We start from the raw sequence: 57,671 nt of genomic DNA on the forward strand, positions 1-57,671 counted from the left end.
AAAAAAAATTGGCATCAAACAATCCATCACACACTATCGAGTTCTCAAAGAACACACACCCACCAGCTACCCAACCCCACAACAGGGCCTCTCACCAGCAAACAATGCTCAAAAACAAACCAGCCACCCCGTCTCCGGAGCAACTCTCCCAGCCTAACAGAACCGTATCTCGGGCGCAAACCCGGGTTTGGTTCTCAGTAAGGTCGCACGTCATTCATCCGGAGCCGCAAAGCTCCCGGAAAGAGTGAAGTACTTGGGATGGTCAGAGGCAGTCGATCTCCGTAGCCTGTCCAGACCCTTACGGGCTGTCCCGGCCGGCGCCGTGTCGCTCTGACTCGCAATAACTTACGCAACATCTCGCGATCCAACAAATCCGCACGTCGCTCCGAGTTCGTACCGTATCTGCGCAGGTCAGTGGATCAACTCCGGAGCCGTCACTCCGAACGGCGCCCAACGCAGCGGCCGTGACGTGCGCCACACCGGCCTCCGGCAACTATCGAGCGGCGACGGCCTACTATCTGACTACACATGTTTCCCGAAGTATTCGAGGTAAAGAAATGCCTGGCTATCTGCAGGACAAGGTCATCGTGATCACCGGGGCAGCCAACGGTTTCGGCAAGGTGATCGCCAGCAAGTGTGCCGCCGATGGCGCACGGGTCGTCGCGCTCGACATTGACTCCGCCGGACTAGAAGCTGTCAGCACAGCCATCCGCGAACAGGGCCATCAAGCGATTCACGCGGTCGCCGACGTCACCGAACTTGCCCAGCTGCAGTCCGCGGTTGAACTGGCGGTGCGTACCTACGGCGGCGTCGACGTTCTGGTCAACAACGCCGGCATCATGCCGCTCGCCTACTTCGCCGATCACGAGCGAGCAATTGATAAGTGGCACAAGGCGATTGATATCAATCTCAAGGGCGTGGTCAACGGAATCTCGGCGGTCTACGACCAGATGATCGAACAAGGTCGCGGACAGATCGTCAATATTTCCTCGATCTACGGCAACGCGGGCATCGAAGGTGCCGGCGTCTACAGCGCCACCAAAGCCGCGGTCACCGCCCTCTCCGATTCGCTGCGCATCGAGACCAAGGGAAAGATCAAGGTCACGACCGTAAAACCAACTGGGGTCAGCGGCACCAACCTGGCCAGTCAGATCGTTAATGGTAAGGCGATCAACGGAATCGTCGGGCAGCGCGCGGCGTCCTATCGCGACCATGTCGGCGCGATGATGGCCGGCGACCTGCCAACCGAACTCACCGACGTCGATTCGGTCCGGTACTGGCTCATTACCCCGGAAGATCTGGCAGATGCCGTGGTGCACGTGATCAACCAGCCCTGGGGAATCAGTATCAGCGATGTGACCATTCGCGCCAGCGGCGAAGACTATCTGTACTGATCATACGGCGCTGAACTGGGCCCCGACCGCTTCGCCGTGCGCGACCACGAGATCGAAGATCTCGGTTGGGAGCCCCTCACCGGACGAGGCGGCGTCCAACGCGTTTGTCATCACCTCGGCGTCGGCGAGGACCGGCAACTTGAGCAGTGTGCCGACCTCATCGGGTCCCATCACTCCGACGAGCGGTAGCAGCGAGCGCCATTGAGCCGCGTCGTCGGTCTGTCGCACCAGGTCGTCGAGAACGTCGGGGCCGAGGTCCGCGATCCGGCCGGCCAGGTAGCTGCGCGATTGTTCGGGTAGCTCGCCCGCCAGCGGCAGCAGGTCCAGCCACATACCTTCGGCGAGGGCTTCATCCATCACTGCCGAGATTGTATCCTGTTGTTGCACAGCGGGATTCGTTGCGAATATTCGCAACGACTCGATGTTCATCACTCTCGTGACAGGAAGCAGGGTCGACCAGGCTTGAGTCTCGTGCGCTACGTCGACCAAGGAACCCAGTACCTCTGGATCCAACTGAGCCGCAAGGTTTCCCATAATCGCACGGTGTTCGTCGTTGATCGCATACAGCAAGCCGAGAGCTTCAGGCCACAATCCTTCCTCGCCGGCCGCGGCCAGCACGCCGGACAGCCGGTCGGATATGACGTCGAAAACATTGTCGATCGCGCCGCGATCCTCGAGTAGACACGCGACGCGGAGCAGATCCGCATCGCTGATCTCAGCTGCCGCTGCCCGTAGAGCTGGATCGGAGATCGCACCTACGAACCGGCCAAGCGTGATGTGCTCGCCGACCTCCACCAGGTGCGCGGCCACCCTGCCGGCGAGTTTTGGCGGAAGCTCGGACAAAATGGGCCCGCAGCGTCGGGGGTCGAGCTCAATCGCGGTCTTGGCGAGAAATTTCACCGGCAACGTGTTCGCGATGGCGATGCCGCGCGCCGGTTCCACCGACCCTGCCACACCGGCAGTGAGCAACGGACCGAAAGCCAGCGCGGCCGCCTTTCCCGCGACCGCCACCGGCACTAGTTTGGCGGCCGACGCGATCCGTTTCAGTTTGTCACCGTCACTGGCGAACAGTCGATCACTGGCGGCGCATCGGAACTCCCGGATCGCCGATGGTGAAACGTCAGCCAGACAAGCCAGTTCAGCTTCGTCGGTACCAAGCACGCGTGCGAGTTTGGTTATCTCGGCGGCATGTTCGAGGTCAGCGGCGCTCACAGACCCAACACCTTGCGGATCGCCGGGCGCGCCAATCTCGGCGCGTGTTTAAGCGAGCCTTTGATCGCTCGGTCCATTGACGCGGCCCGTACGGCGATGGCGTCCTGCAATAGGGAGTCGAGTCTCGCGAGATCATCCTCGGACAAATCCGCGAACTCCGCGGGCAACGATGCGTTCACCGTTGTGGACAATGACTTCGCGGCGGCCGACATGCGACTCCTCCTGAAAATTTGCTCACGTAACTCACAAATAGATCAGGGTGATTTGTAACACGTTTCAGCGGTGCGCGGTAGGAGTTCAGTCGGCGGGTCTGGTGAATTGGGCACGCCGATAGTCGCCATACGGCTCGTCTCGTTCGCGCACCGCCTCCCGGAAACCGACCGTCGCAGCACGGGTCTGGAAGGCGTATCCCTCGCGAGTGTGCCGAGCGATACCATCGAAGACGGCGCTGATCATCCCGGAATTCGCCACGCCCTGATTGAGAAGTGCGCTGTTGAGAGACAGTTTGGCCATAATCAGTTGATTGATCGGCATGCGAGCGATTCTCCCGACCAACGCCTCGGCGCGCGCGTCCAACTCGTCGGTGGGTGCGGATTCCACCGCGAGTCCCCACTCGGCAGCCTGTTTGCCACTGATGCAGTCACCGGTCAGCAACAGTCTCTTCGCACGCTGATCGCCGAGGCGATGCGCCCACATTCCGGCAGCCGGGATACCCCACACGCGCGTCGGCGGATAGCCGATCTTCGTGTCATCGGCACAGATGATCTGATCCGCGTACAACGCGATGTCGGTACCGCCTGCGACAGCGAATCCGTGCAGCTTGGCAACAGTCGGCTTATTCGCGTAGAGCAGGCTGGCGAAACCGCGATTGAAACGGCTCATCATCGCGTAGTCGACCATCGGATCCCAGGTATCCCGTGGATTGTGATTACGTGCCTGCACAACCGGATCCAGCACGCTGCCGGTCGTCGGGTCGACGCCGCGATTGGGATCGCCACCGTTCTCGGCGAAGATCGACAAGTCGTAGCCGCCGCAGAATCCCTTGCCACGCCCCGACACCAACATCACGTGGACTCGCGGATCCAGATCGGCTCGCTCAACCGCTGCGGCCAATTCGATCGGAGTGTCCGCGGTGATGGCATTGCCTGCCCGCGGGCGGTTAAAAGTGATGCGGGCGACCCGGTCGGTCACCTCGTATGTCAGTGTCCGGTAACTGATTTCAATATCGGGCGACTCGCGATCGGCGAACGGGGAATCCGATTGTTCGGCCAGGCCTTCATACCAGGCGGCCGCCCGATTGCCATCGTCGTCAGTCAAGGCATTCTCCGTTCTAACGCCAATAGAGTTGGTATCAGCCAATTTTCGTGGTCGCACGCTCGATGATTGCGGCAGTGTCGACGCCGACCGGCAGCGTGCCGAAGACGTCGCCGTGATCACCACCGAGCCTGCTCACCGAGAACGCATCGGCGACCGCCGGATTCCCGAATCGCACCAGCAACGAACCCTGCAATACCTGGGCCATATCGGCGACGAGCCGACGCGCGTTGTGCTGGACCGCGCCGAGGTCACCGAGATCGGTGAAGCTGGCGGCCAATCGGCCCAACGCGGCGTCGAGATGCCGGTCCGCGCCAGCCGCCCTATTCACCTCGTCGAGGAAGACCTCGAGCGACTGCGGCTGTTTGCCGATGGCCCGCAGGACATCAAGCGCGGCTACGTTGCCCGACCCCTCCCAGATCGACATGAGCGGCGCCTCGCGATAGAGCCGCGGCATCCGGGATTCTTCGACATATCCGTTGCCGCCGAAGCACTCCAGCGATTCCGCAGCGTGTATGGGAGCGCGTTTGCAGACGTAGTACTTGCTTACCGCGAGTGCGATACGTCGTAGCGCCCTCGCTCGCTCGTCACCCGCGACAGCCTGATCGGTCAACTCAGCCAGCCACAACGCGACCGTCGTGGCAGCCTCCGCTTCTACGGCGAGGTCGGCGAGCACGTTGCGCATCAACGGCTGATCGACCAGTGCCGCACCGAACGCCCGACGATAAGTCGCATGATGTGTCGCCGCAGTGGTCCCAGCACGCATACTCGATGCCGAGCCGAGTGTGCAGTCCAACCGGGTGAGGTTCACCATCTCGACGATGGTCGGCACCCCGCGCCCTTCCTCACCGACGAGCCAGCCAACGGTGTCGTCGTATTCGACCTCGCTGCTCGCGTTCGAGCGATTACCCAGTTTGTCCTTCAACCGTTGCAGCGCAAAGGTATTGCGGGTGCCGTCGGGCAGGACCCGGGGAACGAAGAAACACGAGAGCCCGCCCGGCGCCTGGGCCAGCACTAGGAATACATCTGACATCGGGGCCGACGTGAACCACTTGTGTCCGGTGATCCGATAGCTGCCGTCGGCGGCCGGAACGGCTGTGGTGGTGTTGGCCCGCACGTCGGAGCCGCCCTGCTTCTCGGTCATCGACATACCTGCGATGAGACCGCGTTTGGTGGTCGGGATGCGTAGGCCCGGGTCGTATTCACCGCTGACGAGCAGGGGCTCGTAGGTCGCGGCGAATTCCGGATTCGCGCGTAGCGCGGGCACGACGGCGTAGGTCATCGAAATCGGGCAGGCGTGACCGGCGTCGGTCGTCGACCACACGCTCATCTTGGCCGCTCGCACCAGATGAGGATTGGGCCGGGGATCTGCCCACGGCGCGGCATGCAGGCCGAATCGCACCGCATGACTCATCAACTCGTGATAGCTCGGGTCGTAGACCACCTCGTCGATTCGGTTTCCGTACCGATCATGGGTGGTCAGCTGTGGCGGATGGGCTTCGGCGCGGTCGGAAAGCTCCTGCGCGTGCGCCGAACCCGCTAGTGCGCCGATCTCGTGAAGTTCCTCCAGCGCGTGTTCGGCACCCGCCCGATGCACCGCCTCGGTGATCGTCGGCTGCTGCGCGGCGTCGTAGTCAATCAATGGCGGAACCTGATTGAGCACCGTATGTGTCGTCGCCATGTCTTTGTTCCCTTCACAGTGGCAGCGGGTATGCGCTGGGCAACCGCGTCCGCGGTTCGCCGACCCTATGAACGTACGTGCATCTATTACACATATCAAGCAAAATATAACTAATGAGTAATAGAAGTTCCACCGCTAGCTTCGATCACACCATTCACAAACTCGATGAAATCGGTCCGAAAGTCCCGGTAGACCTGCCGGAGTCGATCGCCCGGCCAGTCGTCGGGCAGCAATTCGGGCGGTAGCAATGGGTCGTCAAGGATATGCCGAACGATGGTGGCTGCCACCTCGAACCGGTCCGCCACCCCGACCGCATCGCGGTACTCGGCGAGCATCAACTCGGTGTCGGCCGCCCAGCGAGCGGGCTCGAATAGCCTGTCGGACAACTCAATCGACGGTTCCTGCGGAACTGCCGAGAACAACGACACCCGTCCCTCGACGTCGATCGACAGCGCATCGTGATTATCCGGACGCATCCACACCCCGTCGCGAACTTCAGCGAATTTCATGAACCCGAAAACATCCGGCAGCGGCGCCCCGCCGACGCCAGACGGCGGGGCGTCAGGTGCTATCGCTATTCGCCATTTACCCGACCACCGCCCCACCGGCACTTCCATCGCACGATCCTGCCGCTGCTGCCTCGCGAGCAGCCGCGGCGAAAGCGTGTAAATACCGTCTACGCGGACCAGGTCTCCGGTCGACACCATCCGCGTCAACGCAACCCGAGCGGCCGATTCCCGCAGGCCGAGCGCATCGGCAATAGCAACGATCTGCTGTGCGCGAGCCTGCGCCGGATGCGTGCCGAGTAATGCGCTGAGAATCGCCGAGCGTGCCGTCATCTTCACCGGACGCAACGGATGAGAACTCATCACATCATCGTATTGGCACCGCCAAAGCGCCTGCCCGTCCCGCCGAGGATTTTCCTGCCGATGGTCCCAAGTGGGACGATGGTGGTCGTGAGCACTTCTGTATCTCCTCGTACCAGCGCGCGGATCGGGCCCTATCCCGTTGATCCGCCCGTGGTGCTCGCCCCGATGGCAGGCGTCACCAACCGCGCGTTCCGACGTCTCTGCCGCGAATACGGGAGCCGCGACGCCATCTACGTCTGCGAGATGATCACCGCGCGTGCCGTCGTCGAACGCAATGACAAAACTCTGCACATGATGTCCTTCGACGACGACGAATCGCCCAGGTCGATGCAGCTTTACGGAGTCGATCCGGCCACCCTTGGCGAAGCGGTCCGCATCATCGTCGGGGAAGGACTCGCCGACCACATCGACCTCAACCTGGGTTGCCCGGTCCCCAAGGTCACTCGACTCGGCGGGGGTGCCGCCCTGCCCTATAAACGTGGACTGTTCGGCCAGATAGTGCGGGCAATGGTATCGGCGGCCGAGCCGGCCGGAGTGCCGGTGACCTTCAAGTTCCGGATCGGCATCGACGACGACCACCTGACCTATCTCGACACCGGCCGTATCGCCGAGGACAACGGTGCCGCCGCGGTGGCCCTGCATGCCCGGACCGCGTCTCAACGCTATTCGGGTACTGCGGATTGGTCCGCTATCGCGCGGTTGAAAGAAGCTGTGACCACCATCCCAGTTTTCGGCAACGGCGACATTTTCGCCGCGTCCGATGCGGTCGCGATGATGGCGCAAACCGGTTGCGACGGCGTCGTCGTCGGGCGCGGGTGTCTTGGCCGCCCGTGGCTGTTCGCCGAACTATCGGCGGCACTGAGGGGCGAAGAACTTCCGACGCCACCGACCCTCGGCGAGGTCGGAACCATTCTGGCTCGCCATGCACTGCTGCTCGCCGAGCACCACGGCGAAGATCGAGGGCTGCGTGACCTGCGCAAACACATGACTTGGTACCTGATGGGATTCCCGGTCGGATCTGATCTGCGACGCGCCTTCGCATCGGTGTCGACGCTGACCGAGCTGAACGGACTCATCGCCCAGCTCGACCCCGATATTCCGTTTCCCGACGACGCGACCGGACCTCGCGGACGACAGGGATCACCCGGAAAGGTCGCGCTTCCACACGGTTGGCTCGATGACCCCGAGGACGCCACCGTCCCGGCGGGTGCAGACGTTATGCACAGTGGCGGATAGTCCCCGACGCGGTCGTTCACGCGTTTGCCTGAGTCGAATTCTCAGGTCCACCGATTAATATGAGCCAACCGCTGCGAACTGTCGCGGTGCTCAGTGGTGCGCACCGGCCACCGAGGGATTGAGACTTATGAGGAGCAACGTTGACTGACACGCCGTCGGGCTCAGACGAGCCGGTGCAGCCGTCTCAGCCTTCTCGGCGCTCCGGCAGCCGCCGGGCAGACAGCAGCTCGCAGCGAGATCCCGAGCGTAACCCCGCCACACCGCGTAGTTCGTCGAATCGTGTCCCCCGCGCCGACGAGTCAGACCGCCTACGTGAACCCCGCAACCGCGACCGTTACGTCCGCAATCGCAACCGAGTGACGGTACGCGAGTTGATGGCGCAAATGGATGCGACCGGCCAACTCCCCCGAGTTCCCGCCGAACCTCGGCGAGCCGAACGCCCCGCCTACGACGCCGGGCCGGTGTCCAACGACGTCACCACCAAGATCCCGACCGTCGGCGCAGGCACACCGGTAGACCTCTCCGACGCCGCGACCGCTGCGCGCGTCATCGCCGAGTCCCGCGGCCAAAGCCATATTCCGCCACTCGAGCCGACACCGACGCTGCCCGACCCCGCGAAGCTCAGACCCCGCGCCCGGCGCAGGCCGACGCGCACCCGACGTGAGATGTTCCGCCGTGACGCGACTATCGCCGGCCGAATCCTGGTCGCTATCGTATGCATCGTCGCACTCGGTGGTGCCGGTTACATCTGGAATTCCCAACGGTCCTTTGACGGCAAGTGGAATACCGTGCTCGCGGTGAACCCGCATGACAAGAACATTCGCAACAAGGATGCGCAATACGGCGACGAGAACTATCTGATCGTCGGCACCGACACACGAACCGGTAAGAATGCCAAGGTGGGCGCCGGAACCACCAGCGACGTCGAAGGTGCCCGCTCGGATACCGTCATCCTGGTCAACGTGCCGGCCAACCGGAGCCGTGTCGTCGCGGTGTCGTTCCCGCGAGATCTTCAGGTCAGCCGCCCGGACTGCCGCTCGTGGGATAACAACACCGGCCAGTACGGCGAAGTGACCTCCGGCGCCGACGACGTCAAACTCAACTCTGTCTATGCCGAGGGCGGACCGGAGTGCCTGGTCAAGCTCCTGACACAGATGAGCGGCCTGAATATCAACCACTTCATCGGCATGGATTTCAGTGGTTTCCGCAAGATCGTCGACCAGGTCGGCGGTGTCGAGGTCTGCTCGACGACCCCGCTCTACGACTACGAGATCGGCACAGTTCTCCGCAAGGCCGGCAAACAGAAGCTCAGTGGTCGCACCGCGCTGCGCTACGTACGGGCCAGGACCATCTCGACCGAGGGCAACGGCGACTACGGTCGCATCAAACGTCAGCAGTTGTTCATGTCGTCCCTGCTGCGCTCGACGCTGTCTGGGAACGTACTTACCAACCCGGGCCGACTCAACGGCATTGTGAACACGTTCATCGAAAACAGCTATGTGGACGGCGTGAATACCCAATCGCTACTCGACCTGGCCCAATCGATGCAGGGCATCGAGGCCGGCCGGGTGACCTTCCTGACCATCCCGACATCCGGGACGTCGACCGATGGCCAGAACAACGAGATCCCGCGTACCGAGGACGTCAACAACATCTTCAACGCGATCATCGACGATCAGCCGCTGCCCGGCGAGAAGAAGAAACAGCAGGAATCGTCGGCGGACAGTTCGACGCCATCGTCAGGTCCGACGACCGCCGCGGCGTCGCCCAAAACCAGCAAGGTGTCGGCAACAGCGATGTCGCCGGGCAATGTCGGCGTGCGGGTGCTCAACGGCACCGGTAAAACCGGCCTGGCCACCGATGTGTCCGAGCAGTTGACACCGTTGGGCTTCGACGTACGCGGCGTCGCCGATGCCTCCGAGCAGCAGAAAAAGACGGTTGTCCGGTACGGTGCGGGCGAACAGGATGCCGCGGCGACGCTGGCGAAGATGTTCCCCGGAGCATCGATCCAGCCGGATCGCACAGTCCGCTCGGGTGTCGAAGTAATCCTCGGTAGTGATTACGCTGGCTCGTTGGGTTCCACTCCGAGCGCCGGTAGCGCGATCAGTGTGACTCAATTGCCGCCGAATTCGAGTACCAGCGAACTGCCCAACGACCTGGCCGTTACCAACGCTAGCGACACCACCTGCGAATAGGCGACCGGTATTCAGGTCGGCTTCATACCCCGTTCATGCCTCGGCGACGCCATCTGTCGGGAGGAGAACGTATTGTAGATACATGCGAACTGCGTATCAGGAGCAGATGGTTGCTCTCAATGCTGTCCTAGGTGAGATGTGTGAATTGGCCGGTCAAGCGATGGCCAGCGCTACACAAGCACTTCTGCAGGCCGATTTGTCGGTTGCCGAGCAGGTCATCACCGATCATGACCGAATGACTGAACTGTCCGTGCGGGCAGAGGAACAGTCGTTCGCACTGCTGGCGCTGCAGGCTCCGGTGGCCGGCGACCTGCGCTCGATCGTGAGCGGATTTCAGATCGTCGCCGACGTCGACCGCATGGGCGCCCTCGCGCTACATGTCGCCAAGGTGGCCCGACGCCGCCACCCGGCCAAGGCGCTTCCCGAGGAAGTAAACGGCTACTTCGCCGAAATGGGCCGGCTCGCGGTGCAATTAGCGCGCAACGCGCGTGAAGTGCTCAACTCGCAGAGCTCCCAGGACGCTCTCGCGCTACAAGAAGACGACGATGCGATGGACGATCTGCATCGCCACCTGTTCACCGTGTTGATGGACCGCGAATGGACGCATGGCGTCGCGGCTGCTGTCGACGTAACCCTGCTGGGCCGCTACTACGAGCGCTTCGCCGATCACGCCGTCCTCATCGGGCGGCGAGTGGTATTCCAGGCGACTGGCAAGACCCCAGAACAGCTGGCCGAGGCCGGCGCCTAACCCTTCCCACACACAATCCCTGCGACATAGATCATCCCCGACACCAATACTCGGTGTCGGGGATGATTGCTTGTGCAGAGTATGCGCAGGCGGGGCCTATCCGAAGCGACCCGAGATGTAGTCCTCGGTCTCCTTCTTGAGCGGATTGGAGAACATCACCTCGGTGTCGTTGATCTCCACCAGCTGGCCCGGCAGCCCGACGTCCTCCAGGTTGAAGAATGCGGTCTGATCGCTGACACGTGCTGCCTGCTGCATATTGTGCGTGACAATCACGATGGTGTACTCCTTCTTGAGTTCACCCATCAGATCTTCGATGGCCAGGGTCGAGATCGGGTCGAGCGCCGAACATGGCTCATCCATCAGTAGAACGTCCGGTGAGACCGCGATAGCGCGGGCGATGCACAGTCGCTGCTGCTGACCGCCGGATAGACCACCGCCGGGCTTGTCGAGGCGGTCCTTCACTTCGTTCCACAGGTTAGCCCCGCGCAGGCTCCGCTCGGCGACATCGTCGAGCGTCGAACGGCTACGCACACCCTGTAACTTCAGCCCGGCCACCACATTGTCGCGAATTGACATGGTGGGAAACGGGTTTGGCCGCTGGAAGACCATCCCGATGGTGGTGCGGACACTGACCGGATCGACGTCCTTACCGTAGATGTCCTCACCGTCGAGCAGCACCTTGCCGGTCGCGTAAGCGCCGGGAGTCACTTCGTGCATGCGATTGAGAGTGCGCAACACCGTCGACTTACCGCAGCCCGACGGCCCGATGAACGCGGTGATGCTGCGTGGCGGAACCTCCAGGGTCACTTCCTTGACCGCGTGGAATTTTCCGTAGTAGACGTTGAGGTCTTTGATGTCGAGGCGCTTGGCCATGAGTTAAGTCCTTGCAGAGTTCGTGCGATGGGTACGCGAGCGGGGCGATCAGGATGTCTTGGGTGCGAAGATCTTCGCCACCCATTTGGCGCCGAAGTACACGATGGCGACGAGGATGACCAGAGTCAGCGCCGCGCCCCACACCTTGTCGAAGGCGCCGGGACCGTTGTTGTATTGCTGCACCATCATCAGCGGCAGCGATTCCTGATTTCCGTCGAATGGATTCCAGTTCATCGCCTTGGTTGAGCCGACGAGGATGAGCACCGGAGCGGACTCCCCCATGACCCGGGAGATGGCCAGCATCACGCCGGTGACGATGCCCGAGAGCGCGGTCGGCAGAACGATCCGCGAGATGGTCTTCCACTTGGGCACGCCGAGTGCGTAAGACGCCTCCCGCAGATCCTGCGGAACGATCTTCAGCATCTCCTCGGTGGACCGAACCACTAGCGGAACCATAAGCAGCACAAGGGCAATCGCGACTAGGAAGCCCATCCGGGGCAGCCCCAGGGTCGTGCGCCACACCGCGTAGACGAATAGTGCGGCGACGATCGACGGCACACCGGACAGGATGTCCACCATGAAGGTGGTGATCCGCGCCAGCACGGATTTACCGTCGCTGTATTCCACTAGGTAAATGGCGACGAAAATGCCTAGCGGAACCGAGATGAGCGCGGCCAGCGCCGTCTGCATCAAGGTGCCGATGACGGCGTTCAGCGCGCCACCGTACCGTTCCGAACTCACCCACCAGTCGGGGTCGAGTAGCGGCTCGATGCCGTTGTAAACCAGGGTGCCGATGAGCCACAGCAGCGGAATGATCGCGATGACGACGGCGACGATCACCGCGACGTGCGCACCCCGGTCGACTATCTTGCGTCGCCCGCTGATCGGTTGGAAGCCCGACGGACGTGTTTTCACCGGGCCGGTGCCGGAGATATCGAGGGTCGTCATATCAGTTCTGCTTCCTGCCGACGACGGACCGCGCGGCGGCGTTGACGATGAACGTCAGCACAAACAAGGTAAGACCGGCCGAAATAAATGCGCCGGTCTTGGTTGGCGAATCGAATTCGGCGGCGTTGTTCGCGATCTTCGTCGCGAAAGTCTCGCCGCTTTCCATCAGGTTGAAGTCGATGGGGCCGGTGTTCGAGATGATCAGGAACAGTGCCATCGTCTCGCCCAGCGCGCGACCGAGGCCGAGCATCGATCCACTGATATACCCGGAGAAGCCGAACGGCAGCACTGCCATCCGCACGACCTCCCATTTGGTGCCGCCGAGAGCCAGCGCGGCCTCCCGGTGCGCCACCGGGGTCTGGATGAAGACCTCGCGAGTGACCGCGGTGATAATCGGCAGGATCATCACCGCCAACACGATTCCGGCGGTCAGCAGAGTGCCGCCGGTGGACATATTGGTGACATTGGCCTCGGGCGTCTTGAAGAACGGAAGCCAGCCGAGATTGTTCACCAGCCAGGTGTTGACCGGCACCAGCGCGGGACCGAGAACCAGGATGCCCCAGAGTCCGTAGACGATCGATGGCACCGCCGCGAGGAGGTCGACGAGGTAGGTGACCGGACCGACGACCCGTTTGGGCGCGTATTCGGTGAGGAAGATCGAGATACCCAGTGCGATGGGCATGGCGATGAGTAGCGCGATGATCGCGACGATCGCCGTCGCGTAGAACAACTTCGGAATGCCGAACTGCAAGCTTCCGCCGTCAACTACCCAATCACCTTGGTAGGTAAAGAAATTCGCCTCGTTGTCGAGGAGCGCCGGGGTCGCCTGCACCACGAGGAACAGTGCGATCAGCGCGATGACGATCGATACGAGGAGTCCCGACCCCACCGCCAGCCTGCGGAAGATGGCATCGCCCAACCGGCCGCGCGCGGAACCCGCCAGGTCCGTCGGCGCACCACCCGATGGTGGAGGCGGCGTCGTGCCGGGCTCGACGCTGGCGTCGGCGGCGTTGTCCCCCTGGCTCTTACTCAGTGAGGTCATACGTCCTTCTACGGATTCGGCTCTGGTCATGATTCGATTGGGACCCGCGCCAGCTCACGCTGACTTTAGTTCCCGCAGCCTTCCCCAAGTGTGTCAAGTGCGCCCGCGGGACCGCAAACGCTGCGGCCCCGCGGTCGCGGTGGTCATACTGACGAGCTCACGAAAGCGCGTCGACGGTACCGCGCAGTGTCGACTTGTAGGCGTCGGGCAGCGGCACGTAGCCGATGTCCTTGAGCCCTTCCTGTCCCTTGTCGAGGATGGTGGTGAAGGCACTCTTGAGCGCCGCACCGGTATCCGCGTTCGAGTAACCCTTGCTGCACACCACCTCGTAGGTGGTCAGCAGCAGCGGGTAGGCACCAGCGACCTTGGAGGCGAACAGCTTGTCGGAGTCGACGACGAGGTCCTTGCTGCCCGGGGTCTTGAAGGTGACCGCGTCCAGCGCCTTACCGGCCGACGTCGCGTCGAGCTTGACCGCACCCGCACCGAAGTCGATGTCGGCAACGCCGAGCTTGTTCTCGGTGGCGAAACCCCACTCGACGTAGGTGACCGAGCCCGCGGTCTTCTTCACGGTGTCGCCGACGCCGGTCGACTTGGCGGCGGCCGAGCCACCCTTGCCCTTGAATTCCTTGCTGTGCTCATACGGCCACGCCTGCGGCGCCGCATTCTGCAGGAACTTCTGGAAGTTGTCGGTGGTGCCCGAGCTGTCGCTGCGGTGGACCGGCACGATCTTGGTCGATGGCAGTTTTGCGCCTGGGTTCAACGCGGCGATGGCCGGGTCATTCCAGGTGGTGATCTTGGAGTCGAAGATGCCGGCGAGCACGGTCGGGTTGAGCTTCAGGTTTTCAATACCGTCGAGGTTGTAGGCGATGGCAACCGGGCCCGCGACCAGCGGGATATGCCATGCGTCGTTTCCGGCGCACCGCTCCTTGGCCTTGGTGACCTCGTCGCCCTTGAGTGGCGAATCCGAACCCGCGAAGTCGACGTCGCTCGCCAGGAACTTCTTGATACCGTCGCCCGAGCCGCTGCCGGTGTAGTCGAGGACCGAACCGCCCTCGTCGGTCAGAACCTGACTGAAATGCTCCAACGCCTTCTGCTGGGCGGTCGAGCCCTCGCCGGTGATGGTCTGTTCGGAATCCGAGCCACCACAGGCCGCGACGGCCATGATCGCCGCGACACCTGCAACTGCTGCACCCGCGCGGATGCTTTTGCGCTTGATATTCACCGTCAGACTTGCCTTTCGCTTGATACTCCAACCACTGGAGTCTGTCGATCAGCGACGCTATGGGTCCGTAGTGGACGGTCGGACGCGGCAAGGTGAACACACGGTTAACTGACAAGGTCAGACAGGGGCAAAATGTCCGATTTCGTTGCCGTTGCGAATCAAATGCTGCGACTATGCGCGGCCATATGCGACATCGATCGCATACTGCGCAAATCCAAGTCGCTCATAGGTGTGCAGGGCAGCGGTGTTGTCACCTTCGACGTATAGGTTGCACTCGGCAACCAATGGGTCCAGATAGCGCAAGCCCGCCAGGGTCAGATATCGCCCCAACCCACGGCCCTGAGCCGACGGATCGACGCCGACGATGTACACCTCGCCCAATTGCGGACCGTGAATCTTGGTCCAGTGGAAACCAAGGAGTCGACGCGGTTCGTTCGCATCGAAAGCGAGAAACAGACCGGCCTCGTCGAACCAGTCCGAGCCGGTCCGGGCAGCGATGTCGTCCAGAGTCCAGCCGCCCTGCTCAGGATGCCAGTCAAAGGCCGCGTTGTTGACTCGTAAGATCTCGGCGTCGTCCTCGGCACCGGCGTAGGTCCGCAGAATAATGTCATTCCGCGACGGGAGTGCGGGTAACTCGCTACCGGTCGCATCCGACCCGCCGCCGAGAGCGCGCCGAAGCTGCAGCAGAACCCGTTGCGAAGACACTCCGACCGAAGCCGCCAAACCTTGCGCACCGGTCGGGTTTCCGTGCGCCCACAACCGGACGTTCGGATAGGCATCGAGAACCGCGGTGAGTACGGCGGTGCCGACGCCGGTACGACGATGCGCAGGTGCAACCACCAACTCTCCGGTCGGATTCTCACCTTCGCGACCGGGCAACACGTTGCCGTAACCGCTCGCTCCGCTCCCGGCGCCGGCAATATTCGGCCCGCTCGCTCCGCTCCCGGCGCCGGCAACAAAATGCTCGACCTCCGGACTCGAATGTGCGACCGCCAATACCGCCTGCTCCGACAACGCCGCGACGCCGTCTTCGGCCAAGGCCGCGTCGAGAATCTGCGCGACATCGTGCCGCTGATCCGCTGTCAACGTTGACAAGCGGGCAACGTCGGTCATTCGACCGCCTCCTCCAACAGCTCGAAGTCACCGGAATCGATTGCAGCAGAATCAGATTCATCGTCAGATGCTCGTGATCGGCTCGACGGGCGCACCGCTTTGTACCCAACGTTACGCACAGTACCGATGAGCGATTCGTGATCGCCGCCGAGTTTCGCACGCAATCGGCGGACGTGAACGTCGACGGTGCGGGTGCCACCGAAGAAGTCGTAACCCCACACCTCCTGCAGCAGCTGCGCACGGGTGAAGACGCGACCGGCGTTCTGCGCCAAGTACTTCAGCAGTTCGAATTCCTTGTACGTCAGGTCCATCGGCTTACCGCGTAGTCGGGCGGTATAGGTGTCTTCGTCGATGACGAGTTCGCCAAGGGCGATCGTCGAACCCGACTCAACCAGTTCGCCACCGCGGGCTCGAACCGCGAGGAGACGCAGTCGGGCGTCGAGTTCGGCTGGGCCGGTGGTCGTGAGGAGAAAATCGTCGAGATCCCAGTCCGCGTTGACCGCGACGAGCCCGCCCTCGGTCAGCACCGCGACAACCGGTATCGACCCAGTACTGCCGAGTAGGCGGCATAACCCACGCGCGGCGGCGAGATCAGTGCGCGCATCAACGACGACAGCCTCAGCACTGCCGGTAGCCATCAACGACGACACTTCGGCCGGTGCGACACGCGCACTATGAGCCAATAGGGAGAGCGAGGGCAGCACGGCGTCGGCATTGGCTTCGCCCGTTAGAATTACGAGGTCCACTCCCACTCCGATCTGAAGTAGCGGCCCGCGGGGGGGCCTGAGTCATCATCAACGCATCAATTGAGTCGACGTTGACTCGGCGGTTTCACGCAGCGCGATAAATGACAGAATAGCCCTGATGTCGTTCACCGCAGCCAACCCACCGGCCATTCCCGCGTCGGACGAAGCGGATGAATCCCCCCGATCGGCTCCTCCGCTTCTACGCAGGGCGATCGTGATCGTCCTCGTAGTAGCGCTCGTCGCCGTCGGCGCCGCTTTTCTCACCGACACCGCACTGGCCGCACGCAGCGAAAACCGCCTGTCAGACTCGCTACGAACGTCGTCGCGCCTAACCTTCACACCCGAGGTGACACTCGGCGGCATCCCATTCATTAGCCACGCGAATAGTGGCGAATTTTCGTCTCTCACAATTACCGCCCGTGGCGTGGCGTTGCCGCGTTCTGGTTCTCGGGCGTGCGCGACAACACAATGCTGGGCCGAATTGGGTATCGCGGCGACCGATATCCGGACTGATAACGGGTGGACGATCGCACCTACCAGCGATCTATTTTTCCGTGCCGTCACCGGTTACGCGAAACTCGATTCGGTCAACCTCGGCCGGCTGCTCGACATCACCGACCTTTCGGTCAACACACCCGCCCCGGAAGACAAGGCTGGCGGCGGCGGGCCGGGCGATGGGCTACTCGAACGAACCTCGGGCGTGTTACTCACCGGCACCGTGGCCCTGCCGCCCGGTGCTGTGTCCCCGGTCCCGCCGTCGGCGTCGAGTTATCGCGGCGACAAGATCCGGGTAAGCGTTTCCGCCGACCTTGCGGTGCGCGGCAATGCATTGATCATCACGGCGACGGATTTCTACGACGGTCCCGAGGAACACGCCTCCGCCGAGATCCCCGCGCAGTTTCGACAGGCGATCTTGGACCGGTTCAGTCGCGCGGTGCCGATGCCCTCGTTGCCCTGGGGCCTAGTCCCGACGTCGGCGCACAGTGCGGGCAGTGACGTGGTGGTTTCCGGTGCCGCAACGGACCGTCGAGTCCGCGTGGATCAGTTCTGAGAGCTGTTGTATCCTTTCAGCCATGCAACCGTGCAGTGAGTTCATGCTCACCCGCCGCCGCGCCATCGACTTCTGTCGTGTCGCCAACTGTTGCTGTCGGTAAACGACGGTCGCTGCTACCGCGACCATCGTTGATGGCGGTAACGCACAAGTATTCCTGACTGGTTTCGCACGTCCTGTGTGCGCGCCGTCCATCACTCCCCCGGATGAGAACCCATCTATCGAATCAAGATTCGATGTTTCCCATCTGTCCCCCTAAAGCTGAATCAACCGAAACACATTTCGAAAGGGAGCCATCATGGCACGTTCCGACGTCCTGGTCAGCACTGATTGGGCTGAGCAGAACCTCAATGCCGACAAGACCGTCTTCGTCGAGGTCGACGAAGACACCTCGGCCTACGACGGCGGGCATATCGCCGGCGCGATCAAGCTCGACTGGAAGACCGACCTGCAGGACCCGGTTCGCCGCGACTTCGTCGACGCCGACCAGTTCGGCAAGCTGCTTTCCGAGCGCGGTATCGCCAACGACGACACCGTGGTCCTCTACGGCGGAAACAACAACTGGTTCGCCGCCTACGCGTACTGGTACTTCAAGCTGTACGGACACAACGACGTCAAGCTGATCGACGGCGGCCGCAAGAAGTGGGAACTCGATGGCCGTCCGCTCTCGAGCGACGCCGTCACCCGGCCGGCAACCGAATACAAGGCCGGCGCAGCTGACAACAGCATCCGCGCATTCCGCGACGAGGTCGTCGAGGCTATCGGCACCAAGAATCTCGTCGACGTGCGTAGCCCTGACGAGTTCTCCGGCAAGATCCTCGCGCCGGCGCACCTCCCCCAGGAGCAAAGCCAGCGTCCCGGCCACATCACCGGCGCCATCAATGTGCCGTGGAGCAAGGCAGCCAACGAGGACGGCACCTTCCGCAGCGACGAAGAGCTCACCGAGCTCTACCAGGAAGCCGGCCTGGATGGCTCCAAGGAGACCATCGCGTACTGCCGCATCGGCGAGCGCTCGAGCCACACTTGGTTCGTACTGCAGGAGATCCTCGGTCACCAGAACGTCAAGAACTACGACGGCAGCTGGACCGAATACGGTTCGCTGATCGGCGTGCCGATTGAGTTGGGAGAATAAGAAATCATGTGTGCTGCACCCAAGCAGGGACAGAAACTGCCTGCGGGCGTTGACGTCGAGAAGGAAACCGTGCTGACCGGTCAGGTCACCGACAGCTCGGGTGCACCGGTTGCCGGTGCGTTCGTCCGGTTGCTCGACTCCACCGGCGAATTCACCGCCGAGGTTGTTGCCAGCCCGACCGGAGACTTCCGGTTCTTCGCCGCTCCCGGTACCTGGACACTGCGTGCGCTGTCCGCCGCCGGCAACGGTGATGTCACCGTGAACCCCGAGGGCCCCGGCGTCCACGAGCACGACGTCGTCGTAGCGAAGTAGACCCGGCAACGGTTCATTCAAGGCAACTGTTCGACTCGAAGCCCCGGTCCGCATCTGCGGGCCGGGGCTTTGTCGTCGCGGACCGCGGCAAACGAGATGTTGGCCACCACCCCGATGCGACGCCGACCGGTCGCGCTAAGATTTGTCCCGTGGTCATCTTCTTTGAATTCCTGCTGGTGCTCGCTTCCGTGCTGATCACCTGGTTTGGCCTGTACGCCGTCTACCGCCTGGTCAAAGACGAATCGTGACCTCGGCCGACGATAGCCTGCCCGGCGATATCCGCTCAGGCAACGAGGCAATCGAAGCAGCCGAAATACGCGCCAAGCAGACCGGTGATGTGAATCTGCCCGAATGGGGCGATCTCCCGGTGGCGCATGACACCGCGAATCTGCGGCACGGCGCTGACCTACACCCGGGCCTGCTTGGTCTGCTGCCGCTGGTCGGCATCTGGATCGGCGAGGGTGAGGGCAACGATCCCGTCACCGGTCAGGACTATCAGTTCGGCCAGCAGATCGTCGTAAGCCACAGCGGCGAGAACTACCTGAACTGGTCGTCACGGATCTGGCGTCTCGACGCCGATGGTGAGCTCGACCGCCCCGACCTCCGCGAGAGCGGCTTCTGGCGGATCAGCGACGACGACAACATCGAATTACTCCTGGCCCACGCCGAAGGTTGGATCGAACTCTTCTACGGCCGCCCGCTTAACCAGACCTCCTGGAATCTCACTACCGATGTCGTGATCCGCTCGGAGACCGGGCAGCATGCCGGCGGCGCCAAGCGGCTATACGGGTTGGTCCCCGACGGCGACCTCGCGTACGTCGAAGAGCGCGTCGATGCTGACGGCGACTTGACGCCGCGACTGTCGGCGAAGTTGAAGCGGTACGCGGGCTAGCGAGTGTCCTGACGGGCCGCTTGGTCCTGGCCGCGCACATGAAACGGCCCCCGCACCACCCCCGATGGCGGGAGCTATGCGACCAGACAGGGTCGCGATGCGAGGGCCGGGTGGTCATCTGGAATTCGCCAAAACGCTTGCGCGTAAACGAATTACAGCGTAACCGTTCTAGCGGATGACCACCTCACGTGTCCGTTTGTCAATCAATTCCAGACCACCTCCTTCCGTGTGTACCGACGAAACTACGCCCTGCCCGGCGACCTCGCAACGGATTATTCGACGACGCGAACGGACCCGGATTCGGCCAGCTCGATGATGCGGTCGGCACCATGCCCATTGGGCAGTTGATGCGTCACCACAACGACGCTACGGCCCGAATCGAATAGCGATCCATCGCGCGAGAAGATGTCACGCAATACCGCGTCGGCATCAACGGGATCAAGGTGTTCGGTCGGCTCGTCCAATAACACCACCGGCGCCCGATGCAGCAAGGCTCGCGCGAGCAATAGCCGACGTCGTTGTCCACCGCTCAACGCCGCCGCACCGCCGGACAACACGGTGTCGACGCCCTCGGGGAGCCCGTCGACCCACCCGGCGAGCCCGACCGAGGCCAACGCCGCCACTATCTCGCCATCGGTAGCATCACCACACGCGACCCGCAGATTCTCCGCAACCGAGGTGGAGAAAATATGCGCATCGTCGGCGAAATAGCAGGTGGACGACGCCACCTCGCCGCGACCATCGACGGTAACCGAGCCACCACGCGGGTTGAGCAGACCGGCAAGGGTTAGCAGCAACGCCGTCTTCCCCACACCACTCCGGCCGACCACCGCCACCCGTTCCCCCGGTTCCACAACGAGGTTCAGCGCGTCGCCTGCCGACGCCGACCAGCCCCACCACAGATCGCGGCAGGTCAAAGTCGTCGGCCGATCATCGACCGCGACGTCGTCCGCGTTGGCGAAGTCGTCGACGTCCTTGGCCGCCAGTCCAGTCGACCCGGCATCGTCTATCAACGTCAGGACCCTGCTCGCGGCCTGTCCGCTGCGCTCCAATTGCAGGCCAGCCTCAGTCAGCGGAGCCGTCGACTCGAAAGCCGACAGTGGCAACAGGATCAGCACACCGAGAGTCATCGGCGTTAGAGTCGGGTCGCCAGCCAGACCGATGCCGATCACGCAGGCCGCGATCAGTGAAACACCAACCGCCAGAGGCATTGCCGCACTCCCCAGGGACTGCAAGCGCATGCCTCGGTCGGCCGCGGTGCGTGCGGCCCGTTCGGATTCGGCGACCGCGGTCAATACCTGTGGCCGACGTCGCGCGACGGCCAATTCGTCTGCGTGCCACAGGGCCAGAGTGACAGACTCGGCCAATTCCGCACGTGCTCGCGCACCGGACTCAACGACATCGGAGGCGCCGCGCGCCGCCAATACCGGTGCGGCAACGCCACTTACGAGTAGCGCACCAGCCAATACGATCGCAGCCGGCACCGAAACCACGGCCATGATGACTATCGCGGCGATGTCGGTAACTACCGCGATACCGATCGGAATGGCTCCCCTGATCAGCGCGTTACCAACATCGTCGATATCGGCGCCAGTTCTCGTCAGCAGATCGCCACGTCCGAGTCGCACCGAATAAGATGGCCTACCGGCCGCAAGTGCGATGAAGACCCGTGACCGCGCCGACGACATCGCCCGCAAGGCGAGATCGTGAGTCGCGAGACGTTCGAGATACCGGAACACACCGCGTGAAATACCCAGTGCCCGAACAGCTGTGATCGCGACTGAGAGGTACAGGATCGGTGGCATCTGCCAGGCGCGGGTAATCAGCCACGCACTCAACGCGGCCAAGCCCAATGCACTCAGCGAGCCACCGACACCTAGCAGCAGCGCAGCGAGTACCGGCCGAGGTTTGACACCCAGGTAGCCGAATATTCGCCACAGCGATCGATCAGTTGGCCGAGGCATGCGCACTCCCGAATTCGGCAGCTGTTCCACGTTCGGCGCTCCCGAAGTCGATCAAATGATCTGCTGCGGCCCACCAGGATTCGCGGTGACTGATCACGACAGCGGTGATGCCGGCTTCGACACGTGCGCGAACGGCGGCGATCACCGCATCAGATGCCGTGTCATCGAGATGCGCGGTCGGCTCGTCGAGCAGGAGCATCGTGGCCGAAGCCGCCAGTACCCGGGTCACGCCCAGCCGCTGCCGCTGGCCCGCGGATAAGCCGACGCCGCCAACCCCAAGCCTCGTCTGCGTTCCGGCCGCCAGTGCACCGACGATGACATCGAAACCTGTCGCATTCATTGCTGATTCGAGATCATCCCCCTTCACCTCGCCGAATAGCGCGAGGTTGTCGGCGACGGTGCCGGGCAGGATCGCGGGGTGTTGCGGCAGCCATGCGACCTGCGCCCGAAAGTGATCGAGGTCGATGTCGCGAATCGACTCGCCGCACACCGTTACCTGCCCCGAATAGTCGTCGAGCAGACCAAGCAACACCGAGAATGCCGTCGACTTTCCAATCCCGTTAGGACCGCGCCACACCGTGAGCGCACCACCTCGAATCACCGACGAGAAATGGTCGGGGGCCGGCGCGTCCCTACCGTCAACCGACAGCCCGACGAACTCGAAATCGCCGCCCCGAATCTCGACTCGGCGAGTACCCGGCTCGCCGACCACGTCAGCGTCTATCAGCTCGAAGACATCGTCGGCGGCGGCCAAGCCGTCGGCGGAATTATGGAACTGCGCCCCGACCTGCCGGAGCGGCAGATATACCTCCGGCGCCAGGATGAGTGCGAAAACACCTGCGAACAAAGACATCTCACCGTAAACCAGGCGAACGCCGATGCCGACCGCCACCAGTGCCACGCACAGTGTCGCGAGCAGTTCCAGTACCGCACCGGACAGGAACGCCACCCGCAGGGTCGCCATCGTCGAACGTCGCCATCGCCACCCCAACTCACTCACCTGCCGGGCTGGTCGATGTACGCGATGCAATGCGCGCAGCGTCGGGAGCCCAGTGATGAGATCCATCAGCTGACCCGACAATTGGCTCGTTGCAGCAAGTTTCGCTGCCGTCCGATCACGGGTCATCACACCGATCAGCACCATGAACACCGGGATCAGCGGCAACGTGACGAGGACGATAACCGCCGACGGCAGATCGACCATTGCGATGACCACCACCATCACCGGAGTGATCACGGTCGAAAGCACCAGCGCCGGAACATATCCGGACAAATATGGACTCAAGTCGTCGAGGCCGCGCAGGATCACGGTGACCGCGTGATCACGTACCCGCAGGAGTTGCCGCGGGCCGGTGCGTCGCGGGTCGCTCAACACATCAACCGCCTGGCCGCGCAGGTCCGCGATCACCAGGTCGGCAGCCCGTTGCGCATACCGCTCCCGCGCGTAATGCAACACCACCCGGATCACCAGGGCACCGACGAGCACGATCAAATGAGTTCGCTGCGCGGTGACCGAACGAGCGTCGACGTCGACGATCAGCTCGGACAGGATCGATGCTGTGACGGCGGCGATCACGATGACACAGACCGATGTCGTAGCCGCGAAACATACTGTCGCCGCGACATACCGGCGGGCCGGTGCCGACCGCTCCAACAACCGAGGATCCAACGGCGGCCGTCGCTTCGCTCGCCCGGTCACCTTCTCCCGTCGCTTCGCTCGCCCGGCCACTTTCCCCCGTCGCTTCGCTCGCCCGGTCACTTTCTCCCGTCGCTTCGCTCGCCCGGTCACTTTCCCCCGTCGCTTCGCTCGCCCACCAACAACGAGGGGAGGCCAACCGACGGCGGGATCTGTTCGAGCGAAATGCGTTGGCGGAATACCCAATACGACCATCCCTGGTAGATGATCACCACCGGGGTGATAAACACCGCAGCCCAGGTCATGATGGTCAGCGTGTAGTGACTGGACGAGGTGTTGCCTATCGTCAGGTTGAAGGCCGGATCGGTGGTGGACGGCAAAACATTCGGATACAAGACACCGAACAATGTCACCACGGTGCCCGCGATCGCGATCGTGGTCGCGGCGAAGGCCAACCCCTCGGCCCGACGAAGCGTGGCGACGACCGCGCCGACGGCAGCCACCGCAGCGAGAATGACTGGCATCCAGGTCCACGACTTGCCGTAGGAGAGTTGTGTCCACAAGAGGAAGGCACCCGCGACGACCAAAGTCGCGATCGATAGCCGCACAGCGTATTTCGCGGCGTCGTCGCGGATCACACCTGCGGTTTTCAAGGACAGGAACACTGCCCCGTGCGTCGCGAAGACCAGCAGGGTGGTCAATCCCCCGAGCAGCGCATACGGATTGAGCAAGTTGAAGAAGCCACCGGTGTATTGGTGATCGGCGCCGATGGGCAAACCACGCACGACGTTGGCGAATGCAACACCCCACAACAACGCGGGGATCCACGAGCCAAGACCGATACCGACGTCACACCACATCCGCCACCGCGGATCGTCGATCTTGCCGCGCCACTCGATCGCCACCACTCGCACGATGAGGCCGACCAATATCAGCAGCAGCGGAAAGTAGAAGGCGCTGAACATCGTTGCATACCAACCCCCGAAGGCGGCGAACATCGCGCCACCGGCGGTCAGCAACCAGACCTCGTTCGCGTCCCAGACCGGCCCGATGGTGTTGAGCAGGACGCGACGTCGGGTGTCACCGTCACCGACGGCCGGGTCCGCACTATGGCCGCGACCAAGGAAGGGCATCAGCATCCCGACGCCGAAGTCGAAACCTTCGAGTACGAAGTAGCCACCGAAGAGCACCGCGATGACGATGAACCAGAATTCCGGCAATCCCATGACTGACTCCTAGTAGGCGAACGAAAGTGGTTCGGGGGCATCGGAATCCGATGCATTGTCGTCGGGAGCATCGTCCAGAGCGCGCGCACTCGGCCCCTCGATGATGTAACGCCGTTGCAACGCGAACCAGATGACACCGAGGACGCCGTACAGCAGCGTCAGGGTGATCAGTGATACCCACACCATCCCGGCGGTGTGGTTGGAAACGCCGTCGTTCACCAGCATGCTGATCCGCAGCGGATCGAGTCGGTCGACCCAGTTAGGAGCGACCACCCACGGTTGGCGACCCATTTCGGTGAAGATCCAGCCGGAACTGTTGGCCAGGAACGGTGTTGGCAACATCCACAATGCGAACAGACCGAACCGTCGAGACTCGACAACGCGCTTCTTGCGGGTAAACCAGAGCCCGGCGAGTGCCAGTAGCGCCGAGCCGGCCGCCCAGGTGATCATCGCCCGGAAGCTCCAGTAGGTGACGAACAGATTGGGCGCGAAGTTCTGATCGGGTTTGTTGAACTCCTCGGCGTACTGCGCCTGCAGCTCTTCGACACCCTGCAGCCGGGTGTCGAAGCGGTGATCGGCCAAGAACGACAACATATTCGGGACCACAATGACGTGGTCGATATTCTCGCAATTGTTCTGCCGGCCGATCGACAGGATCGAGAATCCAGCGCCGGTCTCGCTCTCGCACAACGACTCAGCCGCGGCCATCTTCATCGGCTGCTGCTTGAACATGATCTGCGCCTGGAAATCGCCAGTGATGAACAGTGCGACACCGGCGAATATGGTGAGCCACAACCCAAATCGGGTGACCGGACGCCACAGCGTTCGGGCATCGTCGCGTAACTGCTCTGGCGTCGCGCCGATCTGACTCGGCGAAACCGTCTCGGGGATCTCCACGGCATCGTCGGACTCAGAATCGTCACTTGCCGCCGAGCCCGACGTCGCCGCCTTCTCCAATTGCTTTGCGCGCCACATATTCCGCGCCATCCACCAGCATCCGATCGCCGCGACGAAAGTGGCAGCGGTCAGGAGCGCACCAGCGACCACGTGCGGAAAGGCCGCGAGCGTGGTGTTGTTGGTGATGACCGCCCAGAAATCGTTCATCGCCGGACGATTACGTTCTTCATCCCAGGTGACGCCGACCGGATGCTGCATCCAAGAATTGGCCGCGATGATGAAATACGCCGATGCATTCACACCGATGGCGACCAGCCAAATACACGCCAGGTGAACGCGTTTGGGCAGCCGACCCCAGCCGAAGATCCACAATCCGATGAAGGTGGATTCCAGGAAGAACGCGACCAAACCTTCCAGAGCGAGGGGTGCACCGAATACATCTGCGACGAATCGGCTGTACTCACTCCAGTTCATCCCGAACTGGAACTCCTGCACGATGCCCGTCGCGACGCCGAGCGCGAAGTTGATCAGGAACAGCTTGCCGAAGAATTTGGTGGCCCGAAGCCATTGCTCATTGCCAGTGACATGCCACATGGTCTGCATCACGGCGATCATCGGCGCGAGCCCGATCGTCAGCGGGACCAGAATGAAGTGGTAGACGGTGGTGATGCCGAATTGCCATCGCGAAACGTCGACGACATCCATGGCCAGATTCATTGACACGGTGTCCATCTATGGGCATCCCATCGCAAACAGTGGTGAGTGGGCTATCTCTCCAGCGACTACTACTTGACGTAGTAGACGTACGCAACGCTACGCCCGCCCGGCAACTCCAACAAGGGCCACAAGTCCCGCACGGTCGGCCGTACACTTGAATTGTGCCCCAGATCACGTGCGTGGCGCCGGTCTATTCAGAAATCGACTCGACGGACCTCGGGTGAGTTTCCGCTGCTAGCAACGGTTCTCACGCCTCAACGACAACGGCGTCGGCCCGCCGATCCAAGGTAGCCACCTCAGACCGTGACGCTGCACACCTACTCGCTCAGTCGGCCGCGATCGCCTGGTTGACCAGCCCCGCGAGGTCGATGAGTTCACGGCCGCCGGCCTGGTCGTCATCGAACTCGTAGGAGTTGATACGACGCACCCGCGCCGCGAGGGTCACGCTGGATACCATCCAGACCGAATCGGCGGCGATCAGGTCCTCGGTCAGCAATGTCTCCGATTTGGTCTGCCAGCCTTGCGCCTCGGCGAATTCGAACAGTGCCTGTTGCGTTGTGCCCGGCAGGATTCCGGCTTCGGTGGGCGGCGTGACCAATGTCTTGCCGGTCACCGCAACTACGGTCGACCGCGGTCCCTCAAGCACCACACCCTCGCTACTGAGATAGATCACGTCGTCGTAACCCAGTCCGGCGGCGTGCCGCAGCGCAGCCATATTTGTCGCGTAACTCAACGTCTTCGCACCCAACAGCGCCCAGGGTGCCGACGGCGCGAGATCAATCGAGTAGCCGCGGTCGAGGGTAATTACCGACACCCCACTTACCCGCGCCTGCACTGCCCGCGGCGCCACCGGACCGACCGTCACATACGCGGTTGCCTTTGCCGGCTCATGCGTCGAGGCCGGATCTGCTTCTCGCCCCCGCGAATAAACCACGCGGAGCAAACCTTCGGCCACTGTGCCATGCTGCTCTGTCCACAGTCGGGCGGCGGTTTCGACGGCTACGGCGAAGGCATCGCGATCGGGGGCCGGTAGCTCGATGATCGCCGCACTGCGCGCCAACCGGTCGAGGTGACGGCCGACGCCGCATGGACGTCCGTCCCGCACGAGAAGAGTCTCGAAGATGCCGTCGCCGCGTACCGCGGCCAGGTCATCGGCGAAGAGCAGGGGCACACTAGCGTCGGCCGCACCGTCGGCAACCGTGACAAGGATCAAATCCGCCATGGGGTCACAGTCTAGTGTCGCGAGTAGGCTTTTCTCTGTGAGCGCGTCGCCGATTCTCAGTACTTTTTCCGCTGCGGGAGCCGTCCCCGAGCCTCAGTCCGATGACACTGGCCGGGCTGTCGCCTGGCATTTCGGCGATCCGCTTGGTGAACAGCGGGCCGCGACCAACTCAGCGGTCATTGTCGACCGTGCTGACCGCTCGGTCCTCCAACTCGCCGGCGAAGAGCGGCTCAGCTGGTTGCACACGATTTCCAGCCAGTTCGTGGCCGACCTCCCTGATCGGCGAAGTGCCGAGAATCTTTCACTCGACCTGCGCGGGCACGTCGAAGAGCATTTCGTGCTCACCGACATCGACAGCATCACCTGGATCGACACCGAAGGCACCCACGGCCCCGGTTTGCTGGACTTCCTGACCAAGATGGTCTTCTGGGCCAAAGTGATCCCACAGGGCCGTCCGGATATGACGGTGCTGACGCTCGTCGGCCCGGCGACCCGGACCGGCGCGATCGCCGAACTACTCGGCATCCCCGCCGACGCCGAAGTCTACGACGCCGGTGATTTACCCGAACTGCATCACGACGACGAGCCGTTGAGTTTCTGGCGAATCATGCCTCCGGTTGGCGACGGCCGCACTCTGCCGGTTATCGATCTGGTCATCCCCGAGACCGAGGCGCTCACCTGGTGGAAAGCCATCACCGACGCCGGTGCCCGCTCGGCTGGCACCTGGGCCTACGAAGCTCTGCGCGCTCTCGCTGTCCGTCCCCGTATCGATGTTGACACCGACGAGCGAACCATCCCGCATGAGGTCAATTGGATCGGCGGGCCCGGCGAACATGGCGCTGTGCACGTGGACAAGGGCTGCTACCGCGGCCAGGAGACCGTCGCGCGGGTACACAACCTCGGCAAGTCACCGCGACAGTTGGTTCTCCTGCACCTCGACGGCAGTGACGATCACCGGGCGCAAACCGGAAGCTCGGTAATCGTGGGCGCGCGGACCGTCGGTCGTGTCGGAACCGTCGTCGACCACTTCGAATACGGTCCGATCGCGCTGGCCCTCGTCAAGCGCGGTATTCCGGTCGACACCGAACTGAAAATCAGCACCGACGATGGCAGCGCGTCGATCCCTGCACGCATCGATCCCGATTCGGTGCATGCCGACGACCGGGTTCAGGCCGGTCGTGCGGCCATCGCCAAGTTGCGTGGCACACAATCCTGACCACTCCGACTGGGACTTTGCGCCACACCAGAGGGTGGGAGTCCGCATTATCTGCGCGGGCGCGCTAGACTGTTCACTACGACAGAAATTCCTAACCTAGAACGGGGCCGCCACCAGTTTGGTCGCCCCGTCATTGTGCGAGGGGGTCCCATATGGGCCGCGGCCGGGCAAAGGCAAAGCAGACGAAAGTTGCTCGTCAGCTCAAGTACTCTGCACCCAACACGGATTTCGACAGCTTGCAACGCGAGCTGTCCGGAAGCACCGCACCGGAGCGACATGATCCGGTGGATGATTGGGTTGAGGAAGACGAGTGGCGTCGCGCTTGACGTGATCAGCCACTTTCCCTCCTGAGGTAGATTCATCGCCCCACGGGGCGAAACACACTTTTCACCCGATCCTGTAGCAGCAGGGTCGGGTGCTGGTGTGCGTCTGCGGCACCGTGACCGCTGTCGAGGCAATTCTGCCGGTCGACTAAAGCTTCCGCCGCTGACCGAGTGCCCGGCGAGACACCAACCGACCAAAGCCTCCCCCGCTAGCCGAGTACCCAACGAGACACCAACCGACCAAAGCCTCCCCCGCTGGTCGAGTGCCCGGCGAGGCGCCAGCCGAGCCGGGTGTATCGAGACCACCCGCAACCAGCAAGCCGTTCTCACACCCGACATCATCTCACCGGCGCAACCGCTGGCCGGATGTATCGAGATCCCAGTCGACACAGCCCGTATGGCTCAGAAGCGCGGATGTTCGCCGAGCAGCACGGCCGACCCGGTCTTCGTGCCCTCGGTGGGGTCATTCGCTCGCTTGATCGAGCCGAGTACCCAATTGTCGACGTGCCTAGCCGTCAGCACCGCTTGCGCCCGATCGGTGTCCTCTGGCGCGACGATAGCGACCATGCCGACGCCCATGTTGAATGTGCGTTCCATTTCCTCGCGCACCACCCGACCGCGCTGCGCGATCATCGAGAAGATCGGCGCGGGTGACCAGGTGCCACGGTCGAGTTCCGCGACCAGCCCGCGCGGCAGGACGCGCCCGAGGTTGTCGGCCAGTCCGCCACCGGTGATATGAGCGAAGGTGCGCACATCGGCCTCAGCGGCCAAGGCCAGGCAGTCACGTGCATAAATACGGGTCGGTTCCAGCAGCTCTTCACCGAGACTGCGACCGAATTCTTCGACATGCCCGCCGATATCCATGTGGCCCCAATCCAGGAGCACCTTGCGGGCAAGCGAGTAGCCGTTGGAATGCAGACCCGACGAACCCATCGCGATCACCACATCGCCAGGGCGCACCCGATCGGCGGACAGCACACTGTCGGCTTCGACCACGCCGACGCCAGTGGCGGAGATGTCGTAATGGCCGTCTTCCATCAGGCCCGGGTGTTCCGCCGTCTCGCCGCCGAGCAACGCGCAGCCGGCGTCGACGCAACCGTCAGCGATGCCCTTGACGATGTCGGCGACCACTTCCGGCACAACCTTGCCGATCGCGATGTAATCCTGCAGGAATAGCGGTTCGGCACCGCAGACCACGAGGTCGTCGACGACCATCGCGACCAGGTCGCGCCCGACGGTGTCGTGAATACCCATCGCCTGGGCCACCGCGAGTTTGGTTCCAACGCCGTCGCTCGACGCCGCGAGCACTGGTTCGCGGTAGTCACCCTTCAGTGCGAACAAGCCGGCGAATCCGCCAAGGCCGCCAAGCACTTCCGGCCGAGTCGCACGTTTGGCATGCGGCTTGAAAAGTTCGATCGCGCGCTCACCAGCGTCGATATCGACGCCCGCTGCGGCATATGAAGCTCCAGCCGTGGGTGCGTCGTGCTGACCGGCATCGCGATCGGACATGGTGATGAACTCCCCGAATAGTCGAGTGAAATGAGATCTGCCGCGCTCGGCAGGACGGGCTTTACGGTACCCGACCGACATTGGCGACCACACATCCACGTCGCGGTGACGTGCCCGCCGTCACGATGAACGCGTCAGGGCCGCATTACCGCGCTGACGTTGTCATTGGCGCTCGTCAGCGGATCGACCTTGGCCGCCTCGCCGAGGTCTTCGGCGGTGTTTTTGAGCATCGTCTCCAGTACGGCCTTGCCCATCGACGTTTCCTTGGGCAGCGGGATCGGATAGTGACCGTCGAAACACGCTGCGCATAACTTCGACGCGGGCTGCTCGGTGGCCTTGATCATCTCGTCGGTGCCGATATAACCGAGTGAGTCGGCTCCGATGGCCTGGCGTACGCCGTCGACCATGCCTTCTTCGGATTCCATACCGTTGGCGATGAGCTCGGCCGGGGAGGCGAAGTCGATGCCGTAGAAGCAGGGCCAGCGTACAGGTGACGAGGCGATGCGTACGTGAACCTCGGCGGCCCCTGCCTCCCGCAGCATTCGGATCAGTGCGCGCTGCGTATTGCCGCGCACGATCGAATCGTCAACCACCACAAGACGTTTGCCGCGAATTACATCCTTGAGCGGATTCAGCTTGAGACGGATACCGAGTTGTCGGATCGTCTGCGACGGCTGGATGAAGGTTCGCCCGACATACGCATTCTTCATCAGGCCCTGCCCGTACGGAATCCCCGATTCCTGCGCGTAGCCGACCGCGGCCGGCGTACCCGACTCCGGCACCGGGATCACCAGGTCACCTTCGGCGGGATGCTCACGGGCCAGGCGACGGCCAATGTCGACTCGAGTGGCATGCACGCTGCGACCGTTGATCACGCTGTCCGGGCGAGCAAGGTAGACGTACTCGAAAACGCATCCCTTGGGCGTCGGCTCGGCGAATCGTTTGCTGCGCACGCCGTCGGCGTCGATGGCCAGAAGTTCTCCGGGTTCGATATCCCGGACGAAGGATGCGCCGACGATGTCGAAGGCTGCGGTTTCCGACGCCACTACCCAGCCGCGGTCAAGCCGACCGAGTGACAGCGGGCGCACTCCGTGTGGATCACGGGCGGCGTAGAGGGTGTTCTCGTCCATGAACGTGAGGCAGAACGCGCCCTGGACCGTCGGCAGCACTTCCATCGCGGCCTGTTCGATGGTGCGGTCGGCCGCACCATGTGCCAGCAACGCGCCAAGAACATCAGAATCCGACGTCGCGCCCGCGGAGCCGGTCAGTCCCAGCTCACGTGCTCGACCGGCCAATTCAGCGGTATTGACCAGGTTCCCGTTGTGCCCGAGTGCGACGCCGGTGCCCGCGGCGGTGGTGCGGAAGATCGGTTGGGAATTCTCCCAGGTCGTCGAGCCGGTAGTCGAGTAACGGCAATGGCCGATTGCGACGTGACCAACCATCGCGGCCATCGTCTGCTCGTCGAATACCTGACTCACCAGACCGAGATCTTTGAAGACGATGACCTGCGAACCGTCGCCGACTGCGATGCCCGCGGCTTCCTGGCCGCGATGCTGCAGGGCGTATAGGCCGTAATAGCTGAGTTTGGCGACATCCTCGCCGGGTGCCCAGACTCCGAATACTCCACATTCCTCGCGTGGTTCATTCTCCGAGACATCTTCGGCCGCAAGGAGATTCGGGCTGGTGATGGACATGTCGGCCACAAGGACTCCCGGGGGTTGGGGCTGATTTCAGGAGGCGCAGCGCCTACTCTACCGGCCGGTCAGCGCCATCTCCGAATCTCATAACGCGTGTGGCGAGCAGTTTTACTCCCCAGCGCCCGACGCGCGTACCCGAATCAGCGGCAGAAGTCCGCCAACCTCGACCGCACGTGACCCCGACGCCGACACATCGCCGCGGGCCACCGCATCATCGAAGTCGGTCAAACCGGCTACTAGCGACAGCCATATCCGCGGTGTCGTTTCGACCACGTTCGGCGGCGTGCCACGAGTATGTCGTGGACCTGCGATACATTGCACCGCGACGAACGGCGGGACGCGGACCTCGACAGATGCCCCTGGAGCCAACTGCGCCAGGGTGCGGGCGGACTGCCGGACAGCGGCAGCGATCGCCGGGCGCTCCGGGGCCTGCGCGTCGGCATCGTGTAGCCACGGCAGCACTTCGAGTACCGCCGCACGCATCTGAGCCGGATCTACCGATTTCGGACGAGTCACGTCGTCCATGTTGCACGATGGAGCGATGGGTGCCGATGTGTCGAAACGCACATTCACCGGAGCTGATCGCGTGCGGTTCCGACATCAAGTCTCTCGCGGCACCGAAGCGATCGCCCGAATGCTTGCCGAAGGTCTGTTCACCGACCAGGGACAGCCACCCGAGCCGTTGTTGGGCATGGAGGTCGAACTCAATCTGGTCGACGCCGAGATGGCACCGGCCCTTGCCAACGCGGCTGTCCTCGACACCATCGCCGACCCAGACTTTCAGACCGAACTCGCTCAGTTCAATATCGAGATCAACGTCGCGCCTAGGCCATTGCATGACGACGAGATGGTCGGCCTGGAACAGAAACTGCGTGCGTCGCTGAACTCCGCGGAAGCAAGGGCTGCGGCCAAGGACACCCACCTGGTGATGACCGGGATGTTGCCGACACTGCGACCCGAGCATCTCACTCATGACGCGATCTCGGCGAACCCGCGCTACGGCGTGCTCAACGAGCAAATCTTCGCCGCTCGTGGCGAAGACATCACCATCGACATCGCGGGTATCGAATTTCCGGTGGGGCACGCGCTTGAACAACTACATCTGGTCTGCGACACGATCGTGCCGGAGGCCGCGTGTACGTCGCTTCAACTACATCTGCGCCTGGCACCGGAAGACTTTGCCGCGCACTGGAATGCGGCGCAAGCAATAGCGGGTGTGCAGGTTGGGATCGCGGGCAACTCACCCTTCTTCGCCGGAGCAGCGTTGTGGCATGAAAGCCGCATCCCCGTCTTCGAGCAGGCGACCGACACCCGGCCACTGGAGTTGAAGAATCAGGGAGTGCGCCCGCGCGTCTGGTTCGGCGAACGATGGATAACTACCATCTTCGACCTCTTCGAGGAGAACACCCGGTACTTCCCGGCGTTGCTACCGGTATCGTCCGACGACGATCCGCTCGCGATACTCGACGCCGCTGAGATACCGATACTCGACGAACTGCGCCTACACAACGGGACGGTGTATCGCTGGAATCGTCCGGTCTACGACGTGGTCGACGGTCAGGCGCACCTGCGAGTGGAGAATCGAGTGCTGCCGGCGGGGCCGACGGTCATCGACACAATGGCGAACGCCGCGTTCTACTACGGCCTGCTGCGCGGACTGGTTGATCAGGACCGGCCTATCTGGTCGCAGATGTCCTTCGACGCCGCAGCCGAGAATTTGCACGCCGGGGCGCGGGAAGGCTTTGCGGCACAACTCTATTGGCCGACGGTCGGCTGGGTACGACCGGACGAACTGACCTTGCGCAAGTTGCTACCCACCGCGGACGCCGGATTGGACACCTTCGGTGTTTCTCACAAGGCACGATCGAGATATCTGTCGGTGATCGAGGGCCGCTGTCAATCGCGGCAGTCCGGTTCGGAATGGCAGCGGCGCGCGGTTTCGGCGCGGGAGGAAGCCGGTGACGATCGAGTGTCCGCTCTCGCGGGCATGCTCGCCGACTACGTCGAGCTGATGCACGAGGGCGAACCGGCACACACCTGGCCGTTATAGCCAGCACCGAATCTGCCCGGCCATCACCGACGACCCACCGAGCGACACCCACCTCCTCCGATGGTCGAGTGGTCAAACGAGCTTGCGAGTTTGACCGTATCGAGACCACCGCCGGCCGACTGACCAACACAATCCGCCACCGCCCGAATGCCCCCCAACACCACGATTCTCGTCCCCCTGAGCTGCCCCGAAGGGCAATATGCCCTCGAAACCTCCTGAGGGGGACGCGATTTCATTCTGGCGCAAGCACCGAGCGCCACACTATGCCTAGCTCCCGGACACCAGCCCCCGACCACTGACCATCGGAAGATCAAGTGCGGTAACCAATCCCGGCTCTGCCGCGACGACCGCGCCGACCGCGTTGATCAGTCGCTGGGCGGTGACGATCATCCCCGACACATTGTGGTCGCCATTTTCACCGTGATGAGTGAACTCCACTTCCATCGCCGGTTCACCGGTAATCGCGACCCGGTAACAGCCGTCACCGTTGGCCGGCTTGGGCCAGTCCGGACGCTGGTCGGGATGCGTACGCGTGTAGTGCTCCAACACAATTCGGTCGACGCCGCCGACTTGCCCGACGACCTCGAAGCGCAATGCCGCCATCGTCCCAGCGGCGATCTCCACCGACACGGTCGAATAGGACTGTTCCGCCACAACGCGTTCTACGCGTTCGACCAGCGGCTCGTCGAGCGTGACACCGAGCCCCGCCGCGAGTTGGCGCACAACACTCCCCCACGCGAGTGACAGCACTCCTGGATTGAGCAGCATAGGCATGCTGTCCATCGGCTCGCCGAAGCCGAAGATCTGCTTCATCACCACGGGCTGGTAGTAAGTCGAGTAGTCGGCGATCTCTTGACAGCGCACCTCGTCAATCCGCTGCGACAGACTCGTCATCGCAAGCGGCAGAACATCATTGGCAAAGCCGGGATCGATTCCGTTCACATGCAGACTGGCGCCACCCGACTTTGCCGCGGTGACGATACGCTCGACCATCGGGTCCGGAATGACGCCCATCGGGTACTGAAGGACGACCGGACCGCTCGACACGACATTGATTCCCGCCTCGAGGAAGGACACCAGATCGTCAATCGCCTCCATGATGCGATCGTCGGTCATCGCGGTGTGGACGATGGCGTCGGGCTTCAACGCGAGTAGTGCGTCACGATCGTTGGTCGCGGCGACCCCGAGTTCGCGGCCCAACTCGGCCAATTCACCGGCGTCGCGGCCGACTTTCGCCGGATCAGACACCCACACCCCGACCAATTCCAGGTCGGGGTGAGCATCGATTCCCGCGATCGCATGGCGCCCAACTGTTCCCGTCGACCATTCGACAATCCTGAGAGTCATCCTTCGACCCTAGTTCACCGAAGTAGAACACGTTTCAGTTTGACTGGATCCACTGTGTCGTCGGCGGGATGACGGCCAGCACGAGGGTCACGATCGGGAAGATCAGCACACAGAATGACCCGACGGCACTACCCGCCAACGACGGAGCTACGTCGCTGGATACGCCGTGTGCGTCGACCGCGGAACTTACGACAGACATGGTGGCAAAGGTGATTACCAGCGACAGAACCGCAAAAGTGCCGCACGCCGCAGCGACCAGCGTCCGCCCGATGAGGCGATGCCGCAGGATCGCGATCCCGCCGACAATCAGCAGAATCGCCACCAAAATCGCCATAACCACCTGGCCAACAGCGACAACGGTCAAATCGCCGTCGTAGAAGTCGGTTATTTCGTTGCTCGAGGCCATGAACACGCCCGTGACGATCAGCACGAGCATGTGGATGACACCTAGAAACGACAAAACCGCAGCCGTGATCGCAGTGCCGCCCGACGGCTTCGGCTGCGGGTAACCGGGGAACCCCGACGGCTGACCGTACTGCGCTCCATAAGCGGAGTAGCCGGGCGTCTGCGTGGCCGGGTACTGAGGCTGTCCGTACTGAGGCTGTCCGTACTGGGGCTGTCCGTACTGGGGTTGTCCGTATTGGGGTTGTCCATACTGGAGATCCTGACCGTACTGCGGATCCTGACCGTACTGCGGATCCTGTCCGTACTGCGGATCCTGACCGTACTGCGGTTGCCCATACTGCGGCTGGCCGTACTGCGGTTGACCCGCGGCCGGCTGCTGGCCGTATTGCGGCTGCTGGCCATATGGCTGTTGCTGACCATAGGGGTCGTAAGTCATAGGTTCTCCCGATGCTGCGAAATTGATGTTCACCCGTGCGGAATTCGACGTTTAGCCACTACACAGTACCCAGAAACGACAACTATCGACGCGCAAGCATGTTAGCGCCGCTAATCTGTGCGGGTGATCATCGAACACGTTGTGTTACCGGTCCGATCCGGAATGGAAACTGAATTCGAGAACGCTTTCGGACAAGCGAAATCGATTATCTCGAATATGCCCGGTTTCGTATCGTTACGTCTGTCCCGGGGTATTGAGAAAACCTCGCACTACCTGCTGCTGGTCGAATGGGAATCGTTGGAAGATCACACAATTGGCTTTCGGCAGTCGACGCAATACCGACGCTGGAGCGAACTCCTGCACCATTTCTACGATCCGTTCCCCGACGTCGACCATTTCGCCGTCGTGCGGTCCACCTAGTTCCGGCGACCACAGACGTCACCGAGGCGCCGTCCATTCTTCGAATGACCGGCGCTTCGGGAAGGCGACTATCGCACAATGGTTTTGATCGCCAAGGCTTGTCCTAGCCGAACAGCTTCGGCAGCGTCGATTCGAAGGTGTCGCGCAACTCCTGCAGTGCAATCTCGAAGTGGTCCTGCACGCTGACCGAATCGCTACCCTGATCGACGACACCGATACGCGTCCACGGCATTCCGCGGGCGTCGAGCATCGCCGAAAAGCGTGACTCCTCGGTTCGCGGCACCGCGACGAGAACTCGGCCGGCCGACTCGGAGAACAGCGTGACAAATGGATCGGCACCCTCGGGAAGGATGATCCGACAGCCGGTCTCGCCGGCAAGCGCCGCCTCGATGACAGTTTGGATCAAACCACCCTCGGACAGGTCGTGCGCCGCCGAGATCAGGCCGTCGCGCGAGGACGCAACGAGGATCTCACCGAGCAACTGCTCATGAGCCAGATCGACGACCGGCGGCACGCCACCGAGATGATCGTGAACGACCTGCGACCAGATCGACCCGTCGAACTCATCCCGGGTCGCACCGAGCAGAATCAGCGTCTCGCCGGGTTCGGTGCCGATACCGGTCGGGATTCTGCGGCGCACGTCGTCGATGACACCCAGCACGCCGACAACGGGCGTGGGCAGGATCGGTGTCGAGCCGGTCTGGTTATAGAAGCTGACGTTGCCGCCCGTGACCGGGATACCAAGTTGTACACAGCCATCGGCGAGTCCACGCACGGCCTGCTGGAACTGCCACATCACCGCGGGATCCTCCGGCGAGCCGAAGTTCAGGCAGTTAGTCACGGCGGCAGGCGTCGCGCCGGACACCACGACGTTGCGATACGCCTCGGCCAATGCCAGCTGCGCTCCGCGGTACGGATCAAGGAAGGTATACCGACCCGACGCGTCGGTCGCCAGCGAAATGCCGCGACCGGTCTCCTCGTCGATGCGGATCATGCCCGAATCGGCATTCTCGGCGAGCACGGTATTTCCGCGAACATAGCGGTCGTACTGCTCGGTGATGAATTTGCGACTGCATAGCGCGGGCGAAGCGAGCAGTTTCAGCGTCGTCGCACGCAGGTCCTCCGGCGATGACGGTCGGGCCAGCCCTGCAGTTGTCGACGCGATGACATCGTCCTGCGAAGCCGGACGCTCGACTGGGCGCTCGTAGACGGGTCCCTGGTGCGCGACCGTACGCGGCGGCACGTCGACGACGGTCTGTCCATGCCAGTCGATGACAAGACGCTCGCCGTCGGTCACCTCGCCGATCACGGTGGCCAGCACATCCCACTTGCGGCAGACCTCCATGAAACGGTCGACGTTCTCCGGTGCGACGACTGCGCACATACGTTCCTGCGACTCACTCGACAGCACCTCGGCCGGCGTCATACCTTCGGCGCGCATCGGCACTTGCTCGAGGTCGATATGCATTCCACCGTCCCCAGCAGCAGCCAATTCCGAAGTGGCGCAAGATAATCCGGCACCACCGAGATCTTGAATGCCGACGACGATACCCGCCCGGTACAGGTCGAGACAGCACTCGATGAGCACCTTCTCGGTAAACGGGTCGCCGACCTGAACGCTTGGCAGCTTCTTACGGTTGGGGCTCCCGGCATCCGCATCGTCGAAGGTCTCCGACGCCAACACCGATACGCCACCGATGCCGTCAAGTCCGGTACGCGCACCGAACAGGATGATCTTGTTACCCGATCCCGACGCGAACGCCAACTTGAGATCTTCGGTACGAAGCACGCCGGCACACAGCGCGTTGACAAGTGGATTGCCCTGATAACTGGCATCGAAAACCGTCTCACCGCCGACATTCGGCAGGCCGAGTGAGTTGCCGTAGCCACCAACGCCACGCACCACACCGTCAACAACGCGACGCGTATCTGGATGATCCGCCGCACCGAAACGCAACTGGTCCATAACCGCGATCGGGCGAGCACCCATCGCCATAATGTCGCGGACGATGCCGCCAACTCCGGTCGCCGCACCCTGATACGGCTCCACATACGACGGATGGTTATGCGACTCGACCTTGAAGGTGACCGCCCAGCCGTCGCCGATGTCGACGACGCCGGCGTTTTCGCCGATACCCGCGAGCATGCCAGCGCGCATCTCGTCGGTTGTGGTCTCCCCGAAGTACTTCAGATGTACCTTCGACGACTTATAACTGCAGTGCTCGGACCACATGATCGAGTACATCGCCAATTCGGCATCGGTTGGCCGGCGACCGAGGATCTCGCGGATGCGGGCGTACTCGTCATCCTTGAGACCGAGTTCGCGGAATGGCTGGGGCTGATCTGCGGAGGCCGCAGCGTCGGACACGGTATCGGGGTGTGCGCTCACCCGGCCAAGTTTAGGCGACGACGTGCCACCATCGGCAGTTCGCGTCGGCGCACTGCGGTCGCCGTCACTTTTGCGCGCGCTGGGTTCAATTCCGACCACCGTCGGGCAAGGTGGCGCATTCGCCGGCCGATATTCGGTCGACGCAGGTCACCGCTCACGCCGCCACCGGCCCGGTGGCGGAATCCACTGCCGGCCGTCAAGGCCCGCAGCGGGGACTATTCGACCCCGTTCCACGCACACCACCTGCGGTTTAGGCTCTGAATCCATGCAGATCAGGAGCGATATCGGACGACGTCTGCGGGCCGACGATGCCCGCGTCGTCAGCGACGTGCTGCGTCGGGGCATCGATCGCGGTGAACATACCGGTTCGCTTCACGAACGCAATCTCTGCGCCGAGTTTGGCGCCTCCCGCAACACCATCCGCGATGCCCTCGCGATTCTCGCCGCCGAAGGGCTTATCGATCGCGCTCCTCGTGTCGGCACCCACGTGGTGCGCCGGAAGGCCGAACACGGACTCGATGCTCTGCGCGGTCTGAAGGAAACCCTGCGCGATCACGGCGAGGTACGGAATGAAGTTCGTGTCGCCACGCTGTTGCGACCGCCGGCCGCCGTCGCGCGGCGGTTGCGGCTCGATGCCGGTGCCGATGCCGTGTACATCGAGCGAATCCGGCTACTCGACGACGAGCCGGTCAGCCTCGACCTCACCTACCTCGTCCCCGACCTTGGCATCCCGCTGCTCACCCACGACATCGAGAACACCGACGTCTTCACCCTCCTCGAAGAGATCTCCGGTCAGCGCCTGCACTCCGCGCGGCAAAGCGTCGAAGCGGCCAACGCGGATCCGCATTCGGCAGCGAACCTCGACGTCCCGCCCGGCTCGGCCCTACTTCTCCTCGAGCGTCTCACCTCCCTCGGACCCGAGGCCCGTCCCGTCGACCTCGAATACATCCGGTTGCGCAGCGACCGAATCTCACTGCACGCCACCGCATTACGCGACACAACTGCCCCGAGGGAAACACTATGAGCCTAGTCAACAATCGCGTCGACGTCCCGGTGACCATCGACGAGTCGCTGTGCATCGAAGGATGCACGCTCTGCGTCGAGGTCTGTCCGCTCGATTCGCTCGCCATCAATCCGGAATCCGGCAAGGCCTTCATGCACGTTGACGAGTGCTGGTACTGCGGGCCGTGCGCAATCCGTTGTCCCACTGGCGCGGTCACGGTCAACATGCCCTACCTACTGCGCTGAGCCGACGCCTCGTCGAACACCACCGAACCGACCACCCAGCCCCAAACCCCAAGCACCAGCCCACCACAGCCCTGTGAGGTTCCCCCATGCCCAAATCACTCCGAACGCCCCGACTCCGGCGTCTCGTGATACCCGCTATCACCGTGACGATCGCGATCATCGCCACCGGTTGTTCCCTGTCATCCGACGAGTCTTCCGACACAACACAGGTCGTCGTCGGCTACCAGTCCAAGACCATCAACACGGTCACCGCGGGAACCCTTCTGCGCGCGCGTGGCGATCTGGAGAAGCGACTCGACGAGGTGACTAAAAAGACCGGGGAGCGCTACTCGGTCCGCTGGGAGGATTACGACACCGGTGCCCCGATCACCACCGGCATGATCGCTGGCAAAGTCGACATCGGGTCGATGGGCGACTACCCGTTGCTTATCAACGGATCACGCGCCAACACCAACCCTGCCACCGCGACGTCCATCCTGGCGATTACCGGCTCGTCGCCCAAGGGGTCACTCAATATGGTTGTCACCAAACCTGATTCCCCGATCAACTCGGTCAACGACCTACGCGGGAAACGCGTTTCGGCCAGCGTCGGATCGGCCGGTCACGGCACCCTGCTCGCCGCATTGACACGAGCGGGCATCCCTGACACCGACGTCGACATCAGCAACCAACAGCCCCAGGTCGGATCGTCAGCCCTTGACGCGGGCAAGGTCGACGCCCTTGCCCAATTCGTCGCCTGGCCCGGTTTGCTCGTCTTTCAGAACAAGGCGCGTCTCGTCTACGACGGTGCGCAACTGGGTATTCCGACCCTGCACGGCACCGTCGCGCGAAACGCCTTCGCGAAAGAGCACCCCGAAGTCATCGACGCATTTCTCAAGGCGCAGCTCGATTCAACCAGGGCGTTGGCCGCCGACCCACTCGGCGCCGCACAGACGGTTGCCGAGCACAGTGGGCTACCACCGGAGGTCGTCTACCTCTACAACGGACCCGGCGGCACCGACTTCAACCCGGCCCTCAAGCCGTCTTTGATTGCCGCGCTAGACGGTGACAAGGCCTACCTGAAGTCAATCGGATCATTTCCCAACCCCGTTGATCTCACTACATTCGTCGACGACTCCGCGCTCCGCAGGGCCGTCGCGGGCACTGGCGGTGACTACACCGCACTACTCAACCGCGTCGGCAATGAGTCGGTCGCCGTCGGCGAAGTCTGGTACGCGAGCACCGAGGCCGTCCGGGCACCAGACTCGACCGCGGTACTGCGACTCGTGCAGGCGGCCAAGACAACTGGCCGGAAAGTGACTGCCGCCTACATCACCGATCCGGTGCTGGGCACGCGCTGGTTTGCCGACCACGCGGTGTGGCTGCGCGACGGCGCGAGTTATGTCGCCTTCACCACCGAGGACAGCGCACACACCTACCAGCGAACGCATCCGGGCGCTGTCACGGTGAGCTACCGGTCGGCGCTCAGTGAGGTAAAACAATGACCGCGGGGACGTACTCCGGTTCACTGCCCACCGCCGAGACGTCCGTCGCCCCACCGAGCGAAACGGTCAGCGTCGCAGCAACACTCGGCGAGTCATCACTGAGCGTTGCCCGCACGACCCGAAGACGATCAGCCCTGCGCTGGCCGCTGCGCATCGCGACCCTCATTGTCGTACTGGGCCTTTGGCAATGGCTGGCGACTACCGACATCGTCGCCTGGCTGCATTTCGACACCGTCCCGACGCCGACCGAGGTTGCGGGGGCGTGGTGGAGTCGGTTGCATGCCGACGAGTACTACCTCGATCTGGCTCAATCCCTGATCCGGATCGGCGTCGGCTTCGCGCTCGCAGCGGCAATCGGCATCCCGCTTGGTATCGCGCTGGGACGCTCGGCGGTGGCCGGTGACACTCTTGGCACCCTCACCGAACTCGGTCGACCCATCCCGGCAATCGCGTTGGTACCCATCGCGATTCTGGTGTTTCCCACCGACGAGGCCGGCATGGTTTTCATCACCTTTATCGCCGCCCTGTTCCCGATCGTAGTCTCCACCCGGCACGCCGTGCGTGCATTGCCGACCATTTGGGAAGAGTCAGTCGCCACTATGGGCGGCACCCGCCGCGACGTCGTCTGGCGGGTGATCCTGCCGGGGATCATGCCCGGTGTTTTCGGTGGGCTGTCGGTCGGCGTCGGCGTCGCCTGGATCTGCCTGATCTCCGCCGAGATGATTTCCGGTCGCCTCGGCGTCGGCTATCGAACCTGGCAGGCGTACACCGTCGTCGACTATCCCGGTGTATTCGTCGGCATGTTCACCATTGCCATCCTCGGCGTGATCACCTCCGGCGCAATCGAACTCATCGGTCGCCGCGTCACCCGCTGGCTCCCCCGCGCCGAGTCACGATAACTCGGAAAGGATCACTCATGAGCACCGACATCGACCTGACCGACCTCACCCTGACGCATGGTACTCGCACGATCATCGACAGCCTCACCTTGACGATCCCGGCGGGCGAAATCCTCGTCGTTACCGGACCATCGGGCTGCGGCAAGTCCACGCTACTGCGCGCTCTGGCGGGACTGCACCCCATCGACGCGGGAACCATTGCAGCACAAGGTGAACCGATCAGCGGAACCTCGCGCGACCGTGCCATGGTCTTCCAAGATGATGCACTGCATCCGTGGCGGACCGTGCGACGCAACATCCTCCTTGCACTGCAATTGCGCGGCGTACCCCGCTCCGAACGCAAAGCGCAGGCGGCCAGGTGGATGACTGAAATCGGCCTCAGCGAGTTCGCCGACCATCTGCCCCGAGAACTGTCCGGCGGCATGCGACAGCGCGTCCAGCTCGCTCGCGGCCTCGCCGGCGCACCTCGTGCGGTACTGATGGACGAACCATTCGGCGCGCTCGACGCCCAGACGCGAGCATCAATGCAGCAGTTGCTAATTCGCACCCTCGATGCCCATCCAGCAACCGTCGTCTTCATTACCCACGACATCGATGAGGCTGTTCTGCTCGGCGACCGAGTCGCCGTTCTCGGGCGGGCCGGAGAGCCGGCCCGGGCCGTCGTCAACGTCGAGCGGCCACGATCGCCCGGCGCGGACAACTCCGCCGCGCACGCCGCGGTGGCCGCCGCATTGCAACCCGCTCCCCTCACCTCGCACAGCAAGGCCATCGCATGACCGGCTCAACCGAACACACTGCGTCACAACCGTTCAGCGCTCCCCTGATCGACGATGCCCTTCGTCTCAACTGCGATGTGCTCGTTATCGGCGGCGGCACGGCCGGTTCGATGGCGGCACTCACCGCGGCCGAGAACGGCGCCGATGTGCTGCTGCTCGACAAGGCACACGTCCGCCACTCTGGCGCGCTGGCGATGGGGATGGACGGCGTCAACAACGCGGTGATCCCCGGCAAAGCCACCCCCGAGGACTATGTTGCCGAGATCACCCGGGCCAACGACGGAATAGTCGACCAGAAGACGGTGTATCAAACGGCGACAAGAGGATTCGCGATGATATCCCGACTCGAGCGCTACGGGGTGAAGTTCGAGAAGGACGAGTACGGCGAGTATGCGGTACGCCGCGTGCACCGTTCGGGCTCATATGTACTGCCGATGCCGGAGGGGAAGGACGTGAAGAAGGTCCTCTACCGGGTGTTGCGCCGCAAGGAGATGCGCGAGCGTATCACCATCGAGAACCGATTGATGCCCGTGCGCGTGCTGACCGATCCGAATGACGGCGGCCGCGCCGTCGGTGCCGTCGCGCTGCACACCCGGACTGGCGACTTTTACGTAATCGGCGCAAAGTCGGTGATTCTCGCAACCGGCCCGTGCGGCCGACTCGGCCTGCCCGCATCGGGATATCTCTATGGCACATACGAGAATCCGACCAACGCGGGTGACGGATACTCGATGGCTTATCACGCCGGTGCTGAGCTGTCAGGTATCGAATGCTTCCAAATCAACCCACTGATCAAGGACTACAACGGGCCAGCGTGCGCGTATGTCGCCAACCCATTCGGTGGGTATCAGGTCAACGCCGACGGCGATCGTTTCGTCGACTCCGACTATTGGTCCGGCGATATGATGACCGAGGTATCGCGAGAAATCGACTCGGCCCGCGGGCCGATCTACCTGAAGGTGTCCCATCTGCCCGAGGAGACTCTGGACACTCTGGAATCCATCTTGCACACCACCGAACGACCAACCCGAGGAACATTCCACTCAAATCGCGGCCACGATTATCGCACCCACGACATCGAGATGCATATCTCCGAGATCGGTTTGTGCAGTGGACATTCCGCATCTGGAGTGTGGGTGGACGAGAATGGCGCGACCAGTGTCGAGGGCCTATACGCGGCAGGCGACCTGGCCTGCGTGCCCCATAACTACATGATCGGCGCCTTCGTCTACGGCGAACTCACCGGCCAGCACGCCAGTGATCGTGCCAAATACGTCGCTGCCCCGGGTGACCTGCCCGCCGATCAGATCGCCGACGCGCACGAACTCATCTACCGGCCGCTGCGCAATCCGGATGGACCACCGCAGCCGCAAGTCGAGTATAAGTTGCGCCGATTCGTCAACGATTACGTCGCACCGCCGAAGGCGTCGACCAAACTCGGCATCGCCATCGAAGCCTTCGAACGGATGCGCGGCGAGATCGCGGCGATGGGCGGACGCACACCGCACGAGTTGATGCGTTGCGCCGAAGTGACATTCATCCGCGATTGCGCGGAGCTCGCCGCCCGGAGTTCCCTGACTCGAACCGAAAGTCGTTGGGGCCTTTACCATCAACGCGCCGACATCACCGAGCGCGACGACGCGAACTGGGGCTATCACCTCAACGTTCGTAAGAACACTGCCGGCGAAATGGAGTTTCTGGGGCGGCCGGTCGCCCCGTACCTGGTACCTGTCGAGGGTCTGAATCATCTTCCACCGCATGATCGTTCGGTGATTGACATCGAACAGCCGGAGGTTCGTATCGGTCCAGGTAGCGGCGCGGCGGATGTCAGGGACCTGTCGCCGTCACTCCTCGACGCCACACCCGCCACACGCGAACCGCTTTCACCACGCATCGTCGAACTCGTCGCGTTGGAGTCACCGACCCTCGACGAGTTGCTCGACTATCTTCGCGACAACGACACCACGGTGCGCCGAACTGCCATCGCCACGCTGACCGAGCACACCCCGGACGGTTTCGAAGAAGCTCTGGGAGTAGCATTGAGCGACAAGGACTCTGGCGTACGGCAGGTGGCCGTCGAGTCCCTGCGTGAGCTGATCGAGGTCGTCGCGGGGAAACCGACATTCGTGGAAACACTGCGCGATGCGTCGGCATCGGACGACCATCTGGTTCGCGCGGGCGTCCTCGACCTCCTTCGAGCGTTGCGCGAGGCCGACCCCCTATTCTTCGCGGGGTTTCTCACCGACGCGCATCACCGCGTGCGCATCGAAGCCATCCGGGGACTGGTATCACTCGACGCCGCCGCACTAATCGCGGTGGCCGCCGACGATCCGAATCGGGAGGTGAGAGTGATTGCGGCGCAGGGCTTGGCGACGGTCGGTTCGGGTGTCGAAGCTATTCGACGACTTGCCATCGACGCCGACCCGCTGGTCCGCGCTGCCGGCCTGGCGGCTCTCGCGTCCCTCGGCGAACCCGATGTCGACGCAAAACTCCTTCGAAAAGCTTTGCGTGACAACGCCTGGCAGGTCCGAAAGGGAGCAGCGGCGGGGCTGGCGGTGGTGCCGGGCAACGACACCGTGAAGGCCCTGGCGCCGCTAGTGAGCGACCCGCACGGCGACGTCCGAAAAGCTGCGGTGATTACCCTGCGGCCATGGGCCGCTGAGCCCGGTGTCACCGAATTGCTTGAGCTGGCCCGGGCCGACGAAGACGCCGACGTCCGGGCGGTGGCACGGTAGTTCCGATGGTAGCGAAGCGGCGCTACCGAATGACGATCACGCCGCTGCACGTCGTCGCAGGCACCGACCACAATGCGTTGCGGTTGACCGAACTCAGCGTCGCCTTGACCCGACCTTTGCCGATCCGCGACGTCGGGAACGAGAGCTGATGGGTGCCGACATACGGCGGCGACACCCGGCGGTCCGACCGTAAGTTGAGTCGCTTTCCGGTCTGCAGATTCCGCAGATCGAGTCGGACGGCCGACTGGTAACCCCACAGGCTGCTGAACTCGGTGGTCAGGTAGGTCTTTCCGGCATAGTCGGCGACGATAATGCGGGTCGGGTTGTATGGAAGGTCGACGACGTTGGGGCTCAGGCCGATACAACTCGACAGCGGGTAGGCCGCGCTCGGGGCGGCAGTGGCCTGGCCGGTCCCGCCGATCAGCGTTGCCCCGAGGGCAGCGGCAGCTAGCGCAGCCGCACCGGTCTTGATTCGCAAACGTGAGTGGCTCATTCGTGTGACTCCAGTGATTCGTCGGAAACTTCCCATCTGGGATGTCGGTAAAGCGAGTCGCAACGTTAGCGAAGTAGCCGGCCTACCTCCCCTTCCCTGCCTCCCCCTCCGTTCCCCTCCCTTCCCCTCCCCCCTCCCTGGGAAAATCGTCCGAATAGGCCCCCAGCAAGGGCAATATGCCCTCGCTGGGGGCTTATTCGGACGATTTTCACGGGACGAGGCGTACGGGCGGCAGGAGCGGGGCGAAATCACGCGCCCGACGATGCCCCGATCGTCGCGATGATCTTCTCCGCGAGTTCGGGCCTACAGACGATCAGATCCGGCAAGTAGGTGTCAGACTGGTTGTAGATCAGGGGCGAACCGTCAATTCGACTGCACCACAGCCCTTTTGCCTGCGCGACCGCGACCGGCGCAGCCGAGTCCCACTCGTATTGGCCGCCCGCGTGCACATAGGCATCGGCCTCACCGCGGACCACCGCGATCGCCTTGGCACCGGCCGATCCCATCGGCAGCAGCTCCCCGCCGAGCGCGTCCGCAACGGCCTGAGCGAACTCCGGCGGGCGCGAACCACTGACGACGACGCGCGGGCGCTCATCGGTGCGCGGCGGCGCGAGCCCAACCGCTGGCTCCACGACCTCGGCGTCGTCCGAATAGGTCACCCCCAGCGCGGGCAGCGCCACCGCTCCAACTAGTAGCCCGTCATTCGTTCCCCACAGCGCCACATGCACCGCCCAGTCGGTACGCGCGCCCTGCGGCCCGTCGAGAGTCCCGTACTCGCGAGTGCCGTCCACCGGGTCGACGATCCACACCCGCGTCGCATCCAGCCGGGTCCGATCATCGGCCGATTCCTCGGACAGCACGGAATCGTCTGGGCGCGCAGCAGCCAGTTCTGCCTGCAAGAAGTCGTCAGAACGCCGATCCCCGACGTCGCCGAGTTCGCGGCCGCTCAAGCCGCTCGTCGCGCGCACCTCAACCAGCAATTCACCTGCGCGGGTAGCCAGATCGACGGCAAGGAGCCGATCGGCGATCCTCGGATCGTCAGTCATTCGATTCGCCCTCTCTAAAGTCCAAGGTTTCGCAACATAGCATCGGCCACCTCGGCCGGAGTACCATCTGCCGGTGTCACCACCGCTTCGGGTGTCAACGGCCGCTCATACGGTGAGTCGATGCCGGTGAACTGAGTTATTTCACCCCGACGAGCCTTGGCGTACAAACCCTTTGGATCACGCCGCTCGCATTCGGCGAGTGGTGTGTCGACGAAGATCTCGAAGAACGGCAGGCCCCGCTCCGCGTGAATCTCCCTGGCACGTTGCCGTTCAGCGGCGAACGGGCTGATCAATGAGACGATGGCAACGGCGCCGGAATCGGCAAACAGTGACGCTACTTCGCTTGTGCGCCTGATGTTCTCACGGCGATCATCATCACCGAAGCCGAGATCGGAATTCAGCCCGTGCCGCAGATTATCGCCATCCATCAGATACGACGGTCGGCCTTCAGCAACCAGGCGACGTTCCAGTTCGATCGCCAGCGAGGACTTACCCGAACCGGATAATCCGGTAAGCCACAATGTCGCGCCGCGATGAGGGCGTTGCTCACGGCCGACCTTGGTGGTCTGCCACACCACATTGGAGCTCGCCTGAACCGGCCCGTTGATCATGCCCGCACCAACGGTCTTATTGGTCGATTCGTCGATCAGGATAAAGCTGCCGGTCTCGCGGTTCGTTCGATATGGATCGAACATCACCGGATGCTGCGTGTGCAGACTGACCCGGCCGATCTCGTTGAGCTGCAATTCATCTGACTGCTCATCACGGTGCAGGGTGTTGACGTCGAGCCGATAGTTGAAGCCAGCTACCGTCGCCCGGGTGGTCCGCGTCCCGGCGGCCAAGACGTAGCGCGCATCCGGTCGCAGTTGGGTATCTTCGGAAAACCAGCACACCAGCGCGTCCAGGTCTCGGCCGACATGCGGCCGGTTATGCGGGCGGGCGATCATATCGCCGCGCACAATGTCGATCTCATCATCGAGTTCTACCGCGACAGCCATCGACGCGAACGCCTCATCGACCTTGGCACCGCCCGGACCCCAGATCGCGCTGATTTTCGTGCTGAAACCGCTCGGCAGTACAACGATTTCGTCACCGACCGAGAACACACCACCGGCAACAGTGCCAGCGTAGGACCGATGGTCATTGCCATCGCTACGCTGCGGCCGGATCACATATTGCACCGGCAGTCGGGCGTCGATCAGGTTGCGATCAGACGCGATGTAGACATTCTCCAAGTGACTAAGTAGCGGACGGCCCTCGTACCACGGCATATTCGACGACGAGTCGACAACATTGTCACCCGCCAGCGCGGAGATCGGGATGAAAGTCAGGTCGGTCACGTTGAGCTTCGCCGCGAATGCTACGAACTCATCGCGGATCTCGGTGAACCGATCTAGCGACCAGTCCACCAAATCCATCTTGTTGATACAGACACACAAATGCGGAATGCCCAGCAGAGACGACAGAAACGCATGCCGCCGAGTCTGTTCCAGCACTCCCTTGCGGGCATCGATCAGAATGATCGCGAGATCCGCGGTCGACGCTCCGGTGACCATGTTGCGGGTGTACTGCACATGACCGGGGGTGTCGGCGATGATGAATTTGCGGCTCGGCGTCGAAAAGTACCGGTACGCAACATCAATCGTGATTCCCTGCTCACGTTCGGCGCGGAGGCCGTCGGTCAGCAGGGCCAGATTCGCATATTCGTCACCGCGTTCGGCACTGGTCTTCTCGATGGACTCGAGTTGATCGGTGAAGATCGCCTTGGAGTCGTAGAGCAGGCGACCGATCAACGTCGACTTGCCGTCATCGACAGAACCCGCCGTCGCCAAGCGGAGCAATTCGGTACTCAACAGCGTTGTCCTACCTGATGGGCCCGCTCTCGCTCCGAGCCTCCTCCGTCGATTCTCACTCGGCGACCCATCAGAAATACCCCTCTTTCTTACGGTCTTCCATCCCAGCCTCGGAGATCCGATCGTCGGCACGCGTAGCGCCGCGTTCAGTCAGTCGAGTCACCTCTATCTCTTCGATGACCTTCTCCACCGAGATGGCCGCGCTGAGTACGCACCCCGTACATGTCGCGTCACCGACGGTGCGAAAGCGCACCTGTCTCGTCTGGACCGTCTCCCCCGGAATCATTTCCAGGAAACGGGTTTTCGCGAGCAGCATGCCGTCTCGCGGCACCACCTCACGCTCGTGTGCGTAATAGATCGACGGCAACGAGATCGCTTCACGCGCGATGTACTGCCAAATATCCAGCTCGGTCCAGTTCGACAACGGAAACACTCGGATGTGCTCACCCTTGTGGTGGCGCCCGTTGTACAGATGCCACAGTTCCGGCCGCTGCGCCCGAGGGTCCCACGCACCGAACTCGTCACGAAAGCTGAATATGCGTTCCTTTGCGCGTGCCTTCTCTTCATCTCGCCGCGCACCACCGAAGACGGCGTCGAACCCAATGTCGCTGATGCCTCGCAGCAAAGCGGCAGTCTGCAGCCGGTTGCGGCTCGCACCAGGGCCGGTTTGTTCGACAACCCGACCCGCGTCGATATCGTCCTGCACCGAACTCACCACCAGGCGAACACCCGTTTCGGCCACGACACGGTCGCGATATTCGATGACCTCGTCAAAGTTATGTCCCGTGTCGACATGCATCAACGGAAATGGAACCGGCGCCGGCCAGAAGGCTTTGCGCGCGACGTGGAACATAACGACCGAATCCTTGCCACCGGAGAACAACATTCCGGGTCGCTCGAAGGTCGCGGCGACTTCCCGGAAGATGTGAATTGCCTCGGCTTCGAGCGCATCGAGATGCGACAACTCATATCCCTGCGAACTTTCGGTTTCGGCGACTTCCACCGCGACTCCTCGAACAATTGAACAGCACTTGACATGTCGAATACTCGACACCCAATATTGAGTATGTGACACAGACCGTAAGCGACGATGACAAGCCTCGTCAACCGTCACCACCTACCGAACGCGCGATCCGCGTCGTCGAACTCCTCGCCGACCACACCGTGAGTCCACTGACGCTTGCCGATATTGTCCGTCGCACCGGGCAGTCCCGCGCGACGGCACACGCGATAGTCAGCGAATTGGTAGATCAGCGGTGGGCTGTGCGCGATCGCACAACCGGCGCGATCGGCATCGGGCCAGCATTCACCACCCTGGCCGCAGGCGTACGGCCTACCGACCACCTGGTCGAACTTGCCCGCCCCGCGCTGAATGCTCTGCACAATCTCCTCGACATGCCATGTTTCGTCGCGCGGCGTATCAGCCCCGACACGATCACCGTCGTGGTCCAAACATGGAGCAAGCACGCGCCGGCAGATTCACCGGCGACCGAGCTGCCCTGGCTGACTGGCGACCGACCCATCCGCCTTCGACCGCCCATTTCCCGCGAGTTTTTCGCTTGGTCGACGCCGGCCGAGCAAGATGAGTGGATTTCGCAGGCTCCGGCAGCGCTGCGCACCCGCCTACGTTTGGCTCTGACCGCGGTCGCCGAGCGCGGCTATTCCATCGAGCGGATGAGCGATGACTACGTCGCCCTGATGGACGCGCTGAATTCCCTTGGCACAGCGTCTGATTCACTGCGATCCCGAATGAGCGACATACTCACTGAACTGACCACCATCGACTACCTGCCCGACGAGCTTCGGGGCGAGGTCCCGGTGATCACCATCGGCGCACCAATCTTCGACGGCCGATCGGTGGTCGCCGCGCTGGTCGCGTGCCCCAACGCGACGATGACCGCCTCCGTCGCCACCGACGTGGGCCGTAGGGTTCGCCGGGAGGCGGACGAGCTGACCGCCGCGTATCGCGCGGCATCGAATAACGGACGGGACCTGACATGACAAACGCGACGCCGCTCCCCCGGCGACTCACCAACGTCGGCGCGTTACTGAGTACCGATACCGAGGCGGCTGGCGTTCTTTGGAAACTCGACGGATCCGACCGCGGACTCGATTCGAATGTCGTAGCGCTAAGCCCCGGTCAGCACATCGAGCGTCATGCCGGCGCCGAGGTCGATGTTCTGCTGCTAGTACTTTCCGGCAACGGCTCGGTGGACACCGCGGACGAGACGATCGCCCTTGCCAGCGGCGATCTCGTCTGGCTGCCCCGGTATTCCGAGCGCTCGTTCGAGGCGGGAGAGTCCGGACTGATCTACCTGACCGTCCATCAGCACCGTGAATCTCTTGTCGTCAAGCCGTTCCGCGGAGACCAGGACACGAACGGTCAAGTAGTTTGAAAGAGTAACAATTCGCTGCGAGCGAGTGTCGCGATGTTGGCTGACATCTCGCGCTGCCGAAGCAGGAGGATCATGACCGGAGCGCGACGAATCAGACGGGCAATCATCGTCCACGGATACCTGGGCAACTCGGGCAAACATTGGTTCGGGTCACTGACCTCGGAACTAACACAAGCGGGGATCGCGGCTCGGGCCGTCGACCTACCTGACCCGACGCAGCCCCGGTTGGATGACTGGATCGAACACCTCGATGGCCAGATCGGGCAGCCCGACCCAGAATTGCTACTTATCGCTCACAGCCTGGGATGTGTGACCACCACGGCATACCTTCGGCAGCTCACGTCCCCCTTCGCGCTGGGCGGACTCGTCACCGTCGCACCGTTTTACGAGAAGTTGCCAACACTTCCCGAACTGGATGGTTTCATCTCCGCCATCGACGAACCGCCCGATGGACTGCGCGAGATCAGCTCAAAAATCTTGCAACGCATTGTTATTCGATCGGACGATGACCCGTATGTCCCGGTCGCGCACTCTAATCGATATGCACAATGTCTCGACGCAGCGGTGATCGTCGATCCTAACGCGGAACATTTCTTCGAGGCCGCGTATCCGAGTATCTCCACCGCGACGAGAACCGTGCTGCGAACATCGCCGATCGCGCGCTCGGACTAAGTCCGACTTTCCACGAGCAACCGTGGGTCTCTCTCGAGCTGCGCCCCCACCCACTACCAACCAAGCACTTGCTAGGTTACTCTCTGAGTCATGAGTGATGCTGTCATCCCACCTGCGCTCAAACCCGACGAACTCGGCCCGGACACCTCGCCGGTGGCCTACGACGCCGACTCGACCGGATCGATCGCATACGTGACCCTCAATCGTCCCGACTACCGCAACGCACAAAACTCGGTGATGACCTACTCACTCGATGCCGCGTTCCGGCGCGCGGTCGACGATGCTTCGGTAAAGGTCATCGTGCTGCGAGCCAACGGCAAACACTTCTCTGCCGGCCACGACATCGGTACGCCCGAGCGTGATTTCGACACCTTCTACGACAACAGCGCGACGCTGTACTGGGATCACACCAACCGCGGCGGCGGCGATCAACGCCTTGCCCGCGAGACCGAGGTGTACCTGGGAATGTGCCGACGCTGGCGGGAGATCCCCAAGCCGGTGATCGCCCAGGTCCACGGGGCATGTATCGCGGGCGGGCTGATGCTCGCCTGGATCGCCGACTTCATCGTCGCGGCCGATGACGCCTTTTTTTCCGATCCCGTTGTGCGCATGGGTATTCCGGGCGTTGAATATTTCGCGCACGCCTTTGTTCTTGGGCCGCGCCGCGCCAAGGAGATCTTGTTCACCGCCGAGAGGTTCACCGCGACACAGGCTGCCGACTGGGGCATGGTCAATCACGTTGTGCCGCGAGATGAACTGGCGGCCAAGGTCGACGGAATCGCGACGTCGATCGCCGAGATGCCCCAATTGGGTCTGGCTCTTACCAAGAAGGCCGTCAATATCTGCGAGGACCAGATGGGGCTGCGCAATTCGATGGATTCGGTCTTCGGTTGGCACCACTTCGCCCACTCCGCCAACGCCGAAGCAGCACAAGGGGATTCACTCGGCGGCATGGACGCTAAGTCGATGAAGGCCTCGGCCAAGCCCGCCGCCACGCCCGATCGACCGAGCCAGGAACAACGCTGACATGGATCTGCTCTTCGACGACGCCACTCAGACCTTCCGGGCCGAAGTACGCGACTGGCTCGCCGCACATATCCCCAGATCGCCGCTGCCATCGATGGACACCGCCGAAGGATTCGAGGCGCATCGCGAGTGGGAGGCGACGATGGCTGCCGACCGAATGTCCGTGGTCAGCTGGCCGACCGAATACGGCGGTCGCGACGAGCCACTGCTGCACTGGGTGATCTTCGAGGAGGAATACTACCGCGCGGGCGCACCCGGACGAGTCAGCCAGAATGGCATATTCCTACTCGCACCAACCCTTTTCGAGCATGCAACGCCCGAGCAATTGGCCAGGATCATGCCGCGGATGGCTCGTGCCGATGACATTTGGGGGCAGGCATGGAGCGAGCCCGAGGCCGGCAGTGACCTGGCATCGCTGCGCTCGACGGCGACTCGTACCGACGGCGGCTGGTTGCTCAACGGCCAAAAGACCTGGAGTTCCCGGTCGAGTTTCGCCGACCTCGCGTTCGGGCTGTTTCGCTCAGACAAAGACGGGGCGAGCGAAGCGACGGGAAATGTTAGACAACGCCATCGCGGCCTGACCTATTTCATGTTCGACCTGCGCGCGCCCGGCGTCAGCGTCCGCCCGATCGCACAACTCGACGGAGAACCCGGCTTCGCTGAGCTGTTCTTAGAGAACGTCTTTGTGCCCGACGATCCGGCTGATCCGGGCAAGTCCGGCGTAATCGGTCAGGTGAATAACGGCTGGAAGGTCGCGATGAGTACCGCAGCCAATGAACGCGGCCTCTCGCTTCGTTCACCCGGACGCTTCCTAGCGACCACCGACAGATTGGTCGACCTGTGGCGGAACCGAGGCACCGAGGTACCCGCCACCGGCGCAACAGATCTCGGCGTTGTCGACGCATGGATCGGATCGCGCGCGTACGAATTGTCCACCTACGCGACCGTTAGCCGCTTGGCAGCGGGCGGTCAACTCGGGATGGAATCCTCAATAAACAAGGTCTTCTGGTCGCAGTGGGATATTGCCGCGCAGGAGACCGCATTGGATCTGCAAGGTGCCGACGCCGAATTGGAAGACAACTGGACCGACGGCTATCTATTTTCGTTGTCCGGGCCGATCTATGCCGGCACCAACGAGATTCAACGCAACGTGATCGCCGAGCGGCTACTCGGTCTGCCTCGGTGACCAGGAAGTAAGAGATGAAATTCCTCCTCGAACAAGAGCACGCCGACCTGGCCGCCGCGATTGACGGCATGCTGGCCAAAGCCGACGTCCCCACGGCGGCGCGAGCCTGGGCTGACGGGAAATACGGAGCGGGACTAGATATCTGGCGATCGCTGACTGACATCGGCGTCACCGGACTGCTGGTTCCCGACGAATACGGCGGTAGCGGAGCAGGCGCCGTCGAGGTGGCCGTGGCGGCCGAGCAACTTGGCCGGCACGCGGTCCCCGGGCCAGTGGCCGAGACGCTGGCGGGGGTCCCCATCCTGTTGCGCGACACCGGTTCTGTGCAGCAACTCGAAGCGCATGCGCGTGGCGATCTCACCACCCTCGCGGTGGCACCATTCGCCCCCCGCGCCGTGGATACCGAGGTGTCCACCACCTACCTACTCGATGGCACCACCCTGTCCGAGGGTATCGCCGGCGAGCTAAAGCAGTCAGTCGACCCCACTCGACGGCTTGCCGCTCTCACCGCTGGTGAACTGCTCGATACCGACGTAGACGGCTCCGTCGCAATCGATTACGCGGTGCTGGCCACCGCAGCACAACTGCTCGGTCTCGGCCAGTCGATGCTGACGATGGCTGCGGATTACGCCAAGTCGCGCAACCAGTTCGGTAAACCCATCGGTTCATTCCAGGCAGTGAAACATCACCTCGCTGATGTCGCCGTCGCCCTGGAGATGGCGCGCCCGCTCCTACACGGCGCAGCACTGGCGCTCGAGGGGCAGGTGCCTGACACCGTTCTGGTGACCCGCGAGGTCGCTGCCGCGAAAGTCGCCGCCGGTGACGCGGCATATCTGGCCGCACGAAAATCCCTACAGGTGATGGGCGCGATCGGATACACCGCCGAACATGACATTTCCCTGTTCATCACTAAGACACGCGCGTTGGTGAGCGCATGGGGTACCGGCGCACTACATCGGGACCGGATTCTGGAGACGTTGCGTGGCACCACGGCAACCATCGAGGTGTCGCGATGACGAGCGCCGCCACCGCATCCCCCGAAGAAGTTGCCGCACTGCGTGACTCGATACGCGAGGTGCTACGACGACGCGGGGACACCGCACTTCGGGACGCAATCGGCAGTGCGACTCGATCCGACACTGAACTGTGGTCCACCCTGTGCGAGCAGGTCGGAGTCGCGGCACTGGCCATCCCCGAGACCTTCGGTGGCGCGGGCGCGTCGTGGCTGGAAACCGCGGCCGTCGTAGAAGAACTGGGTGCATCACTGACCTCGGTACCGATGTTGACCTCCGCGGTGATGGCGTCCGGCGCCCTGCTGTTCAGCGGTGACGACACCGCCTGCGCAGAGTTGTTACCCGACCTGGCCGAGGGCTCTCGCACTGCGGCGGTGTGCTGGGCCTCCGCGCATGACTGGCACCACTCCGGAGTCGTCGCCGACGCCGGGTTACTCACCGGCACAGCCGACTACGTGATCAACGGTGAATCCGCCGATCTTCTGATGGTGTTCGCCGGGTCGGCCATCGATACCCGCCCGGCCACGCTGCACTATGTGGACGCATCGACCGCAGGCGTGGCAGTCACCCCGCTCCCAGTGCTCGATCCGACGAGACCGATGGCGCGCATTACCTTCACCGAAGTACCAGCGACGGCGGTGTCGTCGGGCCCCGGGGTGTTCGGCCGGTTTCGCGATCTCACTTGGGCACTGTTAGCCGTCGAGCAAGTTGGCGGCGCGGCTGCGGCCCTCGACCTCACTGTCGACTACACCAAGTCCCGCAAGCAGTTCGGGCGGGCAATCGGCTCATTTCAAGCACTCAAACACCGAATGGCCGACATGTATACCGACGTCGAAACATCGCGGTCGATCGCCTACGCGGCCGTGGCGGCAATAGTGTCAGATGTGGCCGACGCCGGGGAACTAGCAGCGGCGGCACATGTGTATTGCTCCGAGAAGTTCCGCAACGTGACAGGCGAGGCGATCCAACTGCATGGCGGCATCGGCATCACCTGGGAGCACGACATCCAGCTGTATTTCAAACGCGCACAAGGCAGTTCACAATTGCTCGGACAGCCACACGAAGTGGTTGCCGAGCGTGCCGCAGCCCTCTGAGCACTTCGCCACGCAGCAGGCTCGGTCGCCGACAATCCAGGCCTACCCGCCAACCAGGTCCTCGTACCGGTACTCGGTTGAAATCGATTGTCCCGCACCATGCGCTCCCTTCTCGCGCTGCTGCAGTTCGACCCGACGTATTTTGCCGGAGATCGTCTTGGGCAACTCGAAGAACTCGACGCGACGAACCTTCAGGTAAGGCGCCAGATGATCGCGCGAATACTCCAGAATTGCCTTCGCCGTCTCCTCGTTCGGCTCCCACCCTGCGGCCAGACTGATATACGCCTTAGGTACAGCCAATCGAGTGTCGTCCGGT

The 57,671-nt window shown here is 62.8% G+C and carries 52 protein-coding genes (1 of these 52 running past the window's edge); 25 read left to right on the top strand and 27 right to left on the bottom strand.

Going from position 1 to position 57,671, the window contains the following annotated elements; all coding sequences use genetic code 11:
• Positions 1–557: 557 nt before the first annotated feature.
• A complete protein-coding gene (locus AAFP29_RS05550) occupies positions 558–1,394 on the top strand; it encodes an SDR family oxidoreductase (protein WP_419216349.1) in 837 nt (278 codons plus the stop codon).
• Here the strand turns inward: AAFP29_RS05550 and AAFP29_RS05555 are convergent, their stop codons facing one another.
• From AAFP29_RS05555 to AAFP29_RS05575, 5 genes are all read right to left on the bottom strand, one after another.
• Positions 1,395–2,606 (bottom strand): hypothetical protein, encoded by a 1,212-nt coding sequence (locus AAFP29_RS05555; RefSeq protein ID WP_419216350.1) that lies wholly within the window; start codon positions 2,604–2,606, stop codon positions 1,395–1,397.
• Positions 2,603–2,818 carry a hypothetical protein gene (locus AAFP29_RS05560; protein ID WP_419216351.1) on the bottom strand — a complete coding sequence of 72 codons (216 nt, stop codon included), beginning with the start codon at positions 2,816–2,818 and terminating at the stop codon, positions 2,603–2,605. Before AAFP29_RS05560 ends, AAFP29_RS05555 begins: the two co-directional genes overlap by 4 nt.
• Positions 2,819–2,903: 85 nt before the next feature.
• Positions 2,904–3,923, bottom strand: a complete 1,020-nt coding sequence (locus AAFP29_RS05565; RefSeq protein WP_419216353.1) for a crotonase/enoyl-CoA hydratase family protein — start codon at positions 3,921–3,923, stop codon at positions 2,904–2,906.
• A gap of 34 nt (positions 3,924–3,957) precedes the next feature.
• Complete coding sequence (locus AAFP29_RS05570) at positions 3,958–5,601, bottom strand: acyl-CoA dehydrogenase family protein (protein WP_419216354.1); 1,644 nt, start codon at positions 5,599–5,601, stop codon at positions 3,958–3,960.
• A 110-nt stretch (positions 5,602–5,711) separates the two neighbouring features.
• Positions 5,712–6,470: a PaaX family transcriptional regulator C-terminal domain-containing protein gene (locus AAFP29_RS05575; RefSeq protein WP_419216355.1), complete on the bottom strand. Its 759-nt coding sequence runs from the start codon at positions 6,468–6,470 to the stop codon at positions 5,712–5,714.
• A 78-nt stretch (positions 6,471–6,548) separates the two neighbouring features.
• On the opposite strand from AAFP29_RS05575, the gene dusB reads away from it, so the two are divergent.
• From dusB to phoU, 3 genes are all read left to right on the top strand, one after another.
• A complete protein-coding gene (gene dusB / locus AAFP29_RS05580; protein ID WP_419217213.1) occupies positions 6,549–7,706 on the top strand; it encodes a tRNA dihydrouridine synthase DusB in 1,158 nt (385 codons plus the stop codon).
• Between the two features lie 140 nt (positions 7,707–7,846).
• Complete coding sequence (locus AAFP29_RS05585) at positions 7,847–9,901, top strand: LCP family protein (RefSeq protein WP_419216356.1); 2,055 nt, start codon at positions 7,847–7,849, stop codon at positions 9,899–9,901.
• Positions 9,902–9,983: 82 nt separating this feature from the next.
• Positions 9,984–10,649 (top strand): phosphate signaling complex protein PhoU, encoded by a 666-nt coding sequence (gene phoU / locus AAFP29_RS05590; RefSeq protein WP_419216357.1) that lies wholly within the window; start codon positions 9,984–9,986, stop codon positions 10,647–10,649.
• Positions 10,650–10,745: 96 nt separating this feature from the next.
• On the opposite strand, the gene pstB is transcribed toward phoU, so the two are convergent.
• The 6 genes from pstB to AAFP29_RS05620 all read right to left on the bottom strand — a co-directional run bounded on the left by pstB (position 10,746) and on the right by AAFP29_RS05620 (position 16,593).
• Positions 10,746–11,522, bottom strand: a complete 777-nt coding sequence (gene pstB, locus AAFP29_RS05595; protein ID WP_419216358.1) for a phosphate ABC transporter ATP-binding protein PstB — start codon at positions 11,520–11,522, stop codon at positions 10,746–10,748.
• A 48-nt stretch (positions 11,523–11,570) separates the two neighbouring features.
• Positions 11,571–12,470: a phosphate ABC transporter permease PstA gene (gene pstA / locus AAFP29_RS05600; RefSeq protein ID WP_419216359.1), complete on the bottom strand. Its 900-nt coding sequence runs from the start codon at positions 12,468–12,470 to the stop codon at positions 11,571–11,573.
• 1 nt (position 12,471) lies between these two features.
• Complete coding sequence (gene pstC, locus AAFP29_RS05605) at positions 12,472–13,512, bottom strand: phosphate ABC transporter permease subunit PstC (RefSeq protein WP_419216360.1); 1,041 nt, start codon at positions 13,510–13,512, stop codon at positions 12,472–12,474.
• A 157-nt stretch (positions 13,513–13,669) separates the two neighbouring features.
• Positions 13,670–14,734, bottom strand: coding sequence for a phosphate ABC transporter substrate-binding protein PstS (gene pstS, locus AAFP29_RS05610; protein ID WP_419216361.1), 1,065 nt, complete (start codon positions 14,732–14,734; stop codon positions 13,670–13,672).
• A 171-nt stretch (positions 14,735–14,905) separates the two neighbouring features.
• Entirely contained in the window at positions 14,906–15,847 is a 942-nt protein-coding gene (mshD, locus tag AAFP29_RS05615; RefSeq protein WP_419216362.1) for a mycothiol synthase, read from the bottom strand.
• Positions 15,844–16,593, bottom strand: a complete 750-nt coding sequence (locus tag AAFP29_RS05620; RefSeq protein ID WP_419216363.1) for a winged helix-turn-helix transcriptional regulator — start codon at positions 16,591–16,593, stop codon at positions 15,844–15,846. Before AAFP29_RS05620 ends, mshD begins: the two co-directional genes overlap by 4 nt.
• Before the next feature lie 118 nt (positions 16,594–16,711).
• On the opposite strand from AAFP29_RS05620, the gene AAFP29_RS05625 reads away from it, so the two are divergent.
• The 4 genes from AAFP29_RS05625 (at position 16,712) to AAFP29_RS05640 (ending at position 19,980) form a co-directional block, all read left to right on the top strand.
• Positions 16,712–17,644: a DUF2993 domain-containing protein gene (locus tag AAFP29_RS05625; RefSeq protein ID WP_419216364.1), complete on the top strand. Its 933-nt coding sequence runs from the start codon at positions 16,712–16,714 to the stop codon at positions 17,642–17,644.
• Between the two features lie 298 nt (positions 17,645–17,942).
• A complete protein-coding gene (locus AAFP29_RS05630) occupies positions 17,943–18,776 on the top strand; it encodes a sulfurtransferase (protein WP_419216365.1) in 834 nt (277 codons plus the stop codon).
• 6 nt (positions 18,777–18,782) lie between these two features.
• Positions 18,783–19,088, top strand: coding sequence for a DUF1416 domain-containing protein (locus tag AAFP29_RS05635; RefSeq protein ID WP_419216366.1), 306 nt, complete (start codon positions 18,783–18,785; stop codon positions 19,086–19,088).
• A 244-nt stretch (positions 19,089–19,332) separates the two neighbouring features.
• Positions 19,333–19,980 (top strand): FABP family protein, encoded by a 648-nt coding sequence (locus tag AAFP29_RS05640; RefSeq protein ID WP_419216367.1) that lies wholly within the window; start codon positions 19,333–19,335, stop codon positions 19,978–19,980.
• 272 nt (positions 19,981–20,252) lie between these two features.
• Here the strand turns inward: AAFP29_RS05640 and cydC are convergent, their stop codons facing one another.
• The 5 genes from cydC to AAFP29_RS05665 all read right to left on the bottom strand — a co-directional run bounded on the left by cydC (position 20,253) and on the right by AAFP29_RS05665 (position 27,642).
• Positions 20,253–21,944 carry a thiol reductant ABC exporter subunit CydC gene (cydC, locus tag AAFP29_RS05645; protein WP_419216368.1) on the bottom strand — a complete coding sequence of 564 codons (1,692 nt, stop codon included), beginning with the start codon at positions 21,942–21,944 and terminating at the stop codon, positions 20,253–20,255.
• Complete coding sequence (gene cydD, locus AAFP29_RS05650; RefSeq protein ID WP_419216369.1) at positions 21,928–23,643, bottom strand: thiol reductant ABC exporter subunit CydD; 1,716 nt, start codon at positions 23,641–23,643, stop codon at positions 21,928–21,930. The genes cydC and cydD overlap by 17 nt, the downstream gene beginning before the upstream one ends.
• An 86-nt stretch (positions 23,644–23,729) precedes the next feature.
• A complete protein-coding gene (gene cydB / locus AAFP29_RS05655) occupies positions 23,730–24,806 on the bottom strand; it encodes a cytochrome d ubiquinol oxidase subunit II (RefSeq protein ID WP_419216370.1) in 1,077 nt (358 codons plus the stop codon).
• A 9-nt stretch (positions 24,807–24,815) separates the two neighbouring features.
• Positions 24,816–26,408: a cytochrome ubiquinol oxidase subunit I gene (locus tag AAFP29_RS05660; protein ID WP_419217214.1), complete on the bottom strand. Its 1,593-nt coding sequence runs from the start codon at positions 26,406–26,408 to the stop codon at positions 24,816–24,818.
• A gap of 337 nt (positions 26,409–26,745) precedes the next feature.
• Complete coding sequence (locus AAFP29_RS05665) at positions 26,746–27,642, bottom strand: aminodeoxychorismate lyase (RefSeq protein WP_419216371.1); 897 nt, start codon at positions 27,640–27,642, stop codon at positions 26,746–26,748.
• Positions 27,643–27,679: 37 nt separating this feature from the next.
• Here AAFP29_RS05665 and AAFP29_RS05670 point away from each other — a divergent pair, with 37 nt between their 5' ends.
• Together AAFP29_RS05670 and AAFP29_RS05675 are read left to right on the top strand one after the other, a co-directional pair.
• Positions 27,680–28,858, top strand: coding sequence for a YgfZ/GcvT domain-containing protein (locus AAFP29_RS05670; RefSeq protein WP_419216372.1), 1,179 nt, complete (start codon positions 27,680–27,682; stop codon positions 28,856–28,858).
• Positions 28,859–29,010: 152 nt separating this feature from the next.
• Positions 29,011–29,184, top strand: a complete 174-nt coding sequence (locus AAFP29_RS05675; protein WP_007319285.1) for a DUF3073 domain-containing protein — start codon at positions 29,011–29,013, stop codon at positions 29,182–29,184.
• A 399-nt stretch (positions 29,185–29,583) separates the two neighbouring features.
• Here AAFP29_RS05675 and purM read toward each other — a convergent pair whose 3' ends face one another.
• The 3 genes from purM to AAFP29_RS05690 all read right to left on the bottom strand — a co-directional run bounded on the left by purM (position 29,584) and on the right by AAFP29_RS05690 (position 32,912).
• Positions 29,584–30,690, bottom strand: a complete 1,107-nt coding sequence (purM, locus tag AAFP29_RS05680; protein ID WP_419216373.1) for a phosphoribosylformylglycinamidine cyclo-ligase — start codon at positions 30,688–30,690, stop codon at positions 29,584–29,586.
• Between the two features lie 134 nt (positions 30,691–30,824).
• On the bottom strand, positions 30,825–32,393 hold the full coding sequence (purF, locus tag AAFP29_RS05685; RefSeq protein ID WP_419216374.1) for an amidophosphoribosyltransferase: 1,569 nt from the start codon (positions 32,391–32,393) through the stop codon (positions 30,825–30,827).
• Positions 32,394–32,495: 102 nt separating this feature from the next.
• Positions 32,496–32,912, bottom strand: a complete 417-nt coding sequence (locus tag AAFP29_RS05690; RefSeq protein ID WP_419216375.1) for a sterol carrier family protein — start codon at positions 32,910–32,912, stop codon at positions 32,496–32,498.
• 16 nt (positions 32,913–32,928) lie between these two features.
• Here AAFP29_RS05690 and AAFP29_RS05695 point away from each other — a divergent pair, with 16 nt between their 5' ends.
• Entirely contained in the window at positions 32,929–34,437 is a 1,509-nt protein-coding gene (locus AAFP29_RS05695) for a glutamate--cysteine ligase (RefSeq protein ID WP_419217215.1), read from the top strand.
• Between the two features lie 267 nt (positions 34,438–34,704).
• Here the strand turns inward: AAFP29_RS05695 and AAFP29_RS05700 are convergent, their stop codons facing one another.
• Positions 34,705–35,784, bottom strand: coding sequence for a diacylglycerol kinase (locus AAFP29_RS05700; RefSeq protein ID WP_419216376.1), 1,080 nt, complete (start codon positions 35,782–35,784; stop codon positions 34,705–34,707).
• Between the two features lie 34 nt (positions 35,785–35,818).
• Complete coding sequence (locus AAFP29_RS05705) at positions 35,819–36,625, bottom strand: hypothetical protein (protein WP_419216377.1); 807 nt, start codon at positions 36,623–36,625, stop codon at positions 35,819–35,821.
• 123 nt (positions 36,626–36,748) lie between these two features.
• On the opposite strand from AAFP29_RS05705, the gene AAFP29_RS05710 reads away from it, so the two are divergent.
• Complete coding sequence (locus AAFP29_RS05710; protein ID WP_419216378.1) at positions 36,749–37,045, top strand: antibiotic biosynthesis monooxygenase family protein; 297 nt, start codon at positions 36,749–36,751, stop codon at positions 37,043–37,045.
• Positions 37,046–37,148: 103 nt separating this feature from the next.
• On the opposite strand, the gene purL is transcribed toward AAFP29_RS05710, so the two are convergent.
• Positions 37,149–39,434 carry a phosphoribosylformylglycinamidine synthase subunit PurL gene (purL, locus tag AAFP29_RS05715; RefSeq protein ID WP_419216379.1) on the bottom strand — a complete coding sequence of 762 codons (2,286 nt, stop codon included), beginning with the start codon at positions 39,432–39,434 and terminating at the stop codon, positions 37,149–37,151.
• A gap of 265 nt (positions 39,435–39,699) precedes the next feature.
• Here purL and AAFP29_RS05720 point away from each other — a divergent pair, with 265 nt between their 5' ends.
• From AAFP29_RS05720 to AAFP29_RS05745, 6 genes are all read left to right on the top strand, one after another.
• Positions 39,700–40,458 carry a GntR family transcriptional regulator gene (locus tag AAFP29_RS05720; RefSeq protein WP_419216380.1) on the top strand — a complete coding sequence of 253 codons (759 nt, stop codon included), beginning with the start codon at positions 39,700–39,702 and terminating at the stop codon, positions 40,456–40,458.
• The gene (locus AAFP29_RS05725; RefSeq protein WP_419216382.1) at positions 40,455–40,682 is read left to right on the top strand and encodes a 4Fe-4S dicluster domain-containing protein; all 228 of its coding nucleotides are present in this window, start codon (positions 40,455–40,457) and stop codon (positions 40,680–40,682) included. The genes AAFP29_RS05720 and AAFP29_RS05725 overlap by 4 nt, the downstream gene beginning before the upstream one ends.
• A gap of 86 nt (positions 40,683–40,768) precedes the next feature.
• On the top strand, positions 40,769–42,166 hold the full coding sequence (locus tag AAFP29_RS05730) for an ABC transporter substrate-binding protein (protein ID WP_419216384.1): 1,398 nt from the start codon (positions 40,769–40,771) through the stop codon (positions 42,164–42,166).
• Complete coding sequence (locus tag AAFP29_RS05735; protein ID WP_419216385.1) at positions 42,163–43,065, top strand: ABC transporter permease; 903 nt, start codon at positions 42,163–42,165, stop codon at positions 43,063–43,065. The genes AAFP29_RS05730 and AAFP29_RS05735 overlap by 4 nt, the downstream gene beginning before the upstream one ends.
• Positions 43,066–43,082: 17 nt before the next feature.
• Positions 43,083–43,841, top strand: a complete 759-nt coding sequence (locus AAFP29_RS05740) for an ABC transporter ATP-binding protein (protein ID WP_419216386.1) — start codon at positions 43,083–43,085, stop codon at positions 43,839–43,841.
• Positions 43,838–46,576 carry a fumarate reductase/succinate dehydrogenase flavoprotein subunit gene (locus tag AAFP29_RS05745; RefSeq protein ID WP_419216388.1) on the top strand — a complete coding sequence of 913 codons (2,739 nt, stop codon included), beginning with the start codon at positions 43,838–43,840 and terminating at the stop codon, positions 46,574–46,576. The genes AAFP29_RS05740 and AAFP29_RS05745 overlap by 4 nt, the downstream gene beginning before the upstream one ends.
• A 22-nt stretch (positions 46,577–46,598) precedes the next feature.
• On the opposite strand, the gene AAFP29_RS05750 is transcribed toward AAFP29_RS05745, so the two are convergent.
• The 4 genes from AAFP29_RS05750 to cysD form a co-directional block, all read right to left on the bottom strand.
• The gene (locus AAFP29_RS05750; protein WP_419216389.1) at positions 46,599–47,069 is read right to left on the bottom strand and encodes a hypothetical protein; all 471 of its coding nucleotides are present in this window, start codon (positions 47,067–47,069) and stop codon (positions 46,599–46,601) included.
• A gap of 248 nt (positions 47,070–47,317) precedes the next feature.
• Positions 47,318–48,115 (bottom strand): 3'(2'),5'-bisphosphate nucleotidase CysQ, encoded by a 798-nt coding sequence (locus AAFP29_RS05755; RefSeq protein ID WP_419216390.1) that lies wholly within the window; start codon positions 48,113–48,115, stop codon positions 47,318–47,320.
• 14 nt (positions 48,116–48,129) lie between these two features.
• A complete protein-coding gene (gene cysC / locus AAFP29_RS05760) occupies positions 48,130–49,968 on the bottom strand; it encodes an adenylyl-sulfate kinase (RefSeq protein WP_419216391.1) in 1,839 nt (612 codons plus the stop codon).
• A gap of 70 nt (positions 49,969–50,038) precedes the next feature.
• Positions 50,039–50,971: a sulfate adenylyltransferase subunit CysD gene (gene cysD, locus AAFP29_RS05765; protein WP_419216392.1), complete on the bottom strand. Its 933-nt coding sequence runs from the start codon at positions 50,969–50,971 to the stop codon at positions 50,039–50,041.
• Positions 50,972–51,036: 65 nt separating this feature from the next.
• Here cysD and AAFP29_RS05770 point away from each other — a divergent pair, with 65 nt between their 5' ends.
• The 7 genes from AAFP29_RS05770 to AAFP29_RS05800 all read left to right on the top strand — a co-directional run bounded on the left by AAFP29_RS05770 (position 51,037) and on the right by AAFP29_RS05800 (position 57,355).
• Positions 51,037–51,969, top strand: a complete 933-nt coding sequence (locus AAFP29_RS05770) for an IclR family transcriptional regulator (protein ID WP_419216393.1) — start codon at positions 51,037–51,039, stop codon at positions 51,967–51,969.
• Entirely contained in the window at positions 51,966–52,364 is a 399-nt protein-coding gene (locus tag AAFP29_RS05775; protein WP_419216394.1) for a cupin domain-containing protein, read from the top strand. The genes AAFP29_RS05770 and AAFP29_RS05775 overlap by 4 nt, the downstream gene beginning before the upstream one ends.
• A 72-nt stretch (positions 52,365–52,436) precedes the next feature.
• Complete coding sequence (locus AAFP29_RS05780; RefSeq protein ID WP_419216395.1) at positions 52,437–53,036, top strand: RBBP9/YdeN family alpha/beta hydrolase; 600 nt, start codon at positions 52,437–52,439, stop codon at positions 53,034–53,036.
• A gap of 90 nt (positions 53,037–53,126) precedes the next feature.
• Positions 53,127–54,062, top strand: a complete 936-nt coding sequence (locus AAFP29_RS05785; protein WP_419216396.1) for an enoyl-CoA hydratase — start codon at positions 53,127–53,129, stop codon at positions 54,060–54,062.
• A 1-nt stretch (position 54,063) separates the two neighbouring features.
• Complete coding sequence (locus AAFP29_RS05790; protein ID WP_419216397.1) at positions 54,064–55,248, top strand: acyl-CoA dehydrogenase family protein; 1,185 nt, start codon at positions 54,064–54,066, stop codon at positions 55,246–55,248.
• Between the two features lie 14 nt (positions 55,249–55,262).
• The gene (locus AAFP29_RS05795; RefSeq protein WP_419216398.1) at positions 55,263–56,264 is read left to right on the top strand and encodes an acyl-CoA dehydrogenase family protein; all 1,002 of its coding nucleotides are present in this window, start codon (positions 55,263–55,265) and stop codon (positions 56,262–56,264) included.
• Positions 56,261–57,355, top strand: a complete 1,095-nt coding sequence (locus AAFP29_RS05800) for an acyl-CoA dehydrogenase family protein (protein ID WP_419216399.1) — start codon at positions 56,261–56,263, stop codon at positions 57,353–57,355. The genes AAFP29_RS05795 and AAFP29_RS05800 overlap by 4 nt, the downstream gene beginning before the upstream one ends.
• A 42-nt stretch (positions 57,356–57,397) precedes the next feature.
• Here AAFP29_RS05800 and AAFP29_RS05805 read toward each other — a convergent pair whose 3' ends face one another.
• Positions 57,398–57,671, bottom strand: partial view of an AMP-binding protein gene (locus tag AAFP29_RS05805; protein ID WP_419216400.1) — the 3' end only. The gene runs 1,421 nt beyond the window's last position; only the last 274 of its 1,695 coding nucleotides appear in the window; the start codon falls outside the window, past its right edge — the gene reads right to left on this strand; it ends in the stop codon at positions 57,398–57,400.

Source organism: Gordonia sp. CPCC 205333, from assembly GCF_048537885.1.
In the GTDB taxonomy this organism is placed as follows: domain Bacteria; phylum Actinomycetota; class Actinomycetes; order Mycobacteriales; family Mycobacteriaceae; genus Gordonia.

Coding starts and splice junctions, on each gene's coding strand:
- AAFP29_RS05720 (WP_419216380.1), top strand. CDS start 39,700: ATGCAGATCAGGAGCGATATCGGACGACGTCTGCGGGCCGACGATGCC.
- AAFP29_RS05755 (WP_419216390.1), bottom strand. CDS start 48,115: ATGACTGACGATCCGAGGATCGCCGATCGGCTCCTTGCCGTCGATCTG.
- AAFP29_RS05745 (WP_419216388.1), top strand. CDS start 43,838: ATGACCGGCTCAACCGAACACACTGCGTCACAACCGTTCAGCGCTCCC.
- AAFP29_RS05665 (WP_419216371.1), bottom strand. CDS start 27,642: ATGGCGGATTTGATCCTTGTCACGGTTGCCGACGGTGCGGCCGACGCT.
- AAFP29_RS05775 (WP_419216394.1), top strand. CDS start 51,966: ATGACAAACGCGACGCCGCTCCCCCGGCGACTCACCAACGTCGGCGCG.
- cydB (WP_419216370.1), bottom strand. CDS start 24,806: ATGGGATTGCCGGAATTCTGGTTCATCGTCATCGCGGTGCTCTTCGGT.
- AAFP29_RS05675 (WP_007319285.1), top strand. CDS start 29,011: ATGGGCCGCGGCCGGGCAAAGGCAAAGCAGACGAAAGTTGCTCGTCAG.
- AAFP29_RS05785 (WP_419216396.1), top strand. CDS start 53,127: ATGAGTGATGCTGTCATCCCACCTGCGCTCAAACCCGACGAACTCGGC.
- mshD (WP_419216362.1), bottom strand. CDS start 15,847: ATGACCGACGTTGCCCGCTTGTCAACGTTGACAGCGGATCAGCGGCAC.
- phoU (WP_419216357.1), top strand. CDS start 9,984: ATGCGAACTGCGTATCAGGAGCAGATGGTTGCTCTCAATGCTGTCCTA.
- AAFP29_RS05695 (WP_419217215.1), top strand. CDS start 32,929: ATGGGTGCCGATGTGTCGAAACGCACATTCACCGGAGCTGATCGCGTG.
- cydC (WP_419216368.1), bottom strand. CDS start 21,944: ATGCCTCGGCCAACTGATCGATCGCTGTGGCGAATATTCGGCTACCTG.
- purM (WP_419216373.1), bottom strand. CDS start 30,690: ATGTCCGATCGCGATGCCGGTCAGCACGACGCACCCACGGCTGGAGCT.
- AAFP29_RS05700 (WP_419216376.1), bottom strand. CDS start 35,784: ATGACTCTCAGGATTGTCGAATGGTCGACGGGAACAGTTGGGCGCCAT.
- AAFP29_RS05690 (WP_419216375.1), bottom strand. CDS start 32,912: ATGGACGACGTGACTCGTCCGAAATCGGTAGATCCGGCTCAGATGCGT.
- AAFP29_RS05800 (WP_419216399.1), top strand. CDS start 56,261: ATGACGAGCGCCGCCACCGCATCCCCCGAAGAAGTTGCCGCACTGCGT.
- AAFP29_RS05740 (WP_419216386.1), top strand. CDS start 43,083: ATGAGCACCGACATCGACCTGACCGACCTCACCCTGACGCATGGTACT.
- AAFP29_RS05660 (WP_419217214.1), bottom strand. CDS start 26,408: ATGGATGTCGTCGACGTTTCGCGATGGCAATTCGGCATCACCACCGTC.
- AAFP29_RS05630 (WP_419216365.1), top strand. CDS start 17,943: ATGGCACGTTCCGACGTCCTGGTCAGCACTGATTGGGCTGAGCAGAAC.
- AAFP29_RS05550 (WP_419216349.1), top strand. CDS start 558: ATGCCTGGCTATCTGCAGGACAAGGTCATCGTGATCACCGGGGCAGCC.
- pstA (WP_419216359.1), bottom strand. CDS start 12,470: ATGACGACCCTCGATATCTCCGGCACCGGCCCGGTGAAAACACGTCCG.
- AAFP29_RS05625 (WP_419216364.1), top strand. CDS start 16,712: ATGTCGTTCACCGCAGCCAACCCACCGGCCATTCCCGCGTCGGACGAA.
- dusB (WP_419217213.1), top strand. CDS start 6,549: ATGGTGGTCGTGAGCACTTCTGTATCTCCTCGTACCAGCGCGCGGATC.
- AAFP29_RS05790 (WP_419216397.1), top strand. CDS start 54,064: ATGGATCTGCTCTTCGACGACGCCACTCAGACCTTCCGGGCCGAAGTA.
- AAFP29_RS05730 (WP_419216384.1), top strand. CDS start 40,769: ATGCCCAAATCACTCCGAACGCCCCGACTCCGGCGTCTCGTGATACCC.
- AAFP29_RS05705 (WP_419216377.1), bottom strand. CDS start 36,625: ATGACTTACGACCCCTATGGTCAGCAACAGCCATATGGCCAGCAGCCG.
- AAFP29_RS05575 (WP_419216355.1), bottom strand. CDS start 6,470: ATGAGTTCTCATCCGTTGCGTCCGGTGAAGATGACGGCACGCTCGGCG.
- AAFP29_RS05725 (WP_419216382.1), top strand. CDS start 40,455: ATGAGCCTAGTCAACAATCGCGTCGACGTCCCGGTGACCATCGACGAG.
- pstC (WP_419216360.1), bottom strand. CDS start 13,512: ATGACCTCACTGAGTAAGAGCCAGGGGGACAACGCCGCCGACGCCAGC.
- AAFP29_RS05560 (WP_419216351.1), bottom strand. CDS start 2,818: ATGTCGGCCGCCGCGAAGTCATTGTCCACAACGGTGAACGCATCGTTG.
- AAFP29_RS05795 (WP_419216398.1), top strand. CDS start 55,263: ATGAAATTCCTCCTCGAACAAGAGCACGCCGACCTGGCCGCCGCGATT.
- AAFP29_RS05635 (WP_419216366.1), top strand. CDS start 18,783: ATGTGTGCTGCACCCAAGCAGGGACAGAAACTGCCTGCGGGCGTTGAC.
- AAFP29_RS05780 (WP_419216395.1), top strand. CDS start 52,437: ATGACCGGAGCGCGACGAATCAGACGGGCAATCATCGTCCACGGATAC.
- pstB (WP_419216358.1), bottom strand. CDS start 11,522: ATGGCCAAGCGCCTCGACATCAAAGACCTCAACGTCTACTACGGAAAA.
- AAFP29_RS05570 (WP_419216354.1), bottom strand. CDS start 5,601: ATGGCGACGACACATACGGTGCTCAATCAGGTTCCGCCATTGATTGAC.
- AAFP29_RS05750 (WP_419216389.1), bottom strand. CDS start 47,069: ATGAGCCACTCACGTTTGCGAATCAAGACCGGTGCGGCTGCGCTAGCT.
- AAFP29_RS05735 (WP_419216385.1), top strand. CDS start 42,163: ATGACCGCGGGGACGTACTCCGGTTCACTGCCCACCGCCGAGACGTCC.